Source organism: Embleya sp. NPDC056575 (assembly GCF_042793325.1).
GTDB lineage: Bacteria > Actinomycetota > Actinomycetes > Streptomycetales > Streptomycetaceae > Embleya.
Window position 1 is genome coordinate 1 of sequence record NZ_JBHTVA010000061.1, and the last position, 57,671, is coordinate 57,671.

Consider the following 57,671-nt stretch of genomic DNA (forward strand, 5'->3'; position numbering starts at 1 on the left):
CGGCCGAAACCGGCGCGGCGGGGCCGCCCCCCCCCCCCCACCGCCGATCCGTTGTCCGTCCGTCCGTCTGTCCGTGGGACGGGCGAGTATGCCGAACCGCGTCGACGAATCGGCGCGTCACCGCACCGATCGGTCGAGCGGGTCGACCCGGTGGGGATCAGTACCGGTACGCGTCCGGCTTGTACGGGCCGTCGACCTGCACGCCGATGTAGGCGGCCTGGCTCTCGGTGAGGGTGGTGAGCTTCACGCCGAGCGCGTCCAGGTGCAGGCGCGCGACCTTCTCGTCGAGGTGCTTGGGCAGCACGTACACGCCGATCGGGTATTCCTCGGGCTTGGTGAACAGCTCGATCTGGGCGATGGTCTGGTTCGTGAAGCTGTTCGACATCACGAAGCTCGGGTGACCGGTCGCGTTGCCCAGGTTGAGCAGGCGGCCCTCGGACAGCACGATCAGCGTCTTGCCGTCGGGGAAGGTCCAGGTGTGCACCTGCGGCTTGACCTCGTCCTTGACGATGCCCGGGATCCTGGCCAGGCCGGCCATGTCGATCTCGTTGTCGAAGTGGCCGATGTTGCCGACGATCGCCTGGTGCTTCATCCGCCGCATGTCGGACGCCATGATGATGTCGCGGTTGCCGGTGGTGGTGATGAAGATGTCGGCGATCTCGACCACCTCGTCCAGCGTGGTGACCTGGTAGCCGTCCATCGCCGCCTGGAGCGCGCAGATCGGGTCGACCTCGGTGACGATCACCCGGGCGCCCTGGCCGCGCAGCGACTCGGCGGAGCCCTTGCCGACGTCGCCGTAGCCGCAGACGACCGCGACCTTGCCGCCGATCAGGACGTCGGTGGCGCGGTTGATGCCGTCGATCAGCGAGTGGCGCACGCCGTACTTGTTGTCGAACTTGCTCTTGGTGACCGAGTCGTTGACGTTGATCGCCGGGAAGAGCAGCGAGCCCTCCCGGAACATCTCGTACAGGCGGTGCACACCGGTGGTGGTCTCCTCGGTGACGCCCTTGATGCCGGGGGCCATCGCGGTCCACTTGCCGGGGTTCGCGGCCAGGTTGGCGCGCAGCAGCGCCAGGAAGACCGTGTACTCCTCGGAGTCGTCGGCGGTCGCGTCCGGGACGGCGCCGGCCTTCTCGAACTCGACGCCCTTGTGTACGAGCATCGTGGCGTCGCCGCCGTCGTCGAGGATCATGTTCGGACCGTCGTGCCCGGGCCAGTTCAGCGCCTGCTCGGTGCACCACCAGTACTCCTCCAGGGTCTCGCCCTTCCAGGCGTAGACCGGCACGCCGCGCGGGTCCTCGGGGGTGCCCTCGGGGCCCACCGCGACCGCCGCGGCGGCGTGGTCCTGGGTGGAGTAGATGTTGCAGGAGACCCAGCGCACCTCGGCGCCGAGCGCGGTCAGCGTCTCGATCAGCACGGCGGTCTGCACGGTCATGTGCAGCGAACCCATGATCCGCGCGCCGGCCAGCGGCCGGGCCGCGGCGAACTCACGCCGAATCGCCATCAGACCGGGCATCTCGTGCTCGGCGAGGGTGATCTCCTTGCGGCCGAACGCGGCAAGGGAGAGGTCGGCGACCTTGAAGTCGCCGTCGAGCTGCGAAGCCATGTTTCGATCCTTCTGCAGGGGGGTGGATGGGACTGGAGACACACCGGTGCCGGGGGCGCCGATGACGTGCCATCCAGTCGGACACTTCTGTGCCTACGGGCCCGAGACCCGACCGCCCTCTGCAGCGACTGTCGTTGTGCGCCAACGACGTTAACACCTCATCCGGTTGGCGTGTGCGGGTACTTTCCGCCAGGTGTCGCCTCGGGATCGGCGCCGCGGGCGGCCTCGTCGGCCCGGTATATGTCCGGTTCCAGGTAGATCGCTCGGGCGATCGGGACGGCGGCGCGGATGCGGGCCTCGGCGGCGTCGATCGCCCGGGCCACGTCGGCCGCCGTGTCCTCGTGGCGCACCGCGATCTTGGCCGCGACCAGCAGTTCCTCCGGGCCGAGGTGCAGCGTGCGCATGTGGATCAGCCGCTCGACGTCGGGGCCGGCCACGATCGCCGCCTCGATCTCGCGGACCGTCTCGATCCCGGCCGCCTCGCCGAGCAGCAGGCTGCGGGTCTCCAGGGCCAAAACGATCGCGATCAGCACGAGCAGCACGCCGATGCACAGCGTCCCGATGCCGTCCCAGACACCGTCGTCGGTGGCCACCGCCAGGCCGACGCCGCCGAGTGCGAGGAGCAGGCCGATCAGCGCGCCGAAGTCCTCCAGGAGCACGATCGGCAGTTCCGGCGACTTGGCCCGGCGGATGAACTGCGCCCAGGTCAGCGAGCCCCGGTGGTGGTTGGACTCCTTGATCGCGGTCCGGAAGGAGAAGCCCTCCAGGACGATGGAGAACACCAGTACGCCGACCGCCCAGTACCAGCTCTTCAACTCGTGCGGGTGGGCGATCTTCTCGTAGCCCTCGTAGATGGCGAACATGCCACCGACGGAGAACAGCACGATGGAGACCAGGAAGCCGTAGATGTAGCGCTCGCGGCCGTAGCCGAACGGGTGCTCGGGGGTGGCGTCGCGTTCCGCGCGTTTGCCGCCCACCAGGAGCAGCACCTGGTTGCCGGAATCGGCCAGCGAGTGCACGCCCTCGGCCAGCATGGACGAGGACCGGGTGAAGGCGAAGGCCACGAATTTGGCCACCGCGATCCCCAGGTTCGCGGCCAGTGCCGCCACGACCGCCTTGGTACCGCCGCCCGCACTCATCGATCGACTCCCGCCCGTTGGTTGACCACCGCCGCCGTCACCGGCCGCCCGTGTCGGCGATCAGTGTGCCATCGGGCCGGCGTCTACCCCGGCAGACTTGCGGTAAGTGCACCCGGCCGCGCTCGGCCGGCGGCGCTCAGCGGCAGGGCACGGTCGCCCGGAAGACCAGGCCGTCGGCGCCGTCGACGGTGACCGCGACGCGGGGTTCGCCCGCACGGATGTACACCGACCGGCCGCGCGCCAGGTCGAGCGTCGTACCGGCCGCGCCTCCCGGCTCGCGCTCTTGTCGCACGGTGGCGGAGCCGCGTACGCACAGCAGGATCTGCGGGCCGGCGGTGTCCAGAAAATGCGGTCCGAGGCCGGGTCCCGCGGGCAGCCGGGACAGGCGGAAGTCGGCCACGGGAGTCGTGTAGACCTCCTCGCCCGGGTGCCCCGCGCTCGGCTCGGGGCCCAGGATCTCCACCGGTCCGGCCCGGAAGGCCATGATCCGCAGCAGCTCGCCGACGTCGATGTGCTTGTCGGTCAGGCCGCAGCGCAGCACGTTGTCGGAGTTGGCCAGGATCTCGACCACCACCCCGTGCAGGTAGGAGTGCGGCATGCCGGCCGCGAGGAAGACCGCCTCGCCCTCGCGCAGCCGGATGTGGTTGAGCAGCAGCGCCACCGCGACACCGGGATCGCCCGGGTGGCGCTCGGCCAGACCGGCGACCGCGGCGCACGCCTCCGCGTAGGGCGAGCCGTTCGCGGCCAGTCGGCGACAGGCCGCGGCGACCGCGTCCACCACCGTGGTGCGCAGGCGCTCGGGCAGCATCAACACGTGCGTGGTCGCCGCGCGTAGCGCCGCCTCCTCGTCCGGATTGCGCAACGCCCGGGCGAACGGGGCCAGTTCGGGCACGTCGAGGGCATCGAGCAGCTTCAGCGTCTCGGCGATCTCGCGGTAGCCGACCAGGCCCTCGAAGTCGCCGAGCGCGCAGATCATCTCCGGTTTGTGGCTGGAGTCGCGGTAGTTGCGGTGCGGCGCGTCGATCGGGACGCCGCGCGCCTCCTCCTCGGCGAAGCCCTGCCGGGCCTGGACCGCGTCGGGGTGCACCTGGAGCGACAGCGGCTCCTCGGCGGCCAGCACCTTGAGCAGGAACGGCAGGCGCGGGCCGAACCGGGCGGCGGTGTCCGGGCCCAGCTCGCCGGCCGGGTCCGCGGCGATCAGTTCGACCAGCGAGCGGGCCCCGGAGCCGCGATCGACCTCGGACGGCGCGCCCGGGTGGGCGCCCATCCACAGCTCGGCCTGCGGCTCGCCCGTGGGGGCGACGCCGAGCAGTTCGGGGATGGCCGTGAGCGAACCCCACGCGTTGGCGCGGATCCGGTTGAGAAGGCGGTCCATGGCTAGCGGGGACCACCTTCGGTCCAGGGGAAAAGCCCCGGCGCGGCGGGACCCACGCCGGTGCCCAGGGCCAGATAGACGGCCGCGAAGTCGGTGACGGCGATCAGCTCGGCCAGCCGCTCGACGGGGCTGCCGCCGCGGGCGCCGACCTCGCCGACGGCCGCCCGGCCCAGCGCGCCCAGGGTGCGGCGGGCGTGGTCGACGGGCGCGGCGGCGGCCGGGTCGTCGTGGTCGACGAGCAGCACCGGGTACATCCGCACCGGGTCGGGCTCGTCCACCCGGTCGCGGAAGAAGTCGTCGGGGTCGTCGGCGGCACCGGCCTCGCCCGCCTGGAAGACCCGGTCCATGTAGCGGCCGGCGATCGGCAGCGGGCCGGACAGCGCGGGTGCGGCGGCCACGCCGGTGAGCATGGTGGCGAAGCGCTCGGCGGCCACGCCCGCCACGGTGCCCGCGCCCCACACGACCGGGATGGTGCCGGCGATCGCGCCGGCCAGGCCCTTGGCGGGATTGAGGTACGCCTCGGCGGCGGGCCGGCAGCGGGTGCTCGTCTCGTCGAGGCGGTCGGCCATCGCGTCCACGCTCGCCAGGCCCTCGCCGGGGGTGAACGCGCTCGCGCCGCACGCGCCGGTGATCGCGAGCAGCGCGGTGAACAGCGGCCAGAACGCGGTCTGCGCGGCGAACACGGTCTCGTCGGCGTAGCCGGCCGCGCCCACGGAGCCGGCGTCGACGGGGACCCGGACCACCACGCCCCGGCTCTGCTGTACGGCGGCGTCCAGAGCCGATCCGCCGGGCGTGGCCGCGACCGTCTGGCAGCCGCGCCGGTAGGCCTGGCCGGCGAGGTCGATCAGGCCCGGCTCGTCACCGCGCCCGGCCGTCAACACGAGGTCCATCGGACCGGCCCAGCCGGGCAGCGTGCCGCCCGCGCCGAGGATCACCGGCAGCGCCGCGTCGGCGCCGACGACCGCGCGCAGCGCATGGCCGAGCGGCCCGTACGCGGGCGCGGACAGGATCACCGTGCGCGGCCGGTCCCGGGGCGCGATCGCGGCGGGCAGCGCCTCGCGCGCGGCGTGCACGGCCCGGCGGACCTGGGCGCCGGCGCCGGCCAGCGCCCGCAGGGTCTGCGCCGTATCGGCCCGGGCGATGCCGTCCTGGTCGTCCAGCAGGGCCTCGTCGAGGATGTTCATGCCCGATCGGTGCCCGACCGGCGAGCCTCGTCCACGAGCAGTACCGGGATGTCGTCGACGACGGGGTACACCAGCCCGCAGGAGGAGTTGTCGCAGGCCAGCGCGGCGTCCCCGTCCCGGTGCAGCGAGGCGTGGCAGACCGGGCACGTCAGGATCGCCACCTGCGACGGTTCCAGATTCACGACATCTCCCACATTTCCGACTGTTCGTACCGTTCGTGGCTGTTCGTCCGGATCCGGTGCGGCAGTCGTCCGATTGAACCCATCACCTTACCGAGCCGACCGGTCAGTCCCGGACGAGTGCCAGCACCTCGTCGCGGATCGCGATCATGGTCGGCTCGTCGTCCGCCTCGACGTTCAGCCGCAGCAGCGGCTCGGTGTTGGACGCGCGCAGGTTGAACCACCAGCGGTCGGCGACCACGGTCATCCCGTCCAGGTCGTCCACGGCGACCCCGGGCCGGCCCGCGAACGCGGCCCGGACCCGCGCGGTCGCCGCCGCCTGGTCGAGCACCTCGCTGTTGATCTCGCCGGAGGCCGGGTAGCGGTCGTACTCGCTCGCGAACTCGGACAGCGGGCGGTCCTGGCCACCGAGCGCGGCGAGCACGTGGATCGCGGCGAGCATCCCGGTGTCGGCCCGCCAGAAGTCGCGGAAGTAGTAGTGCGCCGAGTGCTCGCCGCCGAAGATCGCGCCGGTCTTGGCCATCTCGCCCTTGATGAACGAGTGGCCCACCCGGGTGCGCACCGCCTCGCCGCCGTGCTCGGCGACGATCTCGGGCACCGCGCGGGAGGTGATCAGGTTGTGGATGACGATCGGCTTCGCCTCGCCGTTGGCCTTCGCCCGGGCGATCTCGCGGACCGCGACCAGCGCGGTCACCGCCGAGGGGGACACCGGGTCGCCGTGCTCGTCGACCACGAAGCAGCGGTCGGCGTCGCCGTCGAAGGCCAGGCCCAGGTCGGCGCCGCTCTCGCGGACCTTCGCCTGGAGGTCGACCAGGTTCTTCGGGTCCAGCGGGTTCGCCTCGTGGTTGGGGAAGGAGCCGTCCAGCTCGAAGTAGAGCGGGACGATCTCCAGCGGCAGCCCGCTCGCGGCGCCGAGCACGGTCGGCACGGTGTGCCCGCCCATGCCGTTGCCCGCGTCCACGACCACCTTCAACGGCCGGATGCCGGTCAGGTCGACCAGGCCGAGCAGGTGCGCGGCGTAGTCGGCGAGCACGTCGTGCTCGCCGATCGTGCCCGGGGTGCCGGCGAAGTCGGGCACGCCGGCCTCGGCGAGCGCGCGGATGTCGGCGAGGCCGCTGTCCTGGCCGATCGGCGCGGCGCCGGCGCGGCACATCTTGATGCCGTTGTACTGCGCGGGGTTGTGGCTCGCGGTGAACATCGCGCCGGGAAGGTCCAGGCTGCCGCTGGCGAAGTACAGCTCGTCGGTGGAGGCCAGCCCGATCAGCGTGACGTCGGCGCCCTGGGCCGCGGCGCCCTCGGCGAACGCGCCGGACAACTCGGGCGAGGAGGGCCGCATGTCCCGGCCGACCACGATCGCCGCGGCCCCGGTGACCCGGACGAACGCCGCGCCCAGTGCCCGCGCGGTGTCGGCGTCCAGCTGGTCCGGGACCACGCCCCGCACGTCGTACGCCTTCACGATCTGGGAGAGGTCGCGCACCCGAAGACTCCACTCGCTCGACCGCGGTCCCGATTCGCCGCGGTGTTGGCTGTTGTCCGTCGACCCCTGCCCCGCGGACGACGCCTCAGACCCTATCGGCCGGCGGTCAGCTCTCGGGTGAGCGCAGAACGCGCAAGTGGCCCCGGCGGCCGGTCTCGGGACGGCCGTCGCGATCCGGCGGCTCGGGCGCGGGCTGCGGGGGCTGCGGCGGGCGGGCGGCCTCGCGCACCGCGTTGGCCAGCGCCTCCAGGTCGTCGCTGCTGGGCTTGCCCGCGCTCGGATCCGGCGCCAGGCGCACGACATCCCAGCCGCGCGGCGCGGTCAGCCGCTCCGAGTGCTCGGCGCACAGGTCGTAGCAATGGGGCTCGGCGTAGGTCGCGAGAGGGCCCAGGACGGCCGTGGAGTCGGCGTAGACGTACGTCAACGTGGCGACTGCGGTTCGGCCGCAGGCGGTCCGCGAACAGCGACGTACAGGGCTCACGACGATGGACGGTACCGCAAGCGGGCCGAACCCGCGTGGTATCCGGGTGCGGTGTGACTCACGTGTCGCTCCTCACAGGATGTCGGCGGCATGGGGACACCCGTTCGGGGCGGTCCGCGACGTCCTTCGACGGAGCGGCGCGCACCGGTCCGGATCGGGCGCCCAGGCCCTAAGCTCGTGCCGTGCACAACGAGCACTCGGTCCCCTCTTCCCCCCGCGAGCGCGACTCGCGCCGTCGCAGTCGGCGCGACCGGCACGGCCGCGGCATGCGCGGCCCGCTCGCCCCACCCCCCGTGCCGATCGCGCTGACCCGCGCGCAGCGGTTCGACGACCTCGCCGCCGATGTCGTGGAACGGCTCGCCAAGCGCTGGCCGCAATTGGAGGAGGTCCGCTTCGCGGTCCTGGACGTGCCCGAGGCCGAGACGGCGGTGAACGGCGACGAGGCGGTGGCGCTGGGCCGGCTGGTGCCGGCGACCAAGGCCGTGCCCGCCACGATCATCCTGTACCGGCGCCCGCTGGAGCTGCGCGCGGAGGGTCGGGCCGAGCTGGAGATGCTGGTCAACGACGTGCTGGTGGAGCAGGTCGCGGACCTGTTGGGGATGGATCCGGACACCATCGACCCCGACGACTGAGCGAGCCGGAACCACGAAGGCCCGGGCCCCCGCAGGAGGGGCCCGGGCCTTCGTCGTTTCGCGAGCGTGCGGCTACCGCTGCGGGACCAGCAGGGACAGGTCCTGGCGGGCGTTGGGCACCACCACGGTCTCCACGCCGGGCACGAAGGGCTGCACCGTGAACGCGGCGGTCTTGTTCATCGTCTCGGTGACCGTGCGGGCCAGGTGCACCGGCTGCGAGCCGGGTTGCGGTTCGGCGACCAGGGCGAACCGCGTGGCGCCGGCCGGGGCCGGGGCGTTGACCTGGACGGTGGTGCCGGCGGGTACCTCCACGTCGGCGGAGACCGGGTCGCCCTTGTCGCCGAACGCGGTGAGCTTGACCTTGGCCGGGCCCTTGGGCGCGGTGAGCGTGACGGTCGTGGCGACCGCGCCGCCGGTGCGGTTCTCCGCGATCACCGCGCGACCGGTCAGCTCCGGGGTGGCGCTCAGGAACGCCACCTCCGCGTCGGTGCCGCCGCCCTGCACCACCCGGACGCCGGCGATGATGTCCGCGCGGCCGGAGACCAGCCGGAGCGCGCCCGCGTCGCCGCGATTGACCGGGCCGAGGTCGAAGACGGTCAGCTTGTTGCCCTTGACCTCGGTGGTCTCGTGCTCGACCGGCTTGAAGGTGTTCACCTTGCCCGCGACGGACAGTTGCACGTCGGTGCTCTCCCCGCTCGGCGAGAACAGCATCAGCTGCACGTTGCCGGCGTCGCCGGTGATCGCGGGCAGGCCGGTGATCACCAGGTTGCGGCTCGGGGCACCGGACGAGGGCAGCCAGTCGGTGCCGACCGCCCCCTCCTGGTCCCGGATCGCCGCGCCGACCCGCCCGGAGCGCGCGATGACGTGCACCGCCAGGCCGGGCTCGATCGCGCTCGGGTTGAGCGTGCGCAGCAGGATCGCCGTCGAGGCGCCGGGGGCCAGCGACATGCCGCGGCCGGCCTCGGACTCGATCGGGCCGTTGCGCCCGAACAGTTCCACGTCGACGACGGCGGGGGTGTCCCTGCTGTTGGACAGGTACAGGTACGCCTCCCGGTTCTCCGTCGTGGCGGCGCCGACGAACCAGCGGTCGGTGGTGGACGCCTCGCAGGTGAGCCCGGCCAGCCCGCGGCCGGCGTTGCTGGGCACCCGGGTGACCGCGCCCGCGCCGAAGCCCGGGGCGAACGCGCCCGAGGCGGTGCCCAGGAGCGGCGGCACGTCGGTGTTGTCCACGCCGATGCTCGCGAGCTTGCCCGGCGCCTCGACCTTGGTGCGCACCTTGGTCCGGTCGCCGAGTTCGACGACGTTCGCCTCGCCGCCGCCGGCCCCGGCCCGGGCGGGCGGGGCGAGTGCGGAGACCGCGGTCGAGCTGCCGGGCAGCTGGCGCACGAACGGGCAGGACACCTCGGCCTGCTGCACCGGCACCCGCGGCGCCGCGGGCGGCGGCGCGGCCTTGCTCTCGGTCGGGCGGGTCACGACCGCCAGGCCGACGACGACGGCCAGCAGCGCGACGACGGCGGCGAGGGAGAGGGTGGTGCGCTTCACGGGCGGTCTCCCTGCGGGGACGGCGGCCACGGATCGTCACCCGAGCGCGGCTCGGGCGGCCGGCCGGCGGCCGGGTCCTGGTAGGCGGTCGGGTCGTACTGCCGCGGGGGCAGCGGGTTGCCGTACTCGTCGTAGGCGGGCTGCTGTTGTGGTTGCCCGGCCCAGCCGAAGGAGCCCGCCGCGTCCGAGCCGTCCGGCGAGCCCTGGGCGGGCATGCCCTGGGCCTGCTGGTCGTACTGGTACCCCTGGTAGTCCGGATAGCCCTGGTACTGCTGCCCGTAGTCCTGCTGCGGGTACTGCTCGTACGCCGGCGTCGTGGTGCCGTCGTAGGGCGTGCCCTGCCAGGCCTCGACCGGCACCGGCGCCTCGGCCGGGTCGGTGCGCTGTTCGGGGAACCCGTACGCGTCGAGCCCGTCGGCGGCCACCGCGACCGGCACCGCCTCCGGCACCTCGACCGGCTCGGCCGGCTCGGCCTTGCGTCGGCCGCGCCTCCCGCCGCCCTCGCCGGCCGCGACCGGCGCCGCGGCGGCCTCGGGGAGGTCGTCGTCGGTGCCGCGCCGGCGGGCGGGCAGCGCCATGACGAACACGACGAACACGAGCACGCCCTGCACGAGCAGCCAGATGCCGTGTCCGCCCGAGGAGTGGGTGAGTTCGAGCCGGCCGGCCTCGGGGCGCAGTTCGAAGCCCTGGGCCCAGCCGTCCAGCGTGCGGGCGGTGAGCTTCCTCCCGCCCTGGGTGGCCTGCCAGCCGGAGTCGGCGCGTTCGGCGAGCCGCAGGATCCGGCCCTGGGGGCCCGCCTCGATCCGGGTGGACACGCCCTCGCGGGTGGTCGGCAGGGCCTTGGCCTTGCCGTCGGGGTCGACGATCAGCGCCCGGCCGACCGGGTATTGCAGCCGCCAGAGCGTGGCGCCCTGGGTGGCGCCGACCCGGGCCAGGCCGGGGGTGCCGTCGAGCCGGGCGGTCAACTCGCTGCCCACCGGCGGCTTGAGCTGGATGAACTCGATGCCGTACGGAGCCAGCATGCTCGCGTCCGCGCCACCGCCGCCGGCGATCAACTTGCCCAGGAAGGTGTTGAATTGCCGGTAGGTGGACGCCTTGGGTGCCGTCTCGGCGTCGCCGAGCGCCGGACCCGCGCCGCGCACGATCGTGTAGCTGACGTTGCCCGGTTCGGGCGAGGTGAGCACGAGGGTGCGCGGGTGGCGCTCGCCGGTGGCCTCCTCGGCCACGAACGCGGGCACCACGACCGGGTCGCGCCGCTCCAGCGGGCCGTCGGCGCCCTTCCACAGCCAGGTCCCGGCGGCCAGGAGCGGGGCGGCGCCGGCGACCACGGCCAGCACCACCGCGGTGGGCTGGCGCCAGCCGAAGCTGCCGGCCGCGACCCGGGTGCGGGCGTCCTCGGCGCCGACCATCGCCGCGGTCACATAGCCCAGCGCGATCACCACGACGGCCGCGCCGGGCCACGCGGGCACCTTGGCGCCGGTCGCCTCGACGGTGATCTCGGCGTGGCTGACCACGACCGCGAGCAGCAGGCCGACCAGGGCCACCGCCCACGCGCCGAGCACCGCGGCCCGACGCGAGTCGCGCAACAGCGCGGCCAGCGCGGCGACCAGCAGGGCGCCGGTGAGCCAGATCGGCAGTGTGCCGGGGCCGCCCGGGTCGAGCAGCAGCAGGCCGACCGGGCTGGTGCCCTTCTCGGCCAGCGCGTCGCCGGCCAGGCCGGGCTCGCTCAGGAACAGCGCCGGCTTGCCCGCGAGGGCCAGGGTCCACGGGCCGAGCAGTACGAGCGGGGTGCCCAGCACCACGCCGACCCGCAGCAGCAGGCCGATGCCCGGACGCGGGCCGAGCAGCCCGGCGAAGCAGACCCCGACGGCGATCAGCGCGAGCAGCGCGGTGGCGAGCCAGAGCAGCGGGGTGAACGCGGCGACGACGGCGAGCACCAGGCCGGTGGCCCAGGCCGCGCGCATGGACGCCTTGAGGTCGCCCGCGCCGAGCACCTGGGCCGCGCCGCGCGCGAGCACGGGGGCCAGGACGAGGGCGACGGCGGTGCCGATCCGGCCGCCGGCGATCGCGCCGGTGGCGACGGGGGTCAGTGCGTACGCGGACGCCCCCCACACCCGCACGCCCGGTGCGGACACCAGGCGGCGTGAGCACAGGTAGGCGCTCATCCCGGCCAGCGGGACGCTGCCGATCAGCAGTACCGCCACCGCCGTGCCCGCCTTGCCGAACAGCAGCGTGGCGAACGCGGCCAGCGCGCCGACGTAGGGCGGCGCACTGGCCGCCTCGCCGAAGCCGACGCCGTGCCAGGTGTCGGCGTAGCGGTCCCACAGGTCCGACGCGCCCTCCGGCGCGGGCAGCAGGGCGCCGCCGAACAGGCTGCCGCCGGAGAGCAGATCGCGGGCGGCGAACAGCGTGATCAGGGTGAGCGCGACGGCGAGCGAGAGGCCGGGGCGGCGCATCAGCATGCGCAGCTTGACGAAGTTCTCCGTGTCGAGCGACTCGGCGTCCTCGTCGACCGGGCCCGACTCGGCGCTGCTGTGCCGGCCGGACCGGTTCTCCGGTTCCTCGCTGCGCCGCAGGTTGCCGATCAGGCCCTCGGCGGCGTGCCGCACGGTGGCCGCGCGGCTGGGGAACAGGTCGCCCAGGTCCTTGTCGGACATGGTGCGGGTGCGGGCCCTGGCCCGCCGCGCGGACAGGAAGCCGGCGGGGCGGAGCAACACCGAGACGGTGCCGAGCAGTTCGTCCAGCGCCATGCCGGGCAGCTTGCCGAGCAGGTAGCCCAGGCTGCGGAACAGGCCGCCGAACAGCAGGCGGAACCACAGCAGCGGCCAGCCGGCGCCGGTGGTGTTCGCGAGCAGCGTGAAGGCGGCACCCGCGCGGTCCACGCGGTGCGGGCGGTTGGCGGCGACGTCGATCGGCCGGCGCTCGCGCGTGGCCGCCTCGGCGTGCTGGACCACCGCGTCCGGGACCACGACCACGCGGTGCCCGGCGGCGTTGACGCGCCAGCCGAAGTCGGTGTCGTCGCGCGAGAGCGGCAGGCGCGGGTCGAAGCCGCCCAGGCTCTCCCACACGTCGCGGCGCACCAGCAGGCCGGCGCTGGAGACGGAGAGCACGCCGCGGATCGCGTCGTGTTGGCCCTGGTCCTGCTCGCGGCGCTCCAGGCCGGTCCAGCGTCGGCCGCTGCCGGTGAGCGTGGTGCCGACCTCGAGCAGTTGCCTGCGGTCGTACCAGCTGCGCACCTTGGGGCCGAGCATGGCCACCGAGGGCAGTTCGTCGGCGGCGCGCAGCAGCAGGTGCAGGGCGTCGGGGGCGGGTTCGCTGTCGTCGTGGAGGAGCCACAGCCACTCGACCGGTTCGGTCGACCTCGGCGGGCGGTCCTCGTCGGTGTCGCCGTACGGATCCGACACGTCGTACGTGTCGGTGCGGTACGGCAGGGACGCGGGGTCGAGGTGCGGCGCGGCGCGCAGGGCCTCGCTCACGGCGGCGCCGAACGCGGTCCGTCGCTCGGTGTGCAGCACCGAGTCCCGGCCGAGGGCGTCCTCCAGCAGACCCGCCGAGGCGTCGGTGCTGCCGGTGTCGACCGCGACGACGCGCTGGACCGGGCGCTCCTGACCGAGCAGGCCGGTCAGTGTGCGGGGCAGCCAGCGGGCCCCGTCATGGGCGACGAGGATCGCGGTGACGATGTGCCGTGGGAAAGCCGGAGCTTGCGCGTATGCCGACTGATGGCTGAAAAGTGACATCGAGTGCGGGGACCCCGGGGGGCTCGTAGCGGCGTGGTACCAGCGGTCCGGCATCCGGCCGAACGGCCCACACACTACGCGACGGGCACCTCGGCCCCACCCGGATCGGGCGCGGGCCCGAACCGACGACCGTCAGACGGCCGCCTTCTTGAGCCGGCGCCGCTCGCGCTCGGACAGTCCTCCCCAGATCCCGAAGCGTTCGTCGTTGGCCAGCGCGTATTCCAGGCACTCGTCGCGCACCTCGCACGCCAGGCAGACCTTCTTGGCCTCCCGCGTCGAGCCGCCCTTCTCGGGAAAGAAGGACTCGGGGTCGGTCTGGGCGCACAGGGCGCGCTCCTGCCAACCGAACTCCTCCTCCTCACTCTCGCCGTCGGCGACCAGTAGCTGGAACAGCTCGCCCATCGCGTGCCTCCTCGACCCGTTTTTGCGTCCCCGTGATTAAGCCGTTACCGGTAACGGTTCACGACGTGTGTGAAATTACAAGCGCGTCGTTGCTGCGACGTCAAGCCGGGCTCTGCTATTAGGGCGGGGATTCACTCCCCGGGACCACAACAATCCGGATTGACCACATAAATGGACACATCCGGACAACCTGTTGTGCCGCGCAATCGCCTCGACGTTCCGGGCGGGGAGCGTACCGGCGGGAGGCGCGGCGCCATTCGATGCCAACCCGTGATGACCTCTACAAGGGACTACGCCTCGCACCATCCACGCAGTTCCCGGGCGGGACCGGAAAACCGCGATGATGACCGAGGTCACACGAAAATGGGCCTCCCCGTGCCCCGCGAGCTTCAATCCCTTCCCCGGATTCCTCACCCGAATCGGCCAGCGGTCGGCCGAGTTCGCCGCCTCGGGCCGTCCGCGCCGGCGACCCGTACCCAGTCTTGTCCACGGCCCCGGTTCACCCGTGCCCGCGACCCCGGTCACCCGAATCGGGGACCGAGGGGGCGCGGCGGACCGCGGCGAGTTGACAGGGCCACCCCCCAGACGGTGTCCTTTTCCCATGTCCGCACGCTGCAGCCTGTTCCGGAGTCGTCCTGTCGACGCCCGTCGGGTCTTCTGTGCGCTGTGTCCGCCGTGTGACCACGTGTACAGCTGTTGTACCGGCTGTAACGCCTGAGGACGCCATTTCGGCAGTCCTCCGCGCAAGCGGCGGCACTCATTGAAGGGGCTTCTCCCCTTTCCCCCTTTATCGACACGACCGTTCGATTCGGTCGATTGTCCGTTCGGGTCGCCGTCTGCCGCTCGCGTGTTCGTTTTCGATCCGCCGCGTTCGCCAGATCCGCCGCGCGTGAGATTTCGCGCAGACATCCCGAAGGACTCCCCCTTATGTCCAGCGACATCACCGTCGCCGGCGATCCCCTCGCCGCCCCCGCCGTACTCGCCCTCCCCGTGGCTCCGCCGGTGCGCCCCGCCGTCGCCCGGCTCGCCGCGCTCGCCCGGCAGCATGCCGGCCTGGTCGCCGCCGAACTCGACCAGGTCCGCTTCGACCCGATCACCCGCTGGTACAAGCGGCTCGCCGCGACCGAGGACCTGGAGGTGTGGCTGCTCAGCTGGCTGCCCGGCCAGGGCACCGGTCTGCACGACCACGGCGGCTCGTCCGGCGTGTTCACCGTGGTCTCCGGCGAGTTGCACGAGCGCTCGCTCGTGGTGACCCCGCTGCGTCGGGCCGGCGCCCGCGAGCGGGTGCTCGCCCCGGGCGCGACCCGCGTATTCGGGCCGACCTACGTGCACGAGGTGACCAACATGGGCACCGAGCCCGCGGTCAGCGTGCACGTGTACAGCCCGCGCCTGGCGTCGATGAACCTCTACGACGCGGCCGAGGACATCGCCCGACCGAGCTTCGCGCCGCTGCGTCGGGTCGGCGTCGAGCGTTCGGGAGAGCAGTGGTGAGCGCCGTCGACCGACTCCTGGACCTGGCCCGGGCCCGGCTCGTGCGGGTGAGCCCCGAGCAGGCGCACGCCGCGTTCCACGACGGGGCGATCCTGGTGGACACCCGCCCCGACTTCCAGCGCGACGCCGACGGCGCGATCCCCGGCGCGTTGGTGATCGAGCGCAACCATCTGGAGTGGCGGCTCGATCCCGAGGGCACGGCCCGGGTGCCCGAGGCGGCCGGCTGGGACGTGCGCGTGGTGGTGTTCTGCGACGAGGGCTACGCGTCGAGCCTGGCCGCCGCCTCCCTGGTGGACCTGGGGCTGTCCGGGGCGACCGACCTGATCGGCGGTTTCCAGGCGTGGAAGGCGGCGGGGCTGCCCGTGGTGCCGTCCGCCGGTCGCGGGCGGCGCACGAGCGCGGCGGCGAGTACGACGAGCAACGCCACGCCGTAGCCGATCTGGTGGGTGGCGCGGACCTGGTCCGGGGACAGGTCCAGGCCCCAGGTGAGGTAGAGCGCGTAGCCGGCCGGGCCGAGCGCCAGCCACTCCCACCGCCGGCCGTCCAGGGCCACGAGCGCGACCACGAGCAGCGCGTACCAGGGGTAGGCCGGGGTGAGTACGAACAACATGCCGCCGGTGAGGGTGAGCGCGCCGTGCCAGGGCCGGTCGGGGTCGGTGCGGGCGATCACCGCGGCGGTGAGGGCGAGCAGCACGACGACGGCGGCGTACGGGGCGGCCTCCACCGGCAGCACCAGGCCGAGCAGGCCGAACCGGGCGCCGTCGTCGTAGCGTTCCTCGGCCAGGTAGCCGGGCAGGTAGCCGAGCACCGCGTGCCCGGCGGCGAGCACGTGCGGCAGGTAGACCAGCACGACGGTGAGCCCGGCCGCGCCGAGCAGCCGCACCGGGGCGCGGCGCAGCCCGGCGGGCAGGGCCGCGGCGGGGAACATCTTGGTCGCGACCGCGCCGCCGAGCAGTACGCCGCCCAGGATCGGCCGGCGGCCGGCGACCGCGGCCAGGCCGAGCACCATGAGCAGTACGCCGAGCACGTCCACGTGCGCGTTGTTGCCCGCTTCGAGCGCGACCATGGGACACCACGCCCACCACACGGCGTTCCTGGGGTCGCGCCCGAAGCGGCGCAGCACCAGGAGCAGGGTCACGGTGACCGCGACGGCGAGCGACGCGGCGGCGGCCTGGACCGGTTCGTGCCCGCCGGGCGGGGTGGCCAGGTGCACGAGCAGGTAGTAGGCCTCGGCCACGGGTGGGTAGATGGTGTGCACCTCGGGTCGGTTGATCCGGGTGCAGCCGCCGTCCGGCAGCGGGTGCCGGAACCACCCGGAGCACTCGCCCTTCGGGAACAGCCAGTCGTCGCGGTAGCGGGCCACCTCGGGGTCGGCGGGGGTGTGCGGGTAGGGCGAGTGGCCCGCCGCCTGGACCCGGCCGTCGAAGGCGTAGCGGTAGGCGTCGTCGCTGGTGCGCGGTTCGGCGCCGGTCGCGAGGAAGGGCAGCGCCACCGCGCCGAGCAGGATCAGCGGCACCGCGCGGCGCACGGGAAGCCGGCGCACGAGGTGGGCGCCGAGGGCGAACAGCGTCCAGGCGACGCCGTAGACCACGAACACGCCGATGTTGCCGGGGTGTGTCCACGGCCCGTACACCGCACAGCCGACGGCGGCCGCGAGGGCGAGCCCGGTGCCGGCGGCGGCGATCGTGGTCGCGGGGCCGGGAGTGGCGGGTGTGCGCGTGGGCGTGGTCTCGCCCGTGGTCGTGGGCGGCGGGCTCGGTGGCATGCGGCGAGTCTGTCGGCGGGCGGGCCGTTTTCGGGGCATCCCGGGCCGACCGTCAGCACTCCGTAAGGCGGTCAATGGGGGCCGGCGGCGGGTTTTGCGCGTTGGCTGGTCCCATGAAGCTCGACATCCGCCTGCCGGAGCCGCCCGCCGTGTTGCGGCGGGGTCCGTTCCGGGCCGGGGCCTTCCGTGACACGCTGCACGATCCGCGCACGGCCGTGGTGGTGGGCCGGTTGCTCGGTCCGGCCTTCCTGGTCTGCTTCCTGACCGGGGTGTTCAGCCATGTGCTGCAACATCAGCCGCACTGGCTCGCGTTGCCCGCGCGACCGGTGTGGGGGTATCGGGTCACCCAGGGGCTGCACGTGGCGACCGGGATCGCCGCGGTGCCGTTGCTCCTGGTGAAGTTGTGGGTGGTGTATCCGCATCTGTTCGCCTGGCCGCCGGCGCGGTCGGTGCTGCACGCCCTGGAGCGGTTGTCCGTCGCGGTGTTGATGATGGCGGCGATCTTCGAGCTGGGCACCGGGTTGTTGAACGTCGTCCAGTGGTATCCGTGGCCGTTCCCGTTCGTGCCGGCGCACTACTGGATCGCGTGGGTGGCGGCGGGTGCGATCACGCTGCACGTGGCGGTGAAGTTGCCGCTGATCGTGGCGCATTGGCGCCGGCCGCGCGGGGCGCCGGCGGATCCGCAGGGGCCGTCGCGGCGCGGGTTGTTGACCGTGCTCGGCGCGGGGGTGGGTGTGGTCACGCTGGCCACGGTGGGGCAGACCGTGACGCCGCTGGGGCGGGTGTCGGTGCTGGCGCCGCGGCGGGCGGACCTGGGCCCGCAGGGGCTGCCGGTGAACCGGACGGCGGCCGCGGCGGGCGTGTTCGCGGCGGTGCGTGATCCCGGGTGGCGGCTGGAGGTGGCCGGGCCGCGGCCGTTCGCGCTGTCCCGGGCGGAGTTGTTGGCGATGCCGCAGAGTCGGTCCGTGTTGCCGATCACGTGTGTCGAGGGCTGGAGCGCGTCGGCGCACTGGTCGGGGGTGCGGATCCGGGATCTGCTGGAGCGGGCGGGCGCGGCTCCGGGGGATCGGCTGCGGGTGTTCTCGCACGAGCGGTTCAGTCCGTACTCGGTGATGGACATGCCGGGCGAGTGGACCGACGATCCGCTGACCCTGCTGGCGCTGATGCTCAACGGCGCTCCGCTGGCCGAGGATCACGGGTATCCCGCGCGGATCATCGCACCGAACCGGCCGGGTGTGTTGCAGACGAAGTGGGTCGCCAGGATGGAGGTGGTGCGATGAGTACGGCGTTCGAGCCGCCGCCGGTCGCGCCGCGTACGGGGCGGGCGGTCACGATCGTTCGCCTCGTGCTCGGGGCGGTGGGCCTGGCCGGGATCGGGTGGGGTGTGGTCGGGGTCCGCGACGACCCGTTCCTGCGCGATCGGGTGGGTCTGGCGAAGTGGCTGGTCGGTGGATTGCTGCTGCACGACGCGGTGTTCGCGGTGGTGGTCTTCGTGGTCGGCGCGCTGGTGATGCGGATGCGGCCGGGGCCACCCGCGTGGGTGCGCCGGACGGTGCTCGGCGGGCTCGCGGTGGGCGTGGCGGGCACGCTGATCGCGCTGCCGGCGCTGTTGCGGCCGCTGCCCACGCAGAATCCGTCGGTGTTGCCGCTGGACTACGCGGACGGGCTGGCGATCGTGTGGGGCGTGGTGGTGGCGGGGACGGCGCTGGTGGTGGGGTGGCGGTACGCGCGGGGGCGGGGGCGCGGCTGAGCGGGGGCGGGTGCGGCTCGGCGGCGCGCGGGCGGGCCCGGCCCCGGATCAGTGCCGGCGCAGGGCGGCGAACGCGCGGTTCGTGTGGGTCCAGGTCTCGGTCGGGGTGAACGCGTGGGCGGGGGCGAGGCGGCGGAGGGAGGGGGTGCCGATCCTGGCCCAGCGGAAGGCGCCGCCGTGGCCGCCGCCCGCGTTCTCGACCCGGGCCGCGAAACGTTCGTGGACGTCCTGGGGGTCGGTCTCGACCAGGAGCAGGCCGCCCGGGGCCAGCAGGGTGTGCATACGGTCGAGCAGCCGGGCCGGGTCGCCGCCGATGCCGATGTTGCCGTCGGCGAGCAGCGCGACCGCCCAGCGGCCCTCCCCCGGCAGCGGCTCGAACACCGAGCGGCACAGCGCACTCGCGCCGGCGGCTCGGCTGCGGGCCACCGCGGCCGGTACCGGGTCCACGCCGAGCGCGGCCACCCCGCGCCGGGTCAGCGCGGCGGCCAGCCGGCCCGGGCCGCAGCCGACGTCGAGGGTGGGGCCGGTACAGCGGGTCAACAGGGTGTCGTCGGCGGCGTCCGGCTCGGCGCACCAGCGGGCCAGTTCGAGGCGTTGCCGCCGACCGCCGTGCCGGCGCAGGTAGAGCGCGCCGCCCTCGCGGAGCGCGACCGCGTAGGGATCGGCGGCGGCCGCGTACGGATCGGTCGCGGCGTTCGTCCCGGGCGTCGGTTCGTGGACCAGGGTCATGCGTACACCCCGTCGCCGAGCAGCGCGCGGGCCACGCCGGCGCAGTGTGTGCCGGGGATGTCGCGGGTGACGGCGGCCAGGTCGTCGGCCGTGTCGATGTCGGTCAGGGTGGGCAGGTCGCGCACGGTCAGGCCGGCGGCGAGCAGTCGGGCGCGCTGTACCGCGCCGGTCTCGGGCACCGACATCGGCACGCCGGGGAAGACCGAGGGATCCGGCCGGCGCATGCCGATGGCCCAGAATCCGCCGTCTGTGGCCGGGCCGAACCACGCGTCGGCGGCCGACCAGTCCACGCCCAGCAGGTCGGGGGTGATCTGCGGGGTGTCCATGCCGACCAGCAGGGTCGGCCCGGTACAGCCGGCGAACGCGGCGGCGAGGCGCAGGTCGAGGCCGCCGCCGTGCTGCGGGCGCACCTCGAAGCCGGGCGGCAACCACGGTCCCGGCGCGCCCGCGAGCACCAGGACGCGGCGGCGGGCGGGCGTGGCCAGCACCGCCGCGAGCGTGTCGGCGAGCGCGGCCTCGGCCACCGCGGCGGCCTGGTCGGGGGTCAGCGGCGGGGTCAGCCGGGTCTTGACCCGGCCCGGGACGGGGGCCTTGGCGATCACGAGCAGCGTGGTCATGCGGGCCGCCCGGGGCGGACCAGCACCGCGCTCATGTCGCGCACGGCCGTGACCGTGCCGCGTACCGTGCCGGTGACCTTGGAGCGGCCCGTGCGCGGGTGGTAGAGCACGTCGACCTCGGCGATCCGCCAGCGGGCGTCGGCGGCGCGGACCACCGTCTCCAGCGGGTAGCCGGAGCGCCGGTCGCGGACGTCGAGGGCGAGCAGGTCGGCGCGCCGGGCGGCGCGCATCGGTCCCAGGTCGTGCAGGCGGGCGCCGGTGCGGCCGCGCAGTCGGCGGGCGAGCACCGCGTTGGCGAGGCGGGCGTGGATCGGCCAGGCGCCGAGGCTCTGCGGGCGGCGGCGGCCGAGCACCAGGTCCGCGTCGCCGGCGCGTACGGGGTCCACGACCTCGGGCAGTTGGGCGGGGTCGAGGGACGCGTCGCAGTCGCAGAAGCAGACGATCGGCGCGGTCGCGGCGAGCAGCCCCGCGTGGCAGGCGGCGCCGAAGCCGCGCCGCTGCTCGACCACCACCTCGGCGCCCAGCGAGCGGGCCAGGTCGGCCGAGCCGTCGCGCGAGCCGTTGTCCACCACGAGGGGGCGATATCCGGCCGGCATCCGCGCGAGCACCCAGGGCAGCGCGCGGGCCTCGTCGAGACAGGGCAACACCACGTCCACGGCGTGGGCGGCAAAGGGCGCCGCCGAGTGCATCGTGGATGGCGCTGTGGAGTGGGATGTGGAACGGGCCGCGGAGTGCGTGGCGGCCGGCTCGGCGGATCGCGCCGCGAAAGGGGCCGCGGATTGCTCCACGGCATGTGCTGAAGAGGCGTCCATGCGGCTCACGCTAGGTATGCGTGCGCCTCGTACCCAGGCATGACGTGCTTACGAAGTACTGACGTCGCGTCGATACGGCCGTGTGGGTTACGGGCCGCTTACGGATCCGACCCGCGCCGGAATCGTCCACCTTCGCGCACCTACACTCGCCGGCATGAAGGTGCTCGTCGTCGACGACGACCCGACCGTGGCCGAGGTCGTCGTCGGCTATCTCGAACGCGCGGGGTTCCACACCGCGCACGCCGCCGACGGACCGTCCGCCCTCGACCTGGCCGCCGCCGACCCGCCGGACCTGGTGGTGCTCGACCTGATGTTGCCGGGCATGGACGGCCTCGACGTATGCCGGCGGCTGCGCGAGCGCGGTCCGATCCCGGTGGTGATGCTGACCGCGCTGGGCGACGAGGGCGATCGGGTGCTGGGTCTGGAGGTCGGCGCGGACGACTACGTCACCAAGCCGTTCAGCCCGCGCGAGTTGGTCCTGCGGGTGCGGTCGGTGCTGCGCCGCGTCGCGGGGCCGGTCGCGGCGGCGGTGCCGTCGGTGCTTCGACACGCCGACGTCGAGGTGGACGTGCGCGCCCACCGGGTGTTCCGCGCCGGCCGCGAACTCTCGCTCACCGCACGCGAGTTCGACCTGCTCTGCTTCTTCCTGGCGGCGCCGGGCCGGGCCTTCACCCGGGAGGAGTTGATGCGCCGGGTGTGGGGGTGGGAGTTCGGCGACCAGTCCACGGTGACCGTGCACGTACGGCGCCTGCGGGAGAAGATCGAGGACGACCCTGCCGCGCCCCGGCTCCTGGTGACCGTGTGGGGCGTGGGATACCGCTTGGAGGTCGAACCCGGGTGCCGGTGAGGGATTTCGCCCTGATCTGCCTGATCGCGGCGGGCAGCGGCCTGGGCGTCACGCTGATCGGGCTGCTCGGCCTGCGGGGGTTGCGCAACCGCTCGTTGTCGATCGCGCTCGCCGCGATGTCGGTGGTGACGATAGCCGGCATGGCAGCGGGCACCGTCGGCGTCTCGCAGGCGATGTTGTTGTCCTCGCACGACCTGACCGTGGTGATGGTGGTCTGCGCGGTGTCGGCGGTGCTGGCGATCGGCGTGGCGATGGTGCTGGGCCGCCCGGTGGTGGCCGACGTACGGGCGCTGCGCGGGACCGCTCGGGCGCTCGGCGGCGGGCCGCCCCCGCCCGCGCCGCCGCGGCAGGTCTCGGCGGTGGCCGAACTGGCCGAGCTGGGCCGCGAGTTGGAGCGCGCCGGGGTACAGCTGGCCGAGTCGCGCGCCCGCGAGCGCGCGGTCGAGCACGCGCGCCGCGAGTTGATCGCGTGGATCTCGCACGATCTGCGCACCCCGCTGGCGGGCCTGCGGGCGATGGCGGAGGCGCTGGAGGACGGCCTGCCGGAGGACCCGGCGCGCTATCACCGGCGGATCCGCACCGAGGTGGATCGGCTCAGCGGCATGGTGGACGACCTGTTCGAGCTGTCCCGGATCCAGGCGGGCGCGCTGAAGTTGTCCCCGGCCCGGGTCTCGCTCTACGACCTGGTGGCGGACGCGATGGCGGGCACCGAGGAGTTGGCCCGGTCCCGCGCGGTCCGGGTGGCGGGCGAGGACATGGCCGCGGTGCCGGTGCGGGTGGACGGCCGGGAGATGTCCAGGGCTTTGACGAACCTTCTGGTCAACGCGATCCGGCACACCCCGTCGGACGGCACGGTGGCGGTCGGCGTGCGCACGGCCGCCGGCGAGGTGGTGGTCTCGGTCACCGACGCGTGCGGCGGCATCCCGGAGGAGGACCTGCCGCGTGTGTTCGACACGGGCTGGCGCGGCACCCACGCCCGCACCCCGTCCCCGGCCGGCGGCGCGGGTCTGGGCCTGGCCATCGTCCGCGGCATCGTCGAAGCCCACGCGGGCCGGGTCGCGGTCGCCAACACGGGCACGGGCTGCCGCTTCGAGGTGCGCCTGCCGGCGGGGTGAGGGCGGCGGTGCTCCGCGCCCCGGCCGGTGGGTCGCTCACACATGGGCGAATTGGGCCATGCCGTCCGCGAATTCGATCTCGGCGCGCCAGCCGAGTTCGGCCTCCAGTCGAGCCGCGGAGGCGGTGATGTGGCGTACGTCGCCCAGTCGATACTCCGCGGTGGTGATCGGCGTCGGACCCGCGTGCGCGGCCGCCAGGGCCAGGGCCATCTCGCCCACCGTGCGCGGCACGCCGGTGGCCACGTTGTACGCCCGCAGACCGGGCGCCGACCGCTCGAAGGCGGCCAGGTTGGCCGTGGCCACGTCCCGTACGTGCACGAAGTCGCGCCGCTGGCCGCCGTCTTCGTACACCCGAGGCGGCAACCCCGCGCGCAGCATCGAGCGGAAGATCGCGGCCACGCCCGCGTACGGGGTGTCCAGCGGCATCCTCGGGCCGTAGACGTTGTGATAGCGCAGGGCGGTGGCCACCCCGCCGGTGCTCCGGGCCCACGCGCCGGCCAGGTGCTCTTGGGCCAGCTTGGTCGCGGCGTAGACGTTGCGCGGGTCGGGCGCCGCCTCCTCGGAGATCCGTCCCGGCGTCACCTCCATCCCGCACACCGGACACGGCGGCTCGAAGCGCCCCGCCTCCAACGCCTCGATCGGCCGTGCGCCGGGCACCACGTCACCGTGCTCGGCGCACCGCCCCATGCCCTCCCCGTAGACCACCATCGAACTGGCCAGCACCAGACGCCCGATACCGGCGCGCCCCATGGCGGCCAACAACACCGCGGTGCCAAGGTCGTTGCAGCCCACGTAGTCGGGCGCGTCCCCCAGATCCAGCCCGAGCCCGACCTTGGCCGCCTGATGACACACCGCGTCCACACCGACCAGCGCCCGCGCCACCGCGTCCGCGTCGCGCACGTCCCCGACCACGCGGTCCACACCGTGGACGGACACCAGATCGAAGACCCGCACCTCGTGCCCGGCCTCGACCAGGCACTCCACGACATGCGACCCGATGAACCCGGCTCCGCCGGTGACAAGGATCCTCATACCGCCCAAACTAAGTCGCTCCGCGCCCCCGAATCCCCCCACACGCCCCGATGTCACCCGTTCGTAAGACCTGCCGTGCCGGCGCGTCGGGTTCGCCCACCCCGGCGCTCGGGTGTCGGGTGCTGCGAGACTGGTTTCATGCGCATCGTTGTACTGGCCGGCGGTATCGGCGGGGCTCGGTTTCTTCGGGGGCTCAAGGCGGCCGTTCCGGAAGCGGAGATCACCGTCGTCGGCAATACCGGGGACGACATCCACCTGTTCGGGCTGAAGGTGTGCCCGGACCTCGACACCGTCATGTACACGCTCGGCGACGGCATCAACGAGGAGCAGGGCTGGGGGCGTCGGGACGAGTCGTGGAGTATTCGCGAGGAGATGGCCGCCTACGGGGTCGAACCGACCTGGTTCGGGCTCGGCGACCGGGACTACGCGACCCACATCGTGCGGACCCAGATGCTCGGCGCCGGGTATCCGCTGTCGGCCGTCACCGAGGCGCTGTGCGCGCGGTGGCAGCCGGGGGTGCGGCTGATCCCGATGAGCGACGACCGCGTCGAGACGCACGTGGTGATCGATGATCCGGACAAGCCCGGCACCCGCAAGGCGGTGCATTTCCAGGAGTATTGGGTGCGGCTGCGGGCCGCGCCGACGGCGCACGCGATCGTGCCGGTCGGGATCGAGACCGCCAAGCCCGCGCCCGGCGTGTTGGAGGCGATCGCCGAGGCCGACCTGATCCTGTTCCCGCCGTCGAATCCGGTGGTCAGCATCGGCACCATCCTGGGTGTGCCCGGCATCCGGGAGGCGCTGGTGGCCGCCGAGGCGCCGGTGATCGGCCTGTCGCCGATCATCGGGGGCGCCCCGGTGCGCGGGATGGCCGACCGGGTCCTGGAGGCCGTCGGCGTGGAGACGAGCGCGGCGGCGGTCGCACAGCACTACGGCCCCGGTCTGCTCGACGGCTGGCTCGTGGACACCGCCGACGCGGCGGCCGTGCTGAGCGTGGAGGCCGCCGGCATCCCGTGCCGGGCCATCCCGCTGTTGATGAGCGATGTCGAGGCCACCGCCGAGATGGCCCGGGCCGCGCTCGCGCTCGCGGACGAGGTGCGGTGATGGGCGCCCCGCCGAGCGGCTACTCGATCCTGGGCGTGTCCGGGCTGCCGGAGATCGGCGAAGGCGCCGACCTGGCCGCGCTGATCGCGGACGCGGCGACCGGCCCCGACGGTCCCGGACTGCGCGACGGCGACGTGCTCGTGGTCACCTCGAAGATCCTCAGCAAAGCCGAGGGGCGACTGCTGCGTGGGGTCGATCGGGAGAAGGTGATCGACGCCGAGGCGGTCCGCCTGGTCGCCCGCAAGGGGCAGACCCGGATCGTGCAGACCCGGCACGGCTTCGTGATGGCGGCGGCCGGCGTGGACGCCTCCAACACCGAGCCGGGCACGCTGTTGTTGCTGCCCGAGGATTCGGACGCCTCCGCCCGACGGTTGCGGGCCGCCCTTGCCGAGCGGGTCGGCGTGCGGGTGGGCGTCGTGGTGTCGGACACCTTCGGCCGGCCGTGGCGCAACGGGGTCACCGACGTCGCGATCGGCGTCGCCGGGCTGGCCGCGGTCGACGACCACCGGGGCCGGATCGACACGCACGGCAACGAGCTGGCGGTGACGATCACCGCCGTGGTCGACGAACTCGCTGCCGCCGCCGAACTGGTCAAGGGCAAGGCCGGCGCCGTCCCGGTGGCGGTGGTGCGCGGCCTCGCGCACCTGGTCACCGAGGCCGACGGGGCCGGGGTGCGCCCGCTGGTGCGCGGCGCCGAGGACGACATGTTCCGACTCGGTACCGCCGAGGCGGTCGCCGAGGGGGCCCGCACCGCGATCACCGCCCGACGTACCGTGCGCGCCTTCACCGACGATCCGGTGGATCCGGAGGCGGTGCGCCGCGCGGTGGCCGCCGCGATCACCGCGCCCGCGCCGCATCACACGGTGCCGTGGCGCTTCGTGCTCCTGGAGAGCGCGCCGGCCCGGACCACCCTGCTCGACGCGATGCGCTCCCGGTGGGTGGCGGATCTGCGCGCCGACGGCCTGGACGAGGAACGGATCGCCCGGCGCGTCGGGCGCGGCGACGTGTTGCGCAACGCGCCGTACCTGGTGGTGCCGTGCCTGGTCACCGACGGCGCGCACGCCTACCCCGACCCGGTGCGCTCGCGGGCCGAGCGGGAGATGTTCACCGTCGCGGCGGGCGCCGCCGTACAGAATCTGTTGATCGCGCTGACCGCCGAGGGCCTGGGCTCCGCATGGGTGTCCTCGACGATGTTCTGTCCGGACGTGGTGCGCGCCACGCTCGCGCTGCCCGCCGACTGGGACCCGATGGGCGCCGTCGCGGTGGGCCGGCCGGCCGAGCCGCCCCGGGAGCGTCCGGCCCGCACGGTGGACGACGTGATCGTGGTGCGCTGAGCGCGGCGCGGACAAGGGCCTAGCCACAACGCCCGGACGTGACGAAGGGGTGGGCTCGCGACGGGCCCACCCTTTCGTCATGGTTCACCGCGGTGCGTCACCGCTCGGCGCTGCCGGCCCGGAATCGGCGGGCCCACACCGCCGCAGACGTCGGGTCGAGGGCGGTGTCCGGCCGATGTCCGGGGGCTTCACGCCTGATCAGTAGCCCTGCGTCCCGCCACCGGCGGTCGGCGGAGCCTGCGGGCGCGGCGGCGGAATGTGCCCGCCGCCCGGGGCTCCGGTCCGCCCGGGAGTGGGCGCCATGCCCGGGCCGGGATAGGGCGGAGGCGGCGTCTGCGGCAGGTCGGCCGACCCGTGGCTGCCGGGCGGCTCGACCTCACCGCGCCAGCCGCCGGTCTCTTGACCCCGCTCCTCCACGAACGTCTTGAAATGTTCCAGGTCGCCCTTGGTCCGGCCGCGCACGAAGCCGAGCTTGTCGCCGACCGTCTCCACGAGGCCGTCGGGGTCGAATTCCATCTGGAACATCACGCGGGTGTGTACGTCGTCGAGCCGATGGAAGGTGACCACACCCGCCTGGTGCGGGCCGTCCACGGTCTTCCACGCGACCCGCTCGTCGGGCCGCTGCTCGGTGATCTCGGCGTCGAACTCCCGGGTCACTCCGGCGATTTTGGTCACCCAGTGGGTGTGTGTCGCGTTGATCTGGTCGATCCGTTCGACCCCGCTCATGAACCGCGGGAACTCCCGGAACTGGGTCCACTGGTTGTAGGCGGTGCGGACCGGCACGTCCACGTCGATCGAGTGCTGGACGGTCGTCACGAGCACTTCCTCCTCGTTCTCGGTGTCGGTTCCGAGCTGCCGTGCTGCGCAGCCGGGTCCTTCACCCGAACGGCTGCCCGAGGCCTCCGAGGACAAACGTGGCGCCCGCCGAGGGCCGGCCGTTCACAGGGTCCTGCCGGTGAAGTGCGGGCGCGGGGCATAGCGGGGCGCGCGACGCGGGACCTTGACCCCCGACATGCGGATCAGCAGCGCGGCCCGATGCCGGTTTCCCCCGTAGCAGGCGAGGAGTTCGAGCATTCCGGCGTCGTCCACGGCGTGCCCGGCGAGCGCGAAGCCGATGGTCTTGGGCAGGTGCAGGTCGCCCACGGACAGCGCGTCGGGGTCGCCGTGCGAGCGCTGCATGGTCTCGGCCGCGGTCCACACCCCGATCCCGGGCACCAGGCGCATCAGCCGGGCCGCCTCGGGGTGCGACACCTCGGTGGTCGCCTCCAGGCGGCCCGCCACCCGGGTCACCTCGATCACGGTGCGCGAGCGGCGTCCGTCCACTCCGGCGCGGGCCCAGTCCCAGGAGGGGATCAGCGCCCAGGTACGCGCGTCGGGGATCACCCGCAGGCCCGCCGGCGCCGGGCCGGGCGGGACCTCGCCGTACTTGCCGAGCAGCAACCGAAAGGCCCGGCGCGCCTCGATCGTGGTGACCTTCTGCTCCAGGATCGAGGGCACCAGGGCGGCGAGGACCAGCGCGCTGCGCGGCATCCGCAGGCCGGTGTACCGGCGTTGCGCGTCGCGCACGATCGGGTGGCGGGCGACGAGCGCGGCCGGGTCGTCGTCGGCGCCGAGCAGTGCCGGCAGCGCGTGCAGTTGCCACTCGGCGCCCGGCCCCCACGCGCTCGCCTCGATCTCGCCGGTCGCGGGTCGGTCGATCACCCGCAGTGTGCACGGCCCTTCGGGGGTGCGTGAGGTGCGCCATACCGAGCCGTCGGCGCCCGCGTGGTACGTCGGATCGCTGTGTCCTCGGCGCAGTTGGCCGAGGGTGAGCCGGAGATCGAGGGCGAACCCGGGACGCCACACGCGCCGGTGGGCACTGGGGTGCAACGGGCTCTCCTCGGGGTCCGGGTTCGGACCGCCACGGTACCTTCCCGGTTTTGTGCCGATGTGCGCAGAGCAGACTTCAGCTATGCGGGTGATGGCGTTCGGCACCTATGACACGACCGTCCACCCCCGGGTGGGAATCCTCGTCGAGGGCTTGCGGGGGCACGGCATCGAGGTGGTGACCTGCAACGTTCCGCTCGGCCACATGGACGCGGGCCCGATGGTCCCGCCGCCGTCGGTGCACCCCGGGATCCCCCGCCAGCGAATACGGCACGCGCGGTGCATCGCGGAGCTGGTGGCCAAGGCTCGGCGCGCGCCGCGTCCCGACGTGGTGATCGTCGGCTATCAGGGGCGGCTCGACATCCAGATCGCGCGGCGGTTGTTCCCCGGGGTGCCGCTGGTGCTGGACCACCTGGAGAGCGTGGACGACGTGGCCGATCGGCTGGGCCACGCCGCCCAGGCCGAACTGCGCAAGGTGGACCGGATCGAGCAGGCGGCGATCGCCGCGGCGCGACTGGTCCTGGTGGACACCGAGGAGCACCGCCGGGTGCTCGCGCCGGCGCAGCGGGATCGGGCCGTGGTGGTGCCGATCGGGGCGGCGCCGGTGTGGTTCGACGCGGGGCGGGCGGGCCCGAAGGTGTCCCCGGGTCCGCTCGACGACGCGTCGGCCGCGCCGCGACCCGACCCGCTATCGGAGCCCGCGGCCGACTTCGAGCCGGGCTTTCGGCCGGGCGAGGACCTGCGGGTGATCTCGGTCGGGCTCTACTCGCCGGTGCAGGGCGCACCGGTGATCGGCGCGGCGCTCAGTCGACTGGACGGCTATCCGATCGCCGTGACCATGATCGGCCGCGGCCTCCAGGCCCAGCGTACGAAGGACCTGGTCGGGCCGAACGCGCCCCGGGTGACCTGGCGGACCTGGGTACCCGAGGCCGAACTGCCGCGCCTGGTCGCCGCGCACGACGTGTGCCTGGGGGTGTTCGGCACCGGCGCCAAGGCGTTGCGGCTGGTGCCGAACAAGGTCTTCCAGGGCGCCGCGGCGGGGTGCGCGGTGCTCACCTCGGACACCGCGCCGCAGCGCCGACTGCTCGGCGCGGCCGGGTTGTTCGTCCCGGCGGGCGACTCCGACGCGCTGGCCGACGCGTTGCGCCGGCTGGCCCAGCATCCGCCGGAGGTGGCGCGACTGCGCGCGGCGGCGGTCGCGTTGGCGCGGGAGCGGTTCGTCCCCGAGGCGGTGGTCGAGCCGCTGGTGGAGCGCCTGCGGGAGATCGTGGACAAGGGCGTACGGTAGCCCGCCCGCCGCGGTCAGCCCAGCCGCACGGATACGTCCTTGCGGATCGCGGGCAGTTGCTCGTAGAGCGCCTGGCCGGGGCACTCGGTGTTGAACGCGTCCCGGTGGCCGGAGATCACGTCGAAGGAGTGGGTCGAGCCCTTCGGGTAACGGCTGCCGCTGTCGGAGGAGGTCAGCGTGACCCGGCCGGCCGGGTCGCGGTCGTCCAGGCCGAGCTTCCAGGCGATCAGGGCGGACAGCGCGACCAGCATCGGCCCGGGCGGCTCGGCGCTGGTGTAGGTGCCCATCGCGGCCACGCCCATGCTGTCCGTGTTGAAGCCGAGCGTATGCGCGCCGAGCACCGGCTTGTCCACCCCGCCTGCGCGGCCCTCGAAGACCGTGCCGCACTGGTCGACCAGGAAGTTGTAGCCCACGTCGGCCCAGCCGTTGGTCAGCACGTGGTAGCGGTAGATCGAGCGGAGCACCTTGGGCGAGTCGCCGCACGGGAAGTCGTTGCCATCGGCGGTGTGGTGCACGAACGCGGCGCGCACGGTGCCGGTGTACTTGAACTTCGCGTCCCGCAACGACTCGTCCGCGCCCCAGTCGCGACGGGCCACGATCGCGGGCCGCTCGGCGCGGCCCTTGACCCGGCCGTCGACCCGGTTCGGCCGGGTCCGGCGCGGCGGCATGCGGTCGACGATCGACTCGCCGGGGTCGACGAGTTCGGCCCGCAGGTCCGTCGGCAGCGCTCCGGCGAGCACGCCCACGCGGATCCGGACACCGTCGGAACGACCGGCCCAGAACGGCTCGGTGCCGCCGCGGACACGGCCCTCGGCCGGTCCGCTCCCGTCGCCGCTCGGGTGCAGCGCGCGCCAGGGACTCCACACCCCGCCGGTGCGGGTGCGTACGTGGACGACCACCCGCGCGCCCGCGGCCGGGTCGGGGTCGGCCCAGGTGACGCCGAGCAACGAGAAGGCCGCGGTGTCGCGTTCGGCGGTCAGTACCCCGGTGCGGCCCTCGCGGGGCGCGGCGGCGTCGGACTCCTGTTCGACCCCGGCCAGCGGGAGGGTGATCGTGGTACCGGGGGTGCTCGGTTCCGCGTCGGCCTGCGCGGGAGGTCCGGCGAGCACGGTGGGCACGGCGAGGGCGACGATCGACAGCACGATTCTGGTGAACACGGGCGGGCCCCTCCATCGTGGGCGGTGGAGTCGTTCGGGTGCCCGGTCCCACCACAACGCTTGTACCAAATGCAGCAATTACACCCATTTGTCGTACGAATTCATGCGCTCGATAGGCTGGGCGCATGCCCAGCACTCCGGTCGATCAGTTGCGCTCCGCGCTCGCCGCCGACTCCGCGCGGCCCTTCACCACCTTCTACGACGACGCCACCGGCGAGCGGGTCGAGCTCTCCGTCGCGACGTTCGACAACTGGGTCGCCAAGACCGCGAATCTGCTGCGCGACGACCTCGCGGTCGAGCCCGGCGCCCGGGTGTCGCTGCTGCTGCCGGCGCACTGGCAGACCCAGGTGTGGTTGCTCGCCGCGTGGTCGCTCGGCCTGGCGGTGACCTTCGACGGCGATCCCGCCGACGCCGACGTGGTGGTGTCCGGCCCCGACACGCTCGACCGGGCGGCGACCTGCCCCGGTGAGCGGGTCGCCTTGGCGCTGCGGCCGATGGGCGGGCGCTTTCCCGAGCCGCCGACCGGCTTCCTGGACTACGCGGCGGAAGTGGCCGGGCACGGCGACCGGTTCGTGCCCGACGGCTCGGCGCGCGCCGACGCGCCGGCGCTGATCGAGGCCGGCCGCGAGCACACCGCCGGCGACCTGGCCGCGGTGGGCGAGGCGACCGCGCGGGAGTGGAACCTCGGCCCCGGCGACCGGTTGCTCACCTCTTCGAGCTTCGCCCGAACGGGTGGATTGCGGGCGGGCCTGCTCGCGCCCCTGGCCGCGTCCGTACCCGTCGTCCTATGCCGTCACCTGGACGAATCCCTGCTGGAGCGGCGAATCGAGGCGGAGCGTGTCACGCGCGCCGTCACCCGTTCCGCCGACTAGTCCATGACAAGACGGGTCGGGCTGCGCTTTCGTGGCCCCGACCGCCCGTAGTGCCGTGCCCGGCGGTCCCTCAGCAGGCGGGGAGGCGTGGGGTTCATGGACGTGTGGGATCACCTGTACCGGTCCGAACGCGCGCCCGAACCCGACAAGCCCGAACCGGCGGCGTGCCCGGCGTACGAGTCCACCCCGGTCGACGCCGCCGCCGGGCGGGCCGCCACCCGGCGCGCGCGCCGCAGGCGCAACCGGCGGCGCCGGGTGTTCCTGCCGATCGGGGTGGGCATCACGCTGATCCTGCTGACCGGCGTATCGGCCGCCTACGTCGCGTACCAGCGGCTCGACGGCAACATCAAGACCGACCCGGTCGACGGCAAGCTCAACGCCGACCGTCCCGACGTGGGCGGCAACGGCAGGGGCAAGCCGATGAATCTGCTGATCATCGGCTCGGACTCGCGGGCCGGCGAGAACCGCGCGCTCGGCGGCGGGGGCGACATCGGCGAGCGCTCGGACACCACGCTCCTGGTGCACCTGACGTCCGACCGCGAACACGCGGTGGTCGTGAGCATCCCGCGCGACCTGCTGGTGACCGTGCCCTCGTGTGTGACCAGGGACGGGGCACGCTCGGTCGAACAGCGCGGGGCGATGTTCAATTCGGCGTTCGAACTCGGCGGCGCGGCCTGTACGCGCAACACCGTCGAGAAGGTCACCGCGATGCGCGTGGACCACCACATCATCGTGGACTTCTCCGGCTTCAAGGGCATGGTCGACGCGGTCGGCGGGGTGGAGATCTGCCTGCCCGGGACCGTGCAGGACCACGAGGGCAACATCTCGTTGTCGGCCGGCCGGCGCAAGGTGCACGGCCGGGAGGCGCTGGACTACGTACGGCTGCGCCACGACATCGGGCTCGGCGGCGACGGCAGCGACCTGGGTCGGATCAAGCGGCAGCAGGCGTTCGTGGCCTCGCTCGCCAAACAGATCCGCAGCGGCGACACGCTGACCAGCCCGACCCGGCTGTTCGCCCTCGCCGACGCGCTGACCAGGTCGATCCGGGCGGACGAGGGCCTGGACTCGGTCTCCGCGCTGGTCGATCTCGCGCGCGGGATGCGCGACCTGGAGACGAGGAACATCACCTTCGCGCACCTCCCGGTGTACAACCCGCCGGACGACAACAACCGGGTCGCGCTGATCCAGCCCGACGCGCGGCGGTTGTTCGACGCGATCAACCACGACGAGCCGTTGGACGGTCGGCGCAAGCCGGGCGCGGAACCGGCGCCGGCGCCGGTCGCGCCGGCGGGTGGAGCGGTCCCGGCCGGTGCGCCCGCGCGAGCACCCGGCGGTCCGGGCGCGGCGCCGGCGTCGGCCGCGCCCGGGGCCGGCGCGGTTCCGGTCGAGCCGGTGAGGCCGCCGGTGAAGGCCGACACCCGCGACGGGGACCAGGACATCTGCAAGGCGAACTGATCGCGCGTCGGCACGGCCGCAGGCCGGCACCCACCTGGGGCCGGCCCCGGGAGTCGCGCACGATAACGTGCCGGCAGCCGTGCGGGCCGGGTCGACACGTGGTGTTGCGACGGTTCGGCGTGACCTGTGTCACACGCACAAGGGTGCACGCAACTCGAAGAACCGGCGCCACGTCTATCAATGCAACGGCCGCCCCACGCGCGGTTCGTCGCTTGATGAGCGTTGGGCGCCTTGGGGAAAGAAGCAGACACGACGTGAGTGACAGCGAACGGGCCGGCAAGCAGGCCGGATCCGGTCGGGACGCGAGCCCGGAAACGGCGCCCGCGACCCCGACCGAACCGGACATATCCACGACTCCGCCCCCGAACGGGCCGGTGGGGGACGCGGAAGCCGGCAACGCGCGGGACGCGGAGGCGGCGGGCCCGGAGGCGGTGGGCCCGGACACCTCGGGAGCCGACGCCTCGGGCGCGGACGCGGGGCCCGCGACGCCGACTTCGGGTGCGGCGCCCGGGCCCGACACGGCCGAACCGGTGGGCGAGGAATCGGCAGCGGCCGGCCCTGTACCCACACCGGGCGCGGAGGACGCCGCCGTCACCGCCCATGCCGCACAGGCTGGCGAGCCGGCCGAGGTCGGCGAAAGCACGGCGGGCGAACCGGACGAACCGGGCGACGACCCTGCGGGCAACTCGGGCGAATCGGGCGGGGGTTCGGCGGCCGAACCGGGCGACGGCACGGCGGCCGGGGCAGCCCCCGACGCGGTAGGCGCTCCGGGCGACACCACGGCCGAGGACGGCGACGACGCGACCCCGGCCGAAACCGGCGCGGCGGGGCCCTCCACCGCCCCGACCACCACCCCTCCCCCGGCCGACGGCGACCCGCTCACCGCCGCCGTGGCCGCGATGGCCGCCGACGGCGGCAAGGCGGCCGACCGGCGGACCCGGCGCGACCGGCGCCGCCGGGTGTACAAGCGCATCCTCATCGGCGTCACCGTCACCGTGGCCCTGAGCCTGGTCGCTGGCAGCGTCGTGGTCTACACCCTGTACCGCAAGCTGGACGGCAACATCACCACCGAGGACCTGAGCGCGAAGCTCGGCCCGGAGACCGAACGCCCGCAGGTGGCGGCCGGCGCGCACGACGCGGCCAACATCCTGTTGATGGGCTCGGACGACCGCAGCGGCGACAACAAGCAGTACGGCGACGTCGGCGAGGGCACCAAGCGCTCCGACACCACGATCCTGCTGCACCTCGCCGCCGACCGGAAGAGCTCGGTCGCGGTCAGCATTCCGCGCGACCTGATGGTGGACATCCCCTCCTGCGTCCGGCCGGACGGCAGCAAGTCGCGGGCGTACCGGGACCAGTTCAACCACGCGTTCGAGATCGGCGGCGCCGCCTGCACGATCAAGACCATCGAACAGATGACCAAGGTCCGGGTCGACCACCACATCGTGATCGACTTCTCCGGCTTCAAGGAGATGGTCGACGCGGTCAACGGTGTCGAGGTGTGCCTGAGCCGCCCGATGCGCGACACCGCCGCCAAGCTCGACCTGCCGGCCGGCAAGCACAAGCTCGACGGCGAGCAGGCGCTCGGCTACGTACGCGCCCGCAAGAACGTCGACGACGGCAGCGACACCCAGCGGATGACCCGACAGCAGCGTTTTCTGGCCGCGCTCGTTAAGAAGGTCAAGGTCGGCGACATGCTGACCCAGCCGTGGAAGTTGTACAACCTCCTCGACGCCGGAACCCGGTCGATCACCGCCGACCCGGGACTGAGCTCGCTCAAGGAGCTGATGGATCTGTCCGACAGCATCAAGGGCATCCCGAACGACAAGGTCGCGTTCCTGACCGTGCCCCGGCAGCCGTACCGGTTCGACACCGACCGGGACGAACTGGTCCAGCCCAAGGCGGACCGGCTGTTCGACGCGATCCGCTTCGACCGGGTCGCGGTCGGCGCGGGCGTCAGCGGCAAGGACGAGAACGGCTTCGAGAACAACGGCGAGGTGCGGATCGAGCAGCCGGCGACCCCGCTGCCGTCCACCCGCACCACGATCGACGAGAACGGCGAACGGGTGACCGTCACCCCGACCGCCCCGGGCACGGGCGCGACCGGCAAGGGCGCCACGCGGCCCCCGGCCGGTTCCACCGCGTCGGGTACGGGGGCGCCCTCGTCGACGTCCACGGCAGACCCCACTTCGACCAGCGGCATCCCGTCGGCCAAGCCGACCACGCCCGCGGACACGAGCCCGATCGTCACCGTCTCGGGGCGGACGGCGGAACAGGACGTGTGCGCGGGCTGATTCATCGACACCGCATCAGGGAGAGCCGGGGACGTCGCCGACCGCGACGCCCCCGGCGGGTCGCCGGAGGGGACGCCACGCATGGGCACGGACGCGGAGACCGGAACCGGGGGACCAGTTGCACCCGGTGGACGGGACGGACGCAGAAAGAGCACAGTGAAGAAGCGCCTCAAATGGATCGCGATCTCCGTGGTCGGTGTCCTGTTGATCCTGGCCGGCAGCGCGTACGGGTACATCCGGTACCTGAACGGGAAGCTGCACCACACCCAGATCACCGCCGACAAGAACAACCGACCACCGGCGTCCCCGAAGGACGCCCAGGGCCGAAGTCCGATGAACATCCTGCTGATCGGCAACGACAGCCGGATCGGCGAGGGCCGACGCTACGGCGCGGAGGGGCACGAAGGGCTCGCCGACGTGGCCATCCTGATGCACCTGTCCGCCGACCGCTCCAACGCCACGCTGGTGAACATCCCCCGGGACACGATGGTGGACATCCCGCGATGTGAGATCGGCAAGGGCAAGGACAAGAAGGTCACCGAGGCCCGGTTCGGCCAGTTCAACGACAGCTTCCGCGACATCGGCGCGCCGTGCACGGTGGCGACCGTGGACCGGATGCTCCAGGTGCGCATCGACCACTACGTCGAGGTGAACTTCAAGGGCGTCCGCGACCTGACCGACGCGGTCGGCGGCGTGCCGATCTGCCTGGACGCGCCGATCCACGACCCGGTCCTGTCCGGGCAGCGCGGCGGCACCGGACTGGACCTGCCGGCCGGTCCGAACACGCTGAGCGGCAACGACGCGCTGCAATTCCTGCGCGCGCGCCACGCCTTCGGCGACGGCAGCGACCTGGCGCGGATCGAGGCGCAGAAGGTGTTCCTGGCGTCGCTGGCGCGCGAGTTGAAAAGCAACGCGAAACTGACCAACGTGGACGGCATGTTCCGAATCGCCAACAGCGCGGTCGGCGCGTTGACCGTCGACAACGACCTGGCGGGCGTGGACAAGCTGATCGACCTCGCCGACGAGATCAAGAAGGTGCCGGAAAAGCGCATGGCGTTCACCACGCTGCCGACCGAGACCTACCGGCCGGCGCCGGATCAGGTCCAGCCCAGACGGCCCGCGGCCGACAACCTGTGGGCCGCGATCCGCGCCGATCTGCCGTTGACCGCGGGCGACCCGGCCACGGATCCGCCGCCCGCGCCGGCGACCGAGACGCCGGCACCGCCGCAGACGATCGCACCCTCCGACGCGGCGCAGATCCGGGTGACGGTGGACAGCGGGAGTGCGCGGAAACGAATCACCCCGGTGGTCGACGCACTCAAGCGGCTGGGTTTCAAGGCGACTTCGGGTACGTCCATGCCGGACGGGCGGGAACACGCCAACAGTCGGATCACCTACCCCGACGGCAGACAGGAACAGGCCAGGGCGATCGCCGTGGCACTGAACCTGCCGGAGACCGCCCTGGAGGCGGCCCGTGCGGGGGAGACCACGATCAGGCTGCTGATCGGCGCGGATCTGCCCGACGCGGGCACCGGCGGCAGCGGCGCGCCGACGGGTTCGGCGAGCGCCGGGCCCGAACGGGTGCCGGAGCCGCCCAAGGCGGCCGACCTGAACCTGGAGACGGCCGACAACACGAAGTGCGCCTCACCGCGCCGGAAATGACCGGCGCCCGGTCGAGGGGGGCACGCGCGACGTGCGGATCAGGACGCTCGTGTGTGCTCCTCCTCGACCGGTCGACGACCGGTCCATGACCGGCTGTCGATCGACTGGCGACGGATCGGGAACGGTCGGATCAGGTTTTTGCACCTTTTCCGATGATCCGAGTGTCAGGACTTCGCAGTCTCGGTGACCATGGCGAGATCTCGCCGGTTATGGTGGCTGCTTCATACCGACCATCACTTATCACCGTCGGGTTCCGTGGGTGGCTCCGGAACCCCGGTGTCGCCAAGAGGACCGTGCACAGCCGGGGGGACCGTGCGGCGGCGGGTACAGCCGGAGGGGATCTCGGCGTGAACAGAGGGAACGGGCCGCATCGTGGCGCGCCCGGGGACAACGATCCCCTGGGCGGCATGGACGACGCGGACGTCGCGGACATGTGGGTGATGAACCCGGACACCGGCAGCTTCGAGCTGCGGGCGCCGGGCGGCGGTGCGGTCGATGCCCCCGGCACGACCCGGCCGCGCACCCCGGGGACCGCGGGTACGTCCGAGGGCCGGCGCCGGCCGTCGGCGGTGGAGGCCGCCTCGGGCCGGGGCACCGGCTCGGATCAGGGCGGCGGCGCCGCCGACGCGCCGGCGCCGTCGTCGCGTCGGCGTGGCGCGGGAGCGGCTCCCGCGGGGCGCGCGGGCGCCCGCAACGCCGCCGCGGGCAGGGACAAGGCCGCGCCCAAGAGCAAGGTGAAGAAGCGGCTCAAGTGGATCGCGCTCACCGTGGTGGGGCTGATCGTGGTGCTGGCCGGCACGGCGTACGGCTACATCAAGTATCTGGACAGCAAGATATCCACCACCGCGAAGAACGCGGGCAGTGAAGGCGTCCCCAAGGCGGAGGAGGACGCGTTCGGACGCAGGCCGCTGAACATCGTGCTGATCGGCAACGACAGCCGTAAGGGTCTCGGCAAGAAGTACGGCGCCGCCGAGCACACCGAGGGCCTGGCCGACGTCACGATCCTGATGCACGTATCGGCCGACCGCAGCAACGCGACGCTGGTCAGCATCCCCCGCGACACCATGGTGCAGATACCCAAGTGTGTCGTGGACGGCAAGACGTATCCCGCGTCCAACGGGCCGCAGTCGTTCAACGAGAGCCTGGCCAACGGCGGTCCGCCGTGCACGGTGTCCACGGTCGACAAGATGCTCGGGGTCCAGGTGGACCACTACATCATGATCGACTTCACCGGCGTGAAGAAGATGACCGACGCCGTCGACGGCGTGGACATGTGCATCTCGGAGCCGATCAACGACCCGGTGCTGCCGAACCAGGGGGGCGGCACCGACCTCAAGCTCGACGCCGGCGACCAGAACCTCAGCGGCGAGACCGCGCTGAAGTTCCTGCGCGCGCGGCACGCCTTCGGCGACGGCAGCGACCTGGCCCGGATCAAGGCGCAGAAGGCGTTCCTGATGGCGCTCACCCGCAAGCTCAAGAACAGCGCGTCGTTGACCAACGTCCAGGGCATGTTCAAGATCGCCAACATCGCGGTGGAGTCGCTGACCGTGGACAAGGGCCTCGGCGGCGTGGACAAGCTGATCTCGCTGGGCAACCAGTTGAAGAAGGTCCCCGAGAAGCGCATGGCGTTCACCACGCTGCCGGTCGAGGAATACCCGCCGCTGCCCAAGGTCAAGGTGCAGCCGAAGCAGCCCGAGGCCAACAACCTGTTGGCGATGCTGCGTACGGACACCGCGGTCACCAAGGACGACAAGCCCGCGGAGCAGCAGCCGGGGACCCCGCCGACGCCGGAGGTGCCGAAGGTGGACCCGGCCACGCTCAAGGTCGACGTCCGCAACGGCAGCGGGGTCAACAAGCGGGCCAACGAGGTGGCGGCGGACCTGGTCGGCCGCAAGTTCGTCGCGGTCAGCGCGGGCAACGCGAAGGACGGCAAGACCCACGCGACCAGCTCGATCACCTACCCCAAGGGCCGCCTGGACGCCGCCAAGGCCCTGGCCGCCGCGACGGGCCTGCCCGACAGCGCCCTGACCGAGAGCACGTCCGCCGCGGTGACCCGCTTCGAACTCCTGATCGGCAAGGACTACCCGGGCACCGCCCCACCCAACAACGCGGCCCCACCCACGGATCCCCCCAAGAACATCGACATGGAAACAGCCGACAAAAACATCTGCGCGCCCAAGAAGAACCGCTGACGCACCCCACCGACGGCCGCGCCTCGCCCCCGAAAGGAGGGAGGAGGCGCGGCCGCCGCACTCCCGATCCCCACCGACCGTCCGCAGGACGGCGAAGTGTGCGGCCGGGCGCGCCGGCAGGCACCGGGCGAGCGCCGGCCGGTTGGGCGGCCGGGCGCCGAACAGTCGGGCCCCAACCGGCATGGTGCGCGGGGGCTTTGCCGAGGAGCAGGGATCGGCGCAGCCGGTGGGTCGAGCCGATCCGAGCAGCGCGAGCCGGGCCGACGCATCCCGCGTCGACAGGGAACACGTCCGTCCACACGGAGACGCAGGCGTACCGAAAGCGGAGCGGCCCGGAAATGAACGTGCCTTGGGCGGGGTGGCGTGCGTGGAGTGCCTCCATGTCCCGCGTGGGGGTGCGGAGTGGTTCGGGGAGTGGGTGCGTGGGCGGGTCGGGGCGGGCGGGGGTTGGCGGGGCGGGAATGGGTTTGACGGGGGGTTTGGGGATGGGGAGGGTTTGGGGGTGGATGAGTTTCGGGTGGTGCTTCGGCGGTTGGACGAGGAGTTGTCGGCCTCCCTGTTGGATGCGGCCGTGCGCGGGGCCGAGCCGGGGGAGGTCATGCCGGTCGAGGCCGGGGCGGCCGGGTGGACCGCCGATCGGCGGGCCGCGTTTTTGGCCTTTCACCACGAGTGGGCCGCCACGCCCACCACCTACGCGATCCTGGTCGACGACGTGGTGGTCGGCGCCGCCCGCCTCCAGCCGACCGCGGACGGGGACCTGGAGACCGGCCTGTGGATCGGCCGCGAACACCGGGGCCGAGGCGTGGGCCGCGCCGTCGTCGACCTCCTCCGCGCCGAGGCCCGAGCCCAGGGCGCGCCCCGTGTCGTCGCCACCACGACCGACGCCAACACCGCCGCCCGACGCCTCCTCACCGGCGCCGGCGCCCACCTGCACACCCGCGCCACCCCTACCCCCGACGGCGACACCATCGAAGCCACCCTCGACATCGACTGACCCGCCCCCTCCCCGCACTCCGGCGGCCGGCGGAGATGAGTTTCGTCGGCGTTCGCCTCTACCGGCCCACCCCGCATCCCTGAGTCCGGTACGCAGCAGCTCCGTTCCCCCGTTCGTACGTGTGAACGGAACCTTCGGGAGTGCGGATCGTTGGCGTCGGCATGATGATCAGTTCCGGCCGTACGGCCATGGCCCTGTCCGTCGGATTCGCCGGGCTCGCACTCGTGTTCGTCCCCGTTGCCGCACAGGCACAGGCACAGGCACAGCCGCAGGTGCGGCAGCGCCCGGTCGCGGGCGACGAGGTTTCGCTCGACCCCACCGTGTGGATGACGGCCGACGGCACCGTCACGATCTCCGGCACCTACCGCTGCTCGGCCGACCACGCCGGGACCGTGTTGGTCGGCGGCAACGTCAGCCAGGCCGGCCTGCACTTCTCGGTCGGTGGCAGCGCCGCCACGTGCGACGGTCTGACGCACGACTGGCGCAGCTCCGCGCGGTCTCCGCTCGACTTCGTACCCGGTCCCGCGCGCGGCGACGCGACGCTGCTCGAACTCCTGCCCGGCGAAGGTGTGGTCCCGGTGGCGCCGAACATCCTCGCGCAGAGCGCGCGCGACGTGACGATCACCCGCGCCTGACCCCACGCCCGGCCGGGCATTCCGCCCGGCCGGGCTCCTCCGGGCTCAGGCCCGGTCCAACTCCTCGCGCAGCTGCGTCAGTTCCTCCACCGCCGTGACCCCGCTCGTCGCGCACACCTTCAACGCCGCGTCCAACCGGGTCAGCGCCGCCGGCCGCTCGTCCAGACCGAACGCCTCGATGCGCGCGGCCAGTTGCACCGCGTCCAGGTAGCCGTCGGCCTCCTCCGGCAGCACCGCCGCATACGCCGTCGCCGCCTTGTCCGCCGCCGCTCGCGCGGGGTGCAGCCGGTCGGCACGGGCCAGCAGGTGGGCGAGTTGGTGGTGCGTACCCGCCCGCTCGACCGCGAGCATCGTCGCCTCGTCGTCCACCACCCCCGCACCGCTCTCGGCGCCCGCCAGTTCCCGCAGCGCCTCGGCGAACAGCGCCACCGCCCGGTCCACCCCCGACGGGTCCTCCCGGTCGGTGCTGCTCGCGATGTTCCACGCCTTCGCCCGCAGCGCCCGGACCGTCTCGCGCACATCCCCCTCGGCGCGCAGCAGTTCGATCGCCCGCCCGAACGCCGCCTGCGCCTGCGGCGCCATCCCCGCGTCGTCGAGCGCGTGCGCCGCGGCCACCGCCAGCTCCGCCTGGGTCGCCCGGTCGGCCACCTTCACCGCGGTCTCCGCCGCCATCGCCAGGTGCCGGGCCGCCTCCCGGGTGTCGCCGAGTCGGCGCAGGCACAACCCGAGCGCCCAGCGTTCCTGCATCGCGTGTTCGGGGCCGTGGTGCTCCTCGACCTCCGGAAGCAACTCCTCCAGGATCGCCGCGGCCTCCGCGTCCCGCCCCAGGCCGAACAACATGCCCACCGCGCCCCGTCGGCAGGCCGCGGCCATCTCCGGGTCGCCCTCGTCGTCGAAGACGTGCGCGGCCTCCAACGCGAACGGCAGCGCGTCCTCGGGCCGGTTCTGCGCCCCGATCGCGTTGGCCAGCATGGTCAGCGCGTGTCCCACCGGGAACTGCGGCTCGGTGTAGAACGCGGCCGTCTCCAGCGCGGCCCGCATGTCCGCCTCGGCCGCCGCCGGGTCGGCGATCCGCATCCGCACCTGGCTGCGCAGGAACAGCGGCCGGCAGGCCAGCCATGGCCGCTCGGCCTCCCGGCACAGCGTGATGGCCGCGCTCAGGTCGGCCTCGGCGTCCGCCGTCCGGTCGTCCTGCAGCGCCCGCTCGGCCCGGATGTGCAGGGCGGCCGACTGGCGGTGCCGCAGCCCGTGGTCGCGGCCCAGGTCGTGCAGCTCGGTCAGGATCGCGTCCACGTCCTCTGCCTCGCTCGCCAACGCCACGATCGCGCGGTGGTGCAGGACCAGCGCGAGCGGCGCCGCGTCATGCGGCAGGAACGCGGCGGCCTCGACCCGCGCCGCCTCGAACAACGCGAGCGCGTCCGGCTCGTCGGCGCGGAACCGGGCCATCGCGAGCCGCACCTCGGCGCCCACCGCCCGCCCCGCCGCGTCCGCCGCCCGATAGCCGGCCGCGGCCCGGTCGAGCGCCGCGGCGCCGGCCGCGAACTCGCCCTCCTCGACCAGCTCGATGCCGTCCGCCTCGGTGATCGCGGCAAGCGCGAACGGCTCCACGTCCTGCCCCCGCGCCCGCGCCGACTCCGCGTAGTCCCGCCACGCGGCCTCCGCCCGAGGATGCCCCTGCTCATCCAACTCGCGTGCGTAGGAGAGCAGTTCCGCAACATCCCGCCCGGACACCGCGGGCGCCGCCGAGGCAGCGGCAGTCCGCGTCGCCACCCGGACCGAACGCAGGCCCAGCGGGAGCGAATCCGCCACCGGGGCCGCCGCCAACCGGCGCCGCACCCGCGAACTCACCGCGTCGTTCCCGTTGCGCGCGTCGAAGCGCGCGGCGATCTCGAACAGCTCCCGCTCGACCGTCTCGCCCAGCCCGCCGGCGGTGGTGTCCTCGAACACCACCAGCTCCGGCCCGCCCACCGCGACCAGGCGCCTCAGCAGCACCGCGACGCCGGCCAGGAAGTCGGAGTGGTCCGACGGATCGCTCTGCGGACGCGCCAGCCAGGCCCGGTGCTCGGCCAGGATCTCGATCCCGCGCCCCTCGTTGCCGGTCAGCGCGCAGAACTCGATGTGCTCGGCGACCGCCGCGTACGTGCTCACCTTGCCCCGCACCGACCGGTAGCCGCGCAGGTGGTGCGCCCGGGCCCGGTCCGGGCTGCCCTCGCGCACCAGCGGCAACATGGACGTGGCCAGCGAGACCTGCGGCTCCTCCGCGCAGGTGAGCGCCCCGTCCAGGGTCGGCGCGAGCAGTTCCAGCGCGTCCGCGTCCCGGCCCTGCGCGATCAACCAGCGGGCCTGCTCGCGCCGTTCGCACGCGTCGCAGTCGGCCAGCCGGTCCCGGTCCGCCGCCAGCCACGCCTCGAACGCCTCGGTGGTCTCCGCGTCGGCGCCGATGTGCCGGGCCAGGTAGAACCGGCTCTGGTGCACCGGCCGCAGGCTGTGTCCGGCCGTGCGGTAACGGCGTTCCATGTCGGCGAGGTAGCCGCGGATCGCGGTCAGCGGCACCTCGGGCACCGAGAGCAGCGAACTGGTGATCCACTTCAGATCCCAGAACAGGTGGTGCGTCAACTGCTCGTCGAAGCCCTCCGGGTGCTCGTCCCACAGCTTGAGCAGCCGGGACAGCGGCACCGGGGTGCGCGGCGACTCGCCGCCGTAGTTGTACGCGGTGATCAGCCGCAGCAGCGCCCAGGCGAGGTTCTCGTCGTTGCCCATACGCTCGGCGACGGTGACCAGTTCCTCGGCGCGGGCGGTGCGGGCCTTGCCGTAGGGCTGTTCCTCGTTCGCGTCCAGGGCAGCGAAGAACCCGGCGTCGTCACGGATTTCCATCACAGGGTTCCTATTCGGCGGGGTTCGGCTGGTGGACGGCGCGCTCGAGCAGGCCGAGGAAGGATCGGCCGAGCAGGCCGGTCTCGGCCGAGGTGAGCGGACGGTGGCTGAGCAACAGGGCCTGGCCGTAGAGCCCTTCGACCGCGGCCCGGGCCAGTTCCGGATCCGCCAGACCGGCGATCCGGCGGACCAGCGGGTTGAGGTGGTTGAGCACGAGCTGCGCGCGCGGGCCCTGGTCGCGCAGCGAGCCGAGGATCCCCGACCACAGGTCGTCGCCGCGCCCGGCCGCGTCCTGCTCGGCCTCCGCCCGACCCCGCTCCCCGCGCGCGTCGCGTCCGTCCAGCAGCAGCGCGGGCACGGTCACCGGCTGGAACGTGCGCAGCGACAGGTCGCACGCGAGCGGGTCCAGCGCGGCCCGCGCGTGCGCGAGGAAGCTCGCCGCGCCCAGTTCCACGGCCGGGTCGACCGCGTCCAGGTGCGCGGTGACCGTGTCCGGGTCGAGTTCGGCGACGGTGGTGCCCGGCCGGATCTCCGCGAGCCGGTACACCAGGTCCAGGTCGTAGGTGTAGCCGCCGTTGACCACGCCGAGGCCGGCCGCCGCCGCGATCGGCGCGACCTGCCGATACTCCTCGACCGTCGAGGTCACGTGCACGACCGGGTGCCGGCGGGCGAACTCGTCCAGCGCGATCCGCCCGTCGGTGGTCTCGAACGGCAACCACGGCAGCACCAGGCGCAGCAGTTCGTCGTCGTGCCGGGCCAGTGCCTTGACGCCGAGGTGATGCACACTCAGGAACCGGGCCAGGCGCGGCTGGTCGTGCGCGGCCAGGTCCGCGAGCCAGTCCCGGATGTGCCCGCCGAGCGCGTCGCGCACCCCGGCCAGCGACTCGTCGTCGTACAGGCTCTCCCGCGACGCGGTGGGCCGCAGTGTGTCGGTGTCCACCACGCAGCGCACGAAGAACGCCCAGTCGGGCAGCAGCCCGTCGGCGTTCTCGGTGAGCAACATGCCCTTGAGATGCACGCGGTGCTTGCCGCGCATCGCCGGACTGACCGCCTCCGGCAGGACGAACGCGGCGCCGCGCACCCCCGCGAGCGGTACGTCGAGGTCGATCACGTCCAGCGGGGTGAAGCCGAGCCGGCTCTCGCAGTAGGCGGTCAGCGCGGCCCGCCGCAGACCCACCGTCGGGTACGGCCGGTCCCACACCGCAGGGGTGTCGGTGATCGGGGTGTGCTCGCCGCCGGCCACCACGGTGACCCGGTACGGCAGCAACGCGCCGAAGTCGCGGGCCAGTTCGATCACCCGCTCGGGGGCGAACCACGCCTCGCTGCCCCGACGCGGGGTCAGGAACACGGTGGTGCCCGGCACTTCGTGTGCGCCCGGGTCCAGGGTGCGCACCGTGTAGCGGCCGTCGGCGCCCGCCTTCCACTCCACCGGCGGCGCGTCGGTCAGCGCCGAGCGGGTCACCACGGTGATCTCGTCGGCCACCACGAAGCAGGCGAGCAGGCCGATGCCGAACTGGCCGATGTAGTCGCGCCGCGCGCTCTCCAGCGCGTCGCGCTTGGAGCTGCGGCCGATGGTGGCCAGGAAGCGGTGCACGTCGGCCTCGGTCAGCCCGACCCCCGTGTCGGCCACGCGCAGCCCGCCGTCGGCGACCGTGATGGTGATCGCCGCCTCGGCCTGCGGATCGACGGCCCGCCGCGCGGTGACCGCGTCGACGCCGTTCTGCAGCAACTCGCGCAGGTATACCCGGGGGCTGGAGTAGAGGTGGTGCGACAACAGGTCGACCAGACCCCGCAGATCGACCTGGAAGGTGTGGTCTGCGTCGGATATCGCGGCGTCGTTCATGCGGAGTCAGTCACCTCGGGGCAGGGTCGCCGGCCGACATCCCGGCCGAGTGCCGATGGTACGAAACGACGGGGACAGGCGGCGAGTCACTTGTCGACCATCAGTCACCACGGGCGGGACGGGGCACCACGATCCGGTGCCCCGTCCCCGGGTCAGTTCTTGGTCGCGTCCACCGTGCGTCCGTCGCGCAGCGCCTGGAACAGCGCCTTGGCGCCCTTGTCGTCCCACAACACGGTCGAGCCGATGTCCTTGACCATGTGGCCGGGGTTGGCGATCGGCACCGTGGTGGTGACGCCCTTGCCGCCGGACAGGCTGCCCATGTCCTTGAACAGGTCGTACAGGTCGAACAGGCCCGCGTCGTCGTCCACCGTCACCGCGCTCAGCGAGGCGTCGGCGACCGGGAAGGCGCTGAACGGGTTGAGCAGGATCCCCGCCGACTTGGCCTTCTTGGCCAGCGCGCTGAGGAACATCTGCTGGTTCTCCATCCGGGCCAGGTCGGAGCGCGCCGGGTCGTAGTAGCGCGAGCGTACGAAGGCCAGCGACTGCTCGCCGTTCAGCGTCTGGCAGCCGGCCTCCAGGTTCGCCCCGGACTTCGGGTCCTTGATCGGCCCCTTGAGGCAGATGTCCACACCGTCCATCGCGTTGACGATGTTGTTGAACCCGCCGAACCCGATCTCCGCGTAGTGGTCGAGCCGAATGCCGGTGGCCATCTCCACGGTGCGGGCGAGCAGCGGCGCGCCGCCCTTCTCGAAGGCCGCGTTCAGCTTGTTCTTCTGCGCCTTGACCGTCTTGCCGTTCTTGCTGAACGCGGGGATGTCCACGTACGAGTCGCGTGGCAGGCTGATCAGCGCGGTGCCGCCCTTGCCCTTGTGCAGCAGCATCATCGAGTCGGTGCGCTTGCCCGGGGCCTTGCCGGTGTGCAGCTTCTTGCGGTCGGTCGCGTCCAGACCCTCGCGGCTGTCCGAGCCGACGATCAGCCACGTGGTGCCCTCGATGCCCTTGGGTCGGCCCGCGTAGTTGTCCAGCACGTCCTCGTGCCGGATCTTCGAGTCGGCCCAGAAGTAGGTCACCACGCCGAACGTGAGCACGAGCGCGAGGAAGACGCCGACCCCGATGAGGATGCGCTTCTTGATGTTGACCGGACGCCGGGGGCGCGCGGGCGGGCCGGCCGGGCCGTCGGGACCACCGGGGCCGTCCGGACCACCCGGTCCGCCCGGCTCGCCCGGAGCGCGCTGCGGCGGCCCGGGCGGGGCGGCGTTCGCGTCGGCGTACGACGGCTGGGGCGGGTAGTCGTCCGCGCCGGGCGGCCCCTGCACCGGCGGCACGCCGCCCGGCCCGGCCGCGCCGGATTGCGGGCGCGGGTAGCCGTCGGGAGTCCGGGGCGGCGGCGGGTATCCGCTCGGGCTCCGCGCCGGCGGCGGTGGATAGCCGCCCGCGGCGTTCTGGCCGGGGCGGCTCGGAATCGTTCCCGGGGGAGGCTGCTGCGGCTGCTGGTCGCCATCCGCCCACCCCGGCGGCCACGTGTTCATGCCCCCGAAGCTGTCACTCGATCAGCCCCGAGGCAACCGAATGCCGAACTCGGCGACCATCTGTTCCACACTTGATGCTCACTTCTTACATGAGACCTCATCGCCGGATTTGGCAGAGTATGCCGGACCCGGCGATGCCGGGTCGGTCGAGGGCGCCTCGGTGTCGGTGCCGCCGACCCGAACCGGGGTCAGGCCCGGATACGACGAGCCCACGATCACCTCGATCGTCCGGCCCAGGCCGGTGACCTGCTCCGAGGTCGCGCCCGGCAGCGCGGCCTGCACCGTCTTGACCGAGCGGTTCCACTTGGGGTCGTAGCGGATGATCGTGCGCGTCCCGTCCGAGGCGTTGGAGCCGCGCGGCAGACCGGCCATGGCGAAGCCCGCGCCCTTGAGGTCGTCGTACGCACGGGTGGCCGCGCCCGTGGTCGGCGTGCCGTTGTACACCTGCACCGAGATGTCGCCCGGCGCCACCTCCACCGACACCGGCGAGGGCGCGGCGGCGGTGCTCGGGCTCGGCCCGTCGGCCTTCTTCTCCGGCGGCGCGATCAGGTCCTTGTCCTCGCGGATCGCCCGGAACAGGCCGGGGGCCTTGGCGTCGTCCCACAACACCGTCGAGCCCCACTCCGGGACCTGGTGGTCGATGCTCTTGAGCGGCACCTGGGCGTAGGTCACGCCCGAGTTGGACAGGTTGCGCATCTTGGTGCCCAGTTCCAGGAAGGACTGCGAGCTCATCCCCTCGTCCACCTTGATCGACCCGAGCACCGCGTCCAGCACGTTCTTGAGCTTGAGCGGGTCGGTCAGCGTGCCGGAGGAGGTCGCCTTCGCGAGCACCTGGGTGATGAACTTCTGCTGGCGCTGGGTGCGGCCGATGTCACCGGTCGGGTCGCTGGCGATGTAGCGGGCACGGACGAACTGCAGCGCCTTGACCCCGTCCAGCTTGCTGGTGCCGGCGGGCAGGTCCAGGCCCGACTTGGGGTCGCGCAGCGCCTTGGGCGTACACATCTCGATGCCGCCGAGGGTGTCCACGACGCTGACGAAGGAGACGAAGTTGACCTCGATGTAGTGGTCGATCCGGATCCCGGTGGCCTTCTCCACGGTGGCCACGGTCAGCGACGGGCCGCCGAGGGTGTACGCGGCGTTGATCTTGCCCTTGGACGGGCCCCGCTGCTGCCCGGTGGTCTTGTCCTTGTGCGCGGGGAAGTCCACGTAGCTGTCGCGCGGCAGGCTGGTGATGGTGGCCCGGTCCCGCTTGCCGTTGAGGTGCACGATCATGATCGTGTCGGTGCAGTCGCAGGACTCGCCGCCCGCGTGCAGCTTGTTCAGCGTCTCCCTGGGGATGCCCTCGCGATTGTCGGAGCCGACGATCAGGAAGTTCAGGTCCTTGCCGGATCCCGTGTCCGGACGGTCCGTCAGACCCTTGAACGGGTCTATCCGTTGGATCTTCCCGTCGAAGTGCTTCACCCAGGCCCAGCCGATGCCGCTGGTGGCCAGGATCGCCGCGGCCAGCGCGCCGGTGAGCAGCACCAGCCAGTTGCGGCCGACGCGCTGCCCGTTCCGGTCGCCCTGGGGGCTTCTCGCCGAGGATCGGCCGCCGGTTGTCGCCATGGGGTGCGGTGTCCCTCCTCGCGGACCGATCTCGTCCCGCCGTTCCGTTGCGCGCCGTCGCGCGCGCCGTGCGGATGTGCATCCGTACCCGCTTACACCCGAAGGACGCCTCGTCGTCCGGCCACGGTTGCGGTGGGCGTCGAACCACCGTAAAGCGGGACGGGGGGCGAACCGCAGCGGCACGCCGACGGTCGGCGCCCGCTTCCCACCCGGCCGTCGTTCGCTCGATCCCTGCTCACTCACCCGGTCGATGCCCGGCGAGGGGGCCGTTCGCAGTACGCTCCGAGGCGATGAATCACACCGCCGACGAGCCCGCCACGCCCGAGCCTCCTGCTCGCCGGGTGGAGCCGCTTCCCGAAAAACCGCCCGTCTCCGTGATCATGCCGGTGCTCAACGAGTCCCGACACCTCGAGGAGGCCGTCGGGCGGGTGCTCGCCCAGGACTACCTCGGCGACATCGAGGTGGTGATCGCGCTCGGTCCGTCCACGGACGACACCGACGCCATCGCCGCCCGACTGGTCGCGAACGACTCCCGCGTGCGCACCGTGCCCAACCCCTCCGGCCGCACCCCCAGTGCGCTCAACGCCGCGATCCGTGCGTCGAGCCACCCCGTGATCGTGCGGGTGGACGGCCACGGGATCCTGCCGCCCGGCTACATCTCCACCGCCGTGCGACTGCTCGCCGAGACCGGCGCGGCCAACGTCGGCGGGCTGATGCACGCCGAGGGCACCACGCCGTACGAGGAGGCCGTCGCGCGGGCGATGACCTCCAAGCTCGGCGTCGGCAACGCGCGCTTCCACACCGGCGGCGGCGCGGGTCCCTCCGACACCGTCTACCTCGGCGTCTTCCGCCGTGAGGTGCTGGAGGAACTGGGCGGCTACAACGAGGAGTTCGAGCGGGCCCAGGACTGGGAGCTGAACTATCGGATCCGGCAGGCCGGCTATCTGATCTGGTTCTCCCCCGAGTTGGAGGTCTCGTATCGGCCCCGGCCGACCACCAAGGCGCTGGCGAAGCAGTACTTCCATTACGGCCGTTGGCGTCGGGTGGTCACCCGCCATCACGAGGGTTCGGTCAACCTGCGCTACCTGGCCCCGCCGGCCGCGCTCGCCGCGGTGGCCGCCGGGACCGTGGTGGGCCTGTCCGGGCGCAAGGTCGGCTGGCTGGTGCCGGGCGGGTACGCGATGGGCATCCTCGCCGGCGCCGCGTGGGAGGGCCGCGACCTGCGCCCGAACGCGCTGGTCCGGCTGCCCGGGGTACTCGCGACGATGCACGGGTCGTGGGGCGCGGGCTTTTTGACCAGCCCGAAGAGCCTGGCCGAGCGGGTCGAGGCGGGTACGGAACGAGGCGCCGGGGAGTCCGACTGAGGACACCCCGCGCACGTCGCGTCGGCCCGGGTCGCCCGTGTGTGCGGCCCGGGCCGACGCGTATCCGTGCGCGCGGTGCGCCCGCCTCCCGATCCGACGCGCCGTGCCCCCCGGTGGAAACCGGGTCCTTTCGGTAAAGCCAAGTAACGTGGCGGCGCTGGTCACCGCTCGTCCCCGGTGACAGTCTGTGAACAGTCGGCACGGCCTTGGGAGACGACGGCGATGAGCGACAGGGACTCGGCTGTGGCCGCGGGTGTGGCGATTCCGGATGCCCGGCGGGCCGCGGAGGACCGTGGATTCACCCCACCCGAGCGGCTGCGACGGGTCGTCGTCACCCACACGGACGCGGGCGCGCAGATGCCGCACGATCCGGTCGAGGGCATGTACACGCTGCACGTGGCACCGGCCGAGACGGTCGCGGTGACCACCTCCGTCGAGGTCTCCGAGACCGGTGTGGTGCGGTCGCTGCGGGTGCCGGTCGACCCGGCCCGGACCGCCGAACTGGCCGCGGCACGGGCCGCGGTCGAGGCGCTGGACGGCGGCGGGGTGATCCGCGGCCTGCGCCGGATGATGGCCCAGCGCGACCTGGACGCGATCCGCAACCGGCACCGCGCCGAGGTCGAGCGCGACGCGACGGCGTGGGCGGCGCGCTGCGCCCGGGCGTACGAGCCGTACGTGCGCGCGTTCGCGGCCGACGCGGTGCCGGCCCCGACGCCCTCCCCCGTGCTCGGGATCGGGCCGACCAACACCGCCGGGCAGGGCCACGCCTGGGCCCGCGCGGTGGAGCGGCACCTGCCCGGGGTGCGCGCCGAGTCGGCCGCGCTCGCCTCGGCGAACACCCTCGGTCACCCCACCGATCGGGCGATCGGCACCGACGACTGGTTGTCCACCCGCTGGCAGCTGGGCCGGCTCGCCGAGGTCCTGGACCGCTATACGCATGTGCTCGCCGAGTGCGGGATGCCCGCGTTCGGCCGGCTCGGCGGCTCCTGGGTGGACACCGACCTGGCCGAGTTGCGCGCGGCCGGGATCGCGCTCGGGCTGGTGCTGTACGGCTCGGAGGTGCGCGACCCGGCGGCGCACCGGGCCCGCGTCGAGTTCTCCCCGTTCGACCCGCGCTACGAGCTGACCCACGCGCTCCAGGCCAAGGTGGACCGGCTGTTGCCGATCCTGCGCGGCCTGGAGGTGCCGACGTTCGTGGCCACGCCCGACCTGATCGCCGACGTGCCGGACGCGGTGTGGCTGCCCGCCGCGCTCGACCCGGCGGACTGGCACACGGAGACTCCGGTGCTCACCCGCGAACGGCCGGTCGTGGTGCACGTGATGGCCGGCCCCTTCCTGCGCGGCACCGCGCGGATCGAGCCGACACTGCACCGACTGCACGACATCGGCCTGATCGAATACCGCCGAATCCTGAACCGGCCCGCCGCCGAACTCCCGGCACTGTTCGCCGACGCCGACATCGTGCTCGACCAATTCGCCTGCGGCTCCTACGGGATGACGTCGTGTCAGGGCATGGCCGCCGGCCGACTGACGATCTGCTACCTCCACGAGTCGGCGACCGCGCACCTGCCGGCCGACCTGCCGATCCGCGCCGCCGACCCCGACTCGCTCGCCGAGGTCCTGGAGGAGATCGCCGCCGAGCCCGACGCGGCGCGCGAGGTGGCCGCGCGGGGACCGGCCTACGTGGCCGAACACCACGACGGCCGGCGCTCGGCCCGGATCCTCGCCGATTTCCTGGGCGTCGCGGCCGAGTGAGCCCGTTCCCGGGCGCGGCGACCCGGGCGGGCTATAGCGTTCGGGAATGGCAATCGACCCGAGCGCGGACGTGGACGAGTCGGCGAGCATCGGCGAGGGCACCCGTGTGTGGCACCTCGCCCAGATCCGGGAGGACGCCGTCCTGGGCCCGAACTGCGTGATCGGGCGCGGCGCGTACATCGGCCCCGCGGTGCGCGTCGGGGCCAACGTCAAGGTGCAAAACCACGCGCTGGTATACGAGCCGGCCGTCCTGGAGGACGGCGTCTTCATCGGCCCGGCGGTGGTGCTGACCAACGACCTCTATCCGCGCGCGGTCACCCCCGACGGCCGGATCAAGGGCGAACAGGACTGGCACGCACAGGGCGTGACGGTCCGTCAGGGCGCCGCCGTGGGCGCCAGGAGTGTGGTCGTCGCGGGCGTCACGATCGGCCGCTGGGCCCTGATCGCGGCGGGCGCCGTGGTCCACCGCGACGTCCCCGACTACGCCCTGATGGCCGGCGTACCGGCCCGCCGCATCAAGTGGGTGGGCCGCGCGGGTGTGCCGCTGACCCCGACCGGCGACGGTTCGTGGCGCTGCCCGGAGACGGGCGACCTGTTCACGGAGCGGGACGGCGAGCTGACGCCGGCGGCGACCGCGACGGCGACGGAGCCCGCGCGAACCTGAGTCGAAGCGGGCGACATGCCGCGACCGGAGCAGGGTGATTGTCCGGTTCGTGCGGGTATCTCACGCTGGGGTGGTGAGACCAGCACGCGCGGCCTCGGTCTTTTGGGACCCGGCCCCCGGTGAGGGGTGGGAGGACTGAGCATGGCCGGCTTTCCCTTCGTCGGACGCACCGAGGTGTTGGCCGAGGTGGACTCGGCGCTGGCCGATGCCCGCACAGGCCGCGGCGGTGTGGTCGCGCTGACCGGGGCGGCGGGGGCGGGCAAGACCAGGACCGCCGAGGAGGTCGCACGGCGGGCGCGGGGGTTCCGGGTCCTGTGGGTGAGCTGTCCGCCCGAGACGGCCTCCGCCCCGTTGCGCCCGTGGTCGGCGGTGGCTCGGGAGCTGGTCACGGGCGACGCGGCGGGTGCCCGCCTGGCCGCGACGCTGCCGGCCCTGCGCGCACTGGTGTCCGGCCGCACGGGAGGCGATACCCGCGGCGCGCACGGGAGCGCACCCGAGGCGGCCCGGTTCCGGCTGGCCGGGGATGTCGCCCGGCTGATCCGAACGGGCGCCGCGAGCGCCCCACTCCTCCTGATCGTCGACGACGTCCACGAGGCCGACGCCTCCTCGGTCCGCCTCCTCCCGGACCTGGCGCCGAGCCTGCGCACGACGACGGCGCTCCTGCTGGTGACCCTGCGGGAGGACGAGGCATCCTGGCGCGGGCGGTCGGCGGCCCGCTCGGCACTCCTGCGCACCGCGCGCTGCCTGCCGCTGGGGCCGCTCACCGAGCCCGACGTGCGCGCGCTCGTCGAGGCCGCCGACGGCGGACGGCCCGACCCGGTCGCGGTCCGGACGCTGCACACCCGCTCCGGCGGGGACGCCTTCTTCGTCACCGAGCTGCTGCGCCACCGCGCCCCCGGACCGGTACCCACCTCGGTCCGGGACGCGGTCGGTGTCCGGTTGGCGGAGCTGCCGCCGGAGTGCGCACGCGTCCTGGGCGCGGCGGCGGCGCTCGGCGCGGATTTCGGGCTCGACGCGCTCGCCGAGGTCGCGCGGGTGCCGTTGGGCGAGGTGCGTACGGTCCTCGCCGAGGCGACGGCGGCCGGGCTGCTCGCCCTCGTCGAGGCCGGGTCCGGCGCGTTCCGGCACGAGCTGATGCGGGAGGCGACGTACGAGGCGTTGTCCCCGGCGGAGCGGGTCGCGTGGCACGAGCGGGCGGGGGAGGTACTGGCCGAATTCGCCGCCCGGGGTCGGGACGTCGGACCCGCCCGGGTCGCCCACCACCTGCTGCGCGCCGGCCCGGAACACGCCGAGGCGGCGGCCGGGTACGCCCGCCGGGCCGGGGACGAGGCGGCGGGCGTCTGCGCGTACGAGGACGCCGCCCAGTGGTACGAACGATGCGTCGCGGCCCTGGGAACGGTCGGCGCGGCGGACGCCCCGCTCGCCGAGGTGCTGATCGAACTGGGCGCGGCCCGCCTGGGCATGGGCGAACGCGCGGCGGCACGAGCCGACTTCCTGCGTGCCGCCGACCTGGCCCGCCGGCACGGGCGCGCCGACCTGCTCGCGCACGCCGCCCTCGGCCTCGGCAACGGCCCGGCCGGCATCGAGGTCGACCTGCTCGACCGCCCGCAGATCGACCTGCTCACCGAGGCGAGAACGATGCTGTCCGGCCGGCGAGCCGAACCAGCGTCCGGTGCCGGGGATTTCGTCGGGCACCCCGAGCTGCTCGCCGCCGTCACCGCCCGCCTGTCCGTGGCGGTCACCCTGATCGAGCCCGAGCCCGTCCGCCTGGCCCTCGCCGAGGATGCCGTGCGCCTCGCGCGGGACTGCGGTGACGCGGCCGGCCTGGGCTACGCGCTCGCCGCGGAGTGCGACGCGCTCGCGGGCCCGGCGTACTGCGCCGAGCGGCTGGCCCGGTCCGCCGAAATCATCGACACGGCCCGCCGGTTGCCCGATCCCGCACTCGAACTCCTGGGCCGCCGGCTGCGGATGGTGGCCCTGCTCGAACTCGGCAGGGTCGCCGAGGCGGACGCCGAGATGCCGGCCTTCGGCGCCGCCGAACGTGCGCTGCGACATCCGCTCTACGCCTGGTACGTCCCGCTGTGGCGCGGCATGCGGGCGCTCCTGGAGGGCCGGTTCGCCGACTGCGCGCGCTGCGTCGATCGGGTGGAGGAGCTGGGCCGCCGGGCCGGCAGCGCCAACGCCGCGCTGCTCGCGGCCACCCAACGCTGGTGTCTGCTGGCCGAGTCGGCGGACCGGACGGCCATCGCGGAGCTGATCGCCGGGCAACCACGCCTCGACGAGATCCCGGACGCGTGGGCCAAGGTGACCCTCGCGCTGGTCGCCGCGCAGCTGGGCGACACCGAACAGGCCGAACGCCGACTGGCGGCGGCCGGGCCGCTCCTCGCGGACGCGCCCCGGGACAGCGAGTGGCTGCCGATGCTCGCCCAGGCCGCCGAGACGATCGCGCTCGTCGGCCCGACCCCGTTGGCCCGGCGGTTGTACGAGTGGCTGTCGCCGTACCGGGACCTGTTCGTGGTCGAGGGCATCGGCGCCGCCGTGCGGGGCCCGGTACACCGACACCTCGGCCTGCTGGCGACCGCGCTCGGCGACAACACGGCCGCCGAACGCCACTTCGCCGCCGCCCTCGCCGCCGCCCGGGGCATCGGCGCGGCCCCGCTGGTCGCCCGGATCGCCCGGGAGGCCGGTGTCGCGCCGGGTGCGGCGGGCGCGGCGGACCGGTCGAACGTGTTCCGCCGCTCGGACCGCCTGTGGCGGCTGGTCTACGCCGATCGTGAGGTGATGCTGCCCGACAGCAAGGGCATGCACGACCTCGCCGTACTGCTGGCCCGTCCGGGCACGCCGGTGCCCGCACTCGACCTGGCCACCACCGCCGGCCCCGGCGCCGAGGCCGCTGCGCGGGCCGACGACGCGCTGCACCGCCCGGGCGACACCGGCGAGGTGATCGACGCCGCCGCACGCTCCGCGTATCGACGACGGCTGCGGGAGCTGGAGGGCGAGGCGGCCGAGGCGGACGCGGCCGGCGACGCGGAGCGTTCGGCCCGGATCGCCGTCGAACACGACGCGCTGGTCGGGCAGTTGTCCGCCGCATACGGCCTCGGCGGCCGCGTCCGCCGCGCCGGCTCGCCCGCCGAACGGGCCCGAACCGCGGTCACCGCCCGCATCCGTGCCGCCATCGACCGCATCGCCCGAGCCCACCCCTGCCTCGGCCGACACCTGGCCAACACGATCCACACCGGCACGCTGTGCGTGTACGACCCGGAACAGCCCGTCACATGGCGGCTGTGAGCGCGGCACAACAACGGCAAAACAACGGCGGGACAATCGTCGTGAGGTCCGATCGCACATCGTGCCGCCCGATCGCACGCCTTCTCCGTACGGGGGTCCCCGGACGAGGGGATCGGAACCGATCGAGGAGGACATCGTGCCCGGCATCTCGAAAGCACAGGCCGCGTTCACCCTGGACGAGCCGGTGATCGAAGGCCGCTATGCCGAACTGGACGGCTACACCGTCGGGTTCGAGACCCACAAGGCCGACGTCGACCCGGCGGCGTTGTTCGCCGGACTGCCCGACGACCGCTGTCAGAGCCCGCACTGGGGTGTGGTGCTCACCGGAAAGGTGGTCTTCCGCTACCCGGACCACGACGAGGTCTACCGGGCCGGCGACGCCTACTACGGCGCTCCGGGCCACCTGCCGCTGATCTTCGCCGGCACCGAACTGGTGGAGTTCAGCCCCACCGAGGCACTGGCCCGGACCATGGCCGTCGTCGGCCGCAACCTGGCCGCGACGAAGACGGCGCAGGCCGAAAAGTCGGAGGCGCGGTGATGAACGACAAACTCGTGGCCTGCCTGATCACCTTCCTGGAGACCGGCACTCCGCCGGAGGGCCTGTTCGACCCGGACGCCTTCTGCGACCTGACCCTGCCGCAGTGGCGGCTCCAGGCCCGAGGCATCGAGGACCTGGTCGCGCTGCGCAAGGGCGGACACCCGGCCCCGGGCACCGTCGCGCGCCACCGGGTCGACCCGACCCCGACGGGCTTCGTGATCGAGGTCGAGGAGCGCTGGGAGCAGAACGAACAGCACTGGTACTGCCGGGAGTTGATCCGGGCCGACGTCGAGGACGACACGATCGCCCGGCTCGCGGTCTACTGCACCGGCGACTGGGACGAGGCGCAACAGCGCCGGCACGCGGAGGAGGTGACGCTGCTGGAGCCGTGAGCGTGGAGCCGTGAGCGCGCAGGGTGATCCGTCGCGGGCTCCCGCGGGCTCCCGTGCGGGCCGGGCCGCCCCGCCGGCCTCGCCGACCGCCCCGCGTGCTCTCAGCGCCGCAGGAGGGCCCGCAGCGCGGCGGCGACCTCGGCGGGGGCCTCCTCCGCCATGAAGTGCCCGGTGGAGACCGTGGTGTGGGCCAGGTCGGGCGCCCAGGCCGACCACAGTGCGGCGGCGTCGAAGCCGAGGGCCGCGCCCCAGTCCTGCTGGAGCACGGCAACCGGCATCGTCAGCCGGTTGCCGGCCGCCAGGTCCGCCCGGTCGTGCTCGACGTCGATCCCGGCCGAGGCCCGGCAGTCGGCGACGATGGACGGCACCGCCTCGCGGCATGCCTTCAGATACGCGGCGCGGACGTCGGCGGGGATCGCCCCCCGGTCGAGGGTCCAGGTGTCCAGGAAGTGGCCGAAGAAGGCGTCCGGGTCGGCCGCGATCATCCGCTCCGGCAGACCCGGCGGCTGGGCCATCAGATACAGGTGGAAGCCCACGGCCGCGGTCACCCCGTGCATGACGTCCCACATGTCGAGGGTGGGCAGTACGTCGAGGGCGGCGAGATGGGTGATCCGGTCCGGGTGGTCCAGGCCGGCGCGGAACGCCACCAGCGCGCCGCGATCGTGCCCGGCCAGCGCGAACCGCTCGTGCCCCAGGGCCGCGGCGAGCGCGACCACGTCGGCGGCCATCGTGCGTTTGGCGTAGGTCGTACCGTCGGTGTCGACGGGCTTGTCGCTGGCGCCGTAGCCGCGCAGGTCGGGGCGGATCACGGTGTGGTCGGCGGCCAGGTCCGCGGCGACGTGCCGCCACATCAGGTGGGTCTGCGGGAAGCCGTGCAGGAGCACGATCGCGGGGCCCGAGCCGGAGACGGCGGCGTGCAGGGCGACCCCGTCCGCGACGGTGATCCGGTGGTGGCGGTCGGGGGCGGTGTCGGGTGCCATGGGTGGCCTCTTCTCCTCGTGTCTTCTTCGTCGAGTCCTCGTCGAAGGGGTGCCTCCCACCCTCGCCGCAGCGGATG

Annotated in this window: 44 protein-coding genes and 2 pseudogenes; 23 read left to right on the forward strand and 23 right to left on the reverse strand. The window is 73.3% G+C overall.

Features of this window, described 5'->3' with window-relative positions; translation table 11 throughout:
• Window positions 1-157: 157 nt before the first annotated feature.
• The 7 genes from ahcY to ACFRCG_RS36210 all read right to left on the reverse strand — a co-directional run bounded on the left by ahcY (window position 158) and on the right by ACFRCG_RS36210 (window position 7,441).
• On the reverse strand, window positions 158-1,606 hold the full coding sequence (gene ahcY / locus ACFRCG_RS36180; protein ID WP_380039441.1) for an adenosylhomocysteinase: 1,449 nt from the start codon (window positions 1,604-1,606) through the stop codon (window positions 158-160).
• A 158-nt stretch (window positions 1,607-1,764) separates the two neighbouring features.
• Complete coding sequence (locus ACFRCG_RS36185; protein WP_380039443.1) at window positions 1,765-2,745, reverse strand: cation diffusion facilitator family transporter; 981 nt, start codon at window positions 2,743-2,745, stop codon at window positions 1,765-1,767.
• A gap of 136 nt (window positions 2,746-2,881) precedes the next feature.
• Window positions 2,882-4,120 carry a mannose-6-phosphate isomerase, class I gene (gene manA / locus ACFRCG_RS36190; RefSeq protein ID WP_380039445.1) on the reverse strand — a complete coding sequence of 413 codons (1,239 nt, stop codon included), beginning with the start codon at window positions 4,118-4,120 and terminating at the stop codon, window positions 2,882-2,884.
• A gap of 2 nt (window positions 4,121-4,122) precedes the next feature.
• Window positions 4,123-5,304 (reverse strand): SIS domain-containing protein, encoded by a 1,182-nt coding sequence (locus tag ACFRCG_RS36195; RefSeq protein WP_380039447.1) that lies wholly within the window; start codon window positions 5,302-5,304, stop codon window positions 4,123-4,125.
• Window positions 5,301-5,486 (reverse strand): Trm112 family protein, encoded by a 186-nt coding sequence (locus ACFRCG_RS36200; protein WP_380039449.1) that lies wholly within the window; start codon window positions 5,484-5,486, stop codon window positions 5,301-5,303. Before ACFRCG_RS36200 ends, ACFRCG_RS36195 begins: the two co-directional genes overlap by 4 nt.
• Window positions 5,487-5,589: 103 nt before the next feature.
• Complete coding sequence (locus ACFRCG_RS36205; RefSeq protein ID WP_380039451.1) at window positions 5,590-6,960, reverse strand: phosphomannomutase/phosphoglucomutase; 1,371 nt, start codon at window positions 6,958-6,960, stop codon at window positions 5,590-5,592.
• Between the two features lie 106 nt (window positions 6,961-7,066).
• Entirely contained in the window at window positions 7,067-7,441 is a 375-nt protein-coding gene (locus tag ACFRCG_RS36210; protein WP_174861553.1) for a DUF3499 domain-containing protein, read from the reverse strand.
• 266 nt (window positions 7,442-7,707) lie between these two features.
• Here ACFRCG_RS36210 and ACFRCG_RS36215 point away from each other — a divergent pair, with 266 nt between their 5' ends.
• On the forward strand, window positions 7,708-8,073 hold the full coding sequence (locus tag ACFRCG_RS36215) for a metallopeptidase family protein (protein ID WP_078976974.1): 366 nt from the start codon (window positions 7,708-7,710) through the stop codon (window positions 8,071-8,073).
• Window positions 8,074-8,145: 72 nt separating this feature from the next.
• On the opposite strand, the gene ACFRCG_RS36220 is transcribed toward ACFRCG_RS36215, so the two are convergent.
• The 3 genes from ACFRCG_RS36220 to ACFRCG_RS36230 form a co-directional block, all read right to left on the reverse strand.
• Complete coding sequence (locus ACFRCG_RS36220; protein ID WP_380039453.1) at window positions 8,146-9,615, reverse strand: DUF5719 family protein; 1,470 nt, start codon at window positions 9,613-9,615, stop codon at window positions 8,146-8,148.
• Window positions 9,612-13,352 (reverse strand): glycosyltransferase family 2 protein, encoded by a 3,741-nt coding sequence (locus ACFRCG_RS36225; RefSeq protein WP_380039455.1) that lies wholly within the window; start codon window positions 13,350-13,352, stop codon window positions 9,612-9,614. The genes ACFRCG_RS36220 and ACFRCG_RS36225 overlap by 4 nt, the downstream gene beginning before the upstream one ends.
• A 132-nt stretch (window positions 13,353-13,484) precedes the next feature.
• Window positions 13,485-13,754: a WhiB family transcriptional regulator gene (locus ACFRCG_RS36230; RefSeq protein ID WP_078976971.1), complete on the reverse strand. Its 270-nt coding sequence runs from the start codon at window positions 13,752-13,754 to the stop codon at window positions 13,485-13,487.
• A gap of 927 nt (window positions 13,755-14,681) precedes the next feature.
• Here ACFRCG_RS36230 and ACFRCG_RS36235 point away from each other — a divergent pair.
• Both ACFRCG_RS36235 and ACFRCG_RS36240 read left to right on the forward strand, forming a co-directional pair.
• Window positions 14,682-15,245, forward strand: a complete 564-nt coding sequence (locus tag ACFRCG_RS36235) for a cysteine dioxygenase (RefSeq protein WP_380039457.1) — start codon at window positions 14,682-14,684, stop codon at window positions 15,243-15,245.
• Complete coding sequence (locus tag ACFRCG_RS36240; RefSeq protein ID WP_380039459.1) at window positions 15,242-15,679, forward strand: rhodanese-like domain-containing protein; 438 nt, start codon at window positions 15,242-15,244, stop codon at window positions 15,677-15,679. Before ACFRCG_RS36235 ends, ACFRCG_RS36240 begins: the two co-directional genes overlap by 4 nt.
• 173 nt (window positions 15,680-15,852) lie before the next feature.
• Here the strand turns inward: ACFRCG_RS36240 and ACFRCG_RS36245 are convergent.
• Window positions 15,853-17,049 (reverse strand): annotated as a pseudogene (locus ACFRCG_RS36245) (glycosyltransferase 87 family protein); the annotation flags it as partial.
• Window positions 17,050-17,123: 74 nt separating this feature from the next.
• Here ACFRCG_RS36245 and ACFRCG_RS36250 point away from each other — a divergent pair.
• Window positions 17,124-18,290: a molybdopterin-dependent oxidoreductase gene (locus ACFRCG_RS36250; RefSeq protein ID WP_380039461.1), complete on the forward strand. Its 1,167-nt coding sequence runs from the start codon at window positions 17,124-17,126 to the stop codon at window positions 18,288-18,290.
• On the forward strand, window positions 18,287-18,760 hold the full coding sequence (locus ACFRCG_RS36255; RefSeq protein ID WP_380039463.1) for a hypothetical protein: 474 nt from the start codon (window positions 18,287-18,289) through the stop codon (window positions 18,758-18,760). Before ACFRCG_RS36250 ends, ACFRCG_RS36255 begins: the two co-directional genes overlap by 4 nt.
• Before the next feature lie 48 nt (window positions 18,761-18,808).
• Here ACFRCG_RS36255 and ACFRCG_RS36260 read toward each other — a convergent pair whose 3' ends face one another.
• Genes ACFRCG_RS36260 through ACFRCG_RS36270 form a run of 3 tightly spaced genes read right to left on the reverse strand, consistent with a single transcriptional unit; the run spans window position 18,809 to window position 20,795 of the window.
• On the reverse strand, window positions 18,809-19,489 hold the full coding sequence (locus ACFRCG_RS36260; protein WP_380039465.1) for a class I SAM-dependent methyltransferase: 681 nt from the start codon (window positions 19,487-19,489) through the stop codon (window positions 18,809-18,811).
• Window positions 19,486-20,106, reverse strand: a complete 621-nt coding sequence (locus ACFRCG_RS36265; protein ID WP_380039467.1) for a DUF2064 domain-containing protein — start codon at window positions 20,104-20,106, stop codon at window positions 19,486-19,488. The genes ACFRCG_RS36260 and ACFRCG_RS36265 overlap by 4 nt, the downstream gene beginning before the upstream one ends.
• Window positions 20,103-20,795 carry a glycosyltransferase family 2 protein gene (locus ACFRCG_RS36270; protein WP_380039469.1) on the reverse strand — a complete coding sequence of 231 codons (693 nt, stop codon included), beginning with the start codon at window positions 20,793-20,795 and terminating at the stop codon, window positions 20,103-20,105. Before ACFRCG_RS36270 ends, ACFRCG_RS36265 begins: the two co-directional genes overlap by 4 nt.
• Window positions 20,796-21,072: 277 nt before the next feature.
• Between ACFRCG_RS36270 and ACFRCG_RS36275 the strand changes: the two genes are divergently transcribed.
• Both ACFRCG_RS36275 and ACFRCG_RS36280 read left to right on the forward strand, forming a co-directional pair.
• Window positions 21,073-21,765 (forward strand): response regulator transcription factor, encoded by a 693-nt coding sequence (locus tag ACFRCG_RS36275; RefSeq protein WP_380039471.1) that lies wholly within the window; start codon window positions 21,073-21,075, stop codon window positions 21,763-21,765.
• On the forward strand, window positions 21,762-22,880 hold the full coding sequence (locus tag ACFRCG_RS36280; protein WP_380039473.1) for a sensor histidine kinase: 1,119 nt from the start codon (window positions 21,762-21,764) through the stop codon (window positions 22,878-22,880). The genes ACFRCG_RS36275 and ACFRCG_RS36280 overlap by 4 nt, the downstream gene beginning before the upstream one ends.
• 36 nt (window positions 22,881-22,916) lie before the next feature.
• On the opposite strand, the gene ACFRCG_RS36285 is transcribed toward ACFRCG_RS36280, so the two are convergent.
• On the reverse strand, window positions 22,917-23,912 hold the full coding sequence (locus tag ACFRCG_RS36285) for an NAD-dependent epimerase/dehydratase family protein (RefSeq protein WP_380039475.1): 996 nt from the start codon (window positions 23,910-23,912) through the stop codon (window positions 22,917-22,919).
• 138 nt (window positions 23,913-24,050) lie between these two features.
• Between ACFRCG_RS36285 and cofD the strand changes: the two genes are divergently transcribed.
• Both cofD and ACFRCG_RS36295 read left to right on the forward strand, forming a co-directional pair.
• Window positions 24,051-25,013 (forward strand): 2-phospho-L-lactate transferase, encoded by a 963-nt coding sequence (gene cofD / locus ACFRCG_RS36290; protein WP_379999931.1) that lies wholly within the window; start codon window positions 24,051-24,053, stop codon window positions 25,011-25,013.
• Window positions 25,013-26,347, forward strand: coding sequence for a coenzyme F420-0:L-glutamate ligase (locus ACFRCG_RS36295; RefSeq protein ID WP_380039477.1), 1,335 nt, complete (start codon window positions 25,013-25,015; stop codon window positions 26,345-26,347). Before cofD ends, ACFRCG_RS36295 begins: the two co-directional genes overlap by 1 nt.
• A 372-nt stretch (window positions 26,348-26,719) precedes the next feature.
• Here the strand turns inward: ACFRCG_RS36295 and ACFRCG_RS36300 are convergent.
• Both ACFRCG_RS36300 and ACFRCG_RS36305 read right to left on the reverse strand, forming a co-directional pair.
• A pseudogene (locus tag ACFRCG_RS36300) lies at window positions 26,720-27,163 on the reverse strand (SRPBCC family protein); the annotation flags it as partial.
• A 123-nt stretch (window positions 27,164-27,286) separates the two neighbouring features.
• On the reverse strand, window positions 27,287-28,216 hold the full coding sequence (locus ACFRCG_RS36305; RefSeq protein ID WP_380039479.1) for a DNA-3-methyladenine glycosylase family protein: 930 nt from the start codon (window positions 28,214-28,216) through the stop codon (window positions 27,287-27,289).
• A gap of 82 nt (window positions 28,217-28,298) precedes the next feature.
• Between ACFRCG_RS36305 and ACFRCG_RS36310 the strand changes: the two genes are divergently transcribed.
• On the forward strand, window positions 28,299-29,501 hold the full coding sequence (locus tag ACFRCG_RS36310; RefSeq protein WP_380039481.1) for a glycosyltransferase: 1,203 nt from the start codon (window positions 28,299-28,301) through the stop codon (window positions 29,499-29,501).
• A gap of 14 nt (window positions 29,502-29,515) precedes the next feature.
• Here ACFRCG_RS36310 and ACFRCG_RS36315 read toward each other — a convergent pair whose 3' ends face one another.
• Window positions 29,516-30,658, reverse strand: a complete 1,143-nt coding sequence (locus ACFRCG_RS36315) for a peptidoglycan recognition protein (RefSeq protein WP_380039483.1) — start codon at window positions 30,656-30,658, stop codon at window positions 29,516-29,518.
• A 125-nt stretch (window positions 30,659-30,783) separates the two neighbouring features.
• Here ACFRCG_RS36315 and ACFRCG_RS36320 point away from each other — a divergent pair, with 125 nt between their 5' ends.
• The 7 genes from ACFRCG_RS36320 (at window position 30,784) to ACFRCG_RS36350 (ending at window position 40,762) form a co-directional block, all read left to right on the forward strand.
• Entirely contained in the window at window positions 30,784-31,530 is a 747-nt protein-coding gene (locus ACFRCG_RS36320; protein WP_380039485.1) for a TIGR03089 family protein, read from the forward strand.
• A gap of 96 nt (window positions 31,531-31,626) precedes the next feature.
• Window positions 31,627-32,985: an LCP family protein gene (locus ACFRCG_RS36325; protein WP_380039487.1), complete on the forward strand. Its 1,359-nt coding sequence runs from the start codon at window positions 31,627-31,629 to the stop codon at window positions 32,983-32,985.
• A gap of 254 nt (window positions 32,986-33,239) precedes the next feature.
• A complete protein-coding gene (locus ACFRCG_RS36330) occupies window positions 33,240-35,279 on the forward strand; it encodes an LCP family protein (RefSeq protein WP_380039489.1) in 2,040 nt (679 codons plus the stop codon).
• Window positions 35,280-35,435: 156 nt separating this feature from the next.
• Window positions 35,436-36,941 (forward strand): LCP family protein, encoded by a 1,506-nt coding sequence (locus tag ACFRCG_RS36335; RefSeq protein ID WP_380039491.1) that lies wholly within the window; start codon window positions 35,436-35,438, stop codon window positions 36,939-36,941.
• Between the two features lie 347 nt (window positions 36,942-37,288).
• Window positions 37,289-39,133, forward strand: coding sequence for an LCP family protein (locus ACFRCG_RS36340; protein WP_380039492.1), 1,845 nt, complete (start codon window positions 37,289-37,291; stop codon window positions 39,131-39,133).
• A gap of 502 nt (window positions 39,134-39,635) precedes the next feature.
• Entirely contained in the window at window positions 39,636-40,127 is a 492-nt protein-coding gene (locus tag ACFRCG_RS36345) for a GNAT family N-acetyltransferase (RefSeq protein ID WP_380039493.1), read from the forward strand.
• Window positions 40,128-40,288: 161 nt separating this feature from the next.
• Complete coding sequence (locus tag ACFRCG_RS36350) at window positions 40,289-40,762, forward strand: DUF6299 family protein (protein ID WP_380039494.1); 474 nt, start codon at window positions 40,289-40,291, stop codon at window positions 40,760-40,762.
• A 45-nt stretch (window positions 40,763-40,807) separates the two neighbouring features.
• On the opposite strand, the gene ACFRCG_RS36355 is transcribed toward ACFRCG_RS36350, so the two are convergent.
• The 4 genes from ACFRCG_RS36355 to ACFRCG_RS36370 all read right to left on the reverse strand — a co-directional run bounded on the left by ACFRCG_RS36355 (window position 40,808) and on the right by ACFRCG_RS36370 (window position 48,613).
• On the reverse strand, window positions 40,808-43,636 hold the full coding sequence (locus tag ACFRCG_RS36355) for a tetratricopeptide repeat protein (RefSeq protein ID WP_380039496.1): 2,829 nt from the start codon (window positions 43,634-43,636) through the stop codon (window positions 40,808-40,810).
• 10 nt (window positions 43,637-43,646) lie between these two features.
• A complete protein-coding gene (locus ACFRCG_RS36360) occupies window positions 43,647-45,479 on the reverse strand; it encodes an HSP90 family protein (RefSeq protein ID WP_380039498.1) in 1,833 nt (610 codons plus the stop codon).
• A gap of 152 nt (window positions 45,480-45,631) precedes the next feature.
• Complete coding sequence (locus tag ACFRCG_RS36365) at window positions 45,632-47,008, reverse strand: LCP family protein (protein WP_380039500.1); 1,377 nt, start codon at window positions 47,006-47,008, stop codon at window positions 45,632-45,634.
• A 78-nt stretch (window positions 47,009-47,086) separates the two neighbouring features.
• Window positions 47,087-48,613, reverse strand: coding sequence for an LCP family protein (locus ACFRCG_RS36370; protein WP_380039502.1), 1,527 nt, complete (start codon window positions 48,611-48,613; stop codon window positions 47,087-47,089).
• A 290-nt stretch (window positions 48,614-48,903) separates the two neighbouring features.
• On the opposite strand from ACFRCG_RS36370, the gene ACFRCG_RS36375 reads away from it, so the two are divergent.
• The 6 genes from ACFRCG_RS36375 (at window position 48,904) to ACFRCG_RS36400 (ending at window position 56,614) form a co-directional block, all read left to right on the forward strand.
• Window positions 48,904-49,977 carry a glycosyltransferase family 2 protein gene (locus tag ACFRCG_RS36375; protein ID WP_380039504.1) on the forward strand — a complete coding sequence of 358 codons (1,074 nt, stop codon included), beginning with the start codon at window positions 48,904-48,906 and terminating at the stop codon, window positions 49,975-49,977.
• 222 nt (window positions 49,978-50,199) lie between these two features.
• The gene (locus tag ACFRCG_RS36380) at window positions 50,200-51,732 is read left to right on the forward strand and encodes a glycosyltransferase (protein ID WP_380039506.1); all 1,533 of its coding nucleotides are present in this window, start codon (window positions 50,200-50,202) and stop codon (window positions 51,730-51,732) included.
• Window positions 51,733-51,778: 46 nt separating this feature from the next.
• Window positions 51,779-52,396 (forward strand): acyltransferase, encoded by a 618-nt coding sequence (locus ACFRCG_RS36385; protein WP_380039508.1) that lies wholly within the window; start codon window positions 51,779-51,781, stop codon window positions 52,394-52,396.
• Window positions 52,397-52,537: 141 nt separating this feature from the next.
• Entirely contained in the window at window positions 52,538-55,684 is a 3,147-nt protein-coding gene (locus ACFRCG_RS36390) for an ATP-binding protein (protein WP_380039510.1), read from the forward strand.
• Between the two features lie 136 nt (window positions 55,685-55,820).
• Complete coding sequence (locus ACFRCG_RS36395) at window positions 55,821-56,222, forward strand: hypothetical protein (RefSeq protein ID WP_380039512.1); 402 nt, start codon at window positions 55,821-55,823, stop codon at window positions 56,220-56,222.
• Window positions 56,222-56,614: a hypothetical protein gene (locus ACFRCG_RS36400; RefSeq protein ID WP_380039514.1), complete on the forward strand. Its 393-nt coding sequence runs from the start codon at window positions 56,222-56,224 to the stop codon at window positions 56,612-56,614. Before ACFRCG_RS36395 ends, ACFRCG_RS36400 begins: the two co-directional genes overlap by 1 nt.
• A 101-nt stretch (window positions 56,615-56,715) precedes the next feature.
• Here the strand turns inward: ACFRCG_RS36400 and ACFRCG_RS36405 are convergent, their stop codons facing one another.
• Window positions 56,716-57,594, reverse strand: a complete 879-nt coding sequence (locus tag ACFRCG_RS36405; protein WP_380039516.1) for an alpha/beta fold hydrolase — start codon at window positions 57,592-57,594, stop codon at window positions 56,716-56,718.
• Window positions 57,595-57,671 lie beyond the last annotated feature (77 nt).

What these genes read in the sequence shown, in the direction of transcription:
- manA (WP_380039445.1), bottom strand. Translation starts at nt 4,120, where the DNA reads ATGGACCGCCTTCTCAACCGGATCCGCGCCAACGCGTGGGGTTCGCTC.
- cofD (WP_379999931.1), top strand. Translation starts at nt 24,051, where the DNA reads ATGCGCATCGTTGTACTGGCCGGCGGTATCGGCGGGGCTCGGTTTCTT.
- ACFRCG_RS36260 (WP_380039465.1), bottom strand. Translation starts at nt 19,489, where the DNA reads ATGACCCTGGTCCACGAACCGACGCCCGGGACGAACGCCGCGACCGAT.
- ACFRCG_RS36310 (WP_380039481.1), top strand. Translation starts at nt 28,299, where the DNA reads ATGCGGGTGATGGCGTTCGGCACCTATGACACGACCGTCCACCCCCGG.
- ACFRCG_RS36275 (WP_380039471.1), top strand. Translation starts at nt 21,073, where the DNA reads ATGAAGGTGCTCGTCGTCGACGACGACCCGACCGTGGCCGAGGTCGTC.
- ACFRCG_RS36350 (WP_380039494.1), top strand. Translation starts at nt 40,289, where the DNA reads ATGATGATCAGTTCCGGCCGTACGGCCATGGCCCTGTCCGTCGGATTC.
- ACFRCG_RS36370 (WP_380039502.1), bottom strand. Translation starts at nt 48,613, where the DNA reads ATGGCGACAACCGGCGGCCGATCCTCGGCGAGAAGCCCCCAGGGCGAC.
- ACFRCG_RS36405 (WP_380039516.1), bottom strand. Translation starts at nt 57,594, where the DNA reads ATGGCACCCGACACCGCCCCCGACCGCCACCACCGGATCACCGTCGCG.
- ACFRCG_RS36270 (WP_380039469.1), bottom strand. Translation starts at nt 20,795, where the DNA reads ATGCACTCGGCGGCGCCCTTTGCCGCCCACGCCGTGGACGTGGTGTTG.
- ACFRCG_RS36265 (WP_380039467.1), bottom strand. Translation starts at nt 20,106, where the DNA reads ATGACCACGCTGCTCGTGATCGCCAAGGCCCCCGTCCCGGGCCGGGTC.
- ACFRCG_RS36385 (WP_380039508.1), top strand. Translation starts at nt 51,779, where the DNA reads ATGGCAATCGACCCGAGCGCGGACGTGGACGAGTCGGCGAGCATCGGC.
- ACFRCG_RS36400 (WP_380039514.1), top strand. Translation starts at nt 56,222, where the DNA reads ATGAACGACAAACTCGTGGCCTGCCTGATCACCTTCCTGGAGACCGGC.
- ACFRCG_RS36360 (WP_380039498.1), bottom strand. Translation starts at nt 45,479, where the DNA reads ATGAACGACGCCGCGATATCCGACGCAGACCACACCTTCCAGGTCGAT.
- ACFRCG_RS36195 (WP_380039447.1), bottom strand. Translation starts at nt 5,304, where the DNA reads ATGAACATCCTCGACGAGGCCCTGCTGGACGACCAGGACGGCATCGCC.
- ACFRCG_RS36320 (WP_380039485.1), top strand. Translation starts at nt 30,784, where the DNA reads ATGCCCAGCACTCCGGTCGATCAGTTGCGCTCCGCGCTCGCCGCCGAC.
- ahcY (WP_380039441.1), bottom strand. Translation starts at nt 1,606, where the DNA reads ATGGCTTCGCAGCTCGACGGCGACTTCAAGGTCGCCGACCTCTCCCTT.
- ACFRCG_RS36325 (WP_380039487.1), top strand. Translation starts at nt 31,627, where the DNA reads ATGGACGTGTGGGATCACCTGTACCGGTCCGAACGCGCGCCCGAACCC.
- ACFRCG_RS36355 (WP_380039496.1), bottom strand. Translation starts at nt 43,636, where the DNA reads ATGGAAATCCGTGACGACGCCGGGTTCTTCGCTGCCCTGGACGCGAAC.
- ACFRCG_RS36380 (WP_380039506.1), top strand. Translation starts at nt 50,200, where the DNA reads ATGAGCGACAGGGACTCGGCTGTGGCCGCGGGTGTGGCGATTCCGGAT.
- ACFRCG_RS36250 (WP_380039461.1), top strand. Translation starts at nt 17,124, where the DNA reads ATGAAGCTCGACATCCGCCTGCCGGAGCCGCCCGCCGTGTTGCGGCGG.
- ACFRCG_RS36255 (WP_380039463.1), top strand. Translation starts at nt 18,287, where the DNA reads ATGAGTACGGCGTTCGAGCCGCCGCCGGTCGCGCCGCGTACGGGGCGG.
- ACFRCG_RS36285 (WP_380039475.1), bottom strand. Translation starts at nt 23,912, where the DNA reads ATGAGGATCCTTGTCACCGGCGGAGCCGGGTTCATCGGGTCGCATGTC.
- ACFRCG_RS36375 (WP_380039504.1), top strand. Translation starts at nt 48,904, where the DNA reads ATGAATCACACCGCCGACGAGCCCGCCACGCCCGAGCCTCCTGCTCGC.
- ACFRCG_RS36390 (WP_380039510.1), top strand. Translation starts at nt 52,538, where the DNA reads ATGGCCGGCTTTCCCTTCGTCGGACGCACCGAGGTGTTGGCCGAGGTG.
- ACFRCG_RS36185 (WP_380039443.1), bottom strand. Translation starts at nt 2,745, where the DNA reads ATGAGTGCGGGCGGCGGTACCAAGGCGGTCGTGGCGGCACTGGCCGCG.
- ACFRCG_RS36230 (WP_078976971.1), bottom strand. Translation starts at nt 13,754, where the DNA reads ATGGGCGAGCTGTTCCAGCTACTGGTCGCCGACGGCGAGAGTGAGGAG.
- ACFRCG_RS36365 (WP_380039500.1), bottom strand. Translation starts at nt 47,008, where the DNA reads ATGAACACGTGGCCGCCGGGGTGGGCGGATGGCGACCAGCAGCCGCAG.
- ACFRCG_RS36215 (WP_078976974.1), top strand. Translation starts at nt 7,708, where the DNA reads ATGCGCGGCCCGCTCGCCCCACCCCCCGTGCCGATCGCGCTGACCCGC.
- ACFRCG_RS36225 (WP_380039455.1), bottom strand. Translation starts at nt 13,352, where the DNA reads ATGTCACTTTTCAGCCATCAGTCGGCATACGCGCAAGCTCCGGCTTTC.
- ACFRCG_RS36235 (WP_380039457.1), top strand. Translation starts at nt 14,682, where the DNA reads ATGTCCAGCGACATCACCGTCGCCGGCGATCCCCTCGCCGCCCCCGCC.
- ACFRCG_RS36295 (WP_380039477.1), top strand. Translation starts at nt 25,013, where the DNA reads ATGGGCGCCCCGCCGAGCGGCTACTCGATCCTGGGCGTGTCCGGGCTG.